This is a genomic window from Phyllobacterium sp. OV277, assembly GCF_900104355.1.
Taxonomy (GTDB): Bacteria; Pseudomonadota; Alphaproteobacteria; order Rhizobiales; family Rhizobiaceae; genus Phyllobacterium.
In genome coordinates this window covers 57,672-114,633 of sequence record NZ_FNIY01000005.1, presented here as the reverse complement: position 1 = coordinate 114,633, position 56,962 = coordinate 57,672, and the positions used below count along the sequence as shown (strand labels likewise).

Below are 56,962 nucleotides of genomic sequence, written 5' to 3'. Positions count from 1 at the left end.
GCGCGAAAACCCGGATTGCGTCAACGCCCATGCCATGCCGGTTGCAGCGCCGATGATGAGCAGGATTGCGCCGGAAAGTGAGGCGGTATCAACGAGCATCGGTTTCAACCGCGCCCAATCAAACTGCCTGTAGATGAAAAGCCCTGCCAATACCGAATAGACAATACCGATGGTTGATACTTCAGTGGCTGTCGCCACGCCTTCAACCACGGAAGCGCGGATGATGAAGGGCAATGCAAGGGCGGGCAGGGCAATGATAAATGCCCGTCCAATCTGCCGTCCCGTCGCGCGGGTCACATGCGACAGGTCTTCGTGGCGATATCGCCGCCAGACGACGAAGCACAGCATGACAGCCAGAACCACGCCGGGCAAAAGGCCGCCCGTGAAGAGTGCCGCGATGGAAACGCCTGTCACCGAGCCAATGGTGATGAGCACAAGGCTGGGCGGAATGGTTTCGGTCTGCGCGCCGGTGGCCGATAGCAGCGCAACGAGATCGCCCGGCTTCGCACCGCGCGCTTTCATTTCGGGAAAGAGGACGGGCGCAACGGCCGCCATATCGGCAGCTTTAGCGCCTGAAATACCTGACACCAGATACATCGCACCGATGAGTACATAGGAGAGGCCGCCACGCACATGCCCGAGCAGGCTTGCCAGAAATTGCACCATGGCGCGTGCCATGCCGGTCATTTCGATGAGCACACCCAGAAACACGAAGAGTGGCACAGCCAAAAGGATAAGGTGCGACATGCCTTCATCCATGCGTCCGATGACGACAATCATCGGTACATTGGTGGTCAGGGCAAGATAACCGAACGTGGCGAGGCCAAAGGAAAAGGCGATGGGCACGCCGCTGAGAACAAGCGCTGCAACCACGCCAACAAAGAAGATCAACAGATTGATGTTGCCGAGCGGTTTGAAGAAGGGCCCAATCAGCCAAAACGCCAGCGTCAGACCGCCTATAAGCGCAATTGCCGCCACAACATTGCGCAGGTTCGAGACCTGAAAGAGCTTGATCAGAGCCGAGATAATCATGAGGCCAGCACCCACAGGCAATGCTGCCGCGCGCCACGCATTGGTTATCTCCAGTGCCGGGGTGGTGATGTAGGTTTCCTCATGGGCGTAGTCATAGGCGGGGTAAACAATCAGCAGCAGAAATGCCATCGCGCCGACAATGGCAATCACATCAAAAAAGGCGCGGCGCTGCGGGCTCATCATGCCGACAAGTGCCGTCATGCGCATATGTTCGCCGCGCCGGAATGCGACGACTGCACCAAGCATGGCGAGCCAGAGAAACAGGATTGAAGCCAGTTCATCCGACCAGATCAGCGGTTGGTGCACGACATAACGGGCGATGATACCGGCGAAGAGAATGACCACTTCGGCAATGACGAGAATAGCCACCGGAAACTCGACAAGATGGCCAAGCAGCCGGTCGAGTTTGGAGGCTATTGAGTGATCATTGCGCGGCGGTGGCGAAAGAATGCTTTCACCTTCCGCCGCAACGGCGCCTTCGGTCAGTCTGATCCCTGTCATCGGGTTCGCCCCTATGCCAGCTGGCCGACGACTTTTTCCAGAAGGCCCCAGGCCTCTTCGCCATATTTGCCCTTCCATTCAGAATAGAAGCCCGCCTTGCGCAGGGCGTCACGGAAAGGAGCGGAATCGGGTGTATTGAATGTAAGCCCTTTTGATTTCAGGTCGGCCTGCAAGGTTTCCGTTAGTTTTGCGACATCATCGCGTTCCGCAAGACCGGCAGCATTGATATGTTTGGCAACGACAGTCCTGATATCATCGGGCAGTGCTTCCCAAGCACGACGGTTCGAAAGGAACCAGAAACCATCCCACATATGGCTGGTCAGCGAGCAATATTTCTGCACTTCGTAGAGTTTGGCTGTGGAGATGATCGCGAGCGGGTTTTCCTGGCCCTCGACAACTTTGGTCTGCAGCGAGGAATAGACCTCATTGAAATTGATGCTGGCTGGTGAAGACTGGAAGGCCGTAAACATCGATGTCCAGAGCGGGCTGACCGGAACGCGGATCTTAAAATTCTTCAGATCGTCAGGCGTTACAATCGGCTTGGTGCTCGATGTGATGTGACGGAAGCCATTGTCCCAGATTTTTTCCATGGCAACGAGATTGGATTTCTCGATCTGCTTGCGCACATGGGCGCCCAGTTCGCCATCCATCGCTTTCCAGACGGTGGCGCTGTCAGGGAAGGCGAAGCCAATACCATTGATGGAAGCGGCTGGAACCAGTGTGGACAGGATCAGGCCTGATAGCGTGAAGAATTCAACCGCGCCGGAGCGAAGCTGGCTCAGCGTGTCCGTATCCGAGCCGAGTTGGCTTGACGGGAAGATCGACAGCTCAAAGCGTCCGCCGGTTTCTTCCTTGATCTTATCAGCGGCTTCCTGCGCGCGCAGGTTCATCGGATGCGTAACCGGCAGGTTATTGGCATATTTATAAGAGAATTCGGCTGCAGCAGCCGGACGCCTGAGGATGAAGGGGCTGGCAACGAGCGTTGCGGCAGTACCGATCAATACCTTGCGGCGTGACAGATTATTCATGTGATTTCCTCCCGAACAGCGTGATGCATTCTCGCGGAACTCATTGAGCGGGTGCAACCTCCATTGCATCAGCTCAACTCATAGGTCCATATTGTAGAATGCAATTCCTCTTTGAACTGGATAAAACCATAAACAAATGCTGACATCTTGCAATATTTTTTATGTCATTGTTCAATAGTTCGACAAAATGATCCACAATATGGATCGAGAAACATGTGGGGGAGCATGGAGGAACGGATCACGGCACCAGCCAGTCTCAGTGGATCGCAAAGCGTCGACAGGGCGCTGGGCCTCCTCAGCCTTGTCAGCTATTTCGGTGATCAGGGTGGATCGCTGAGCGAGATTGTCGAGCAGAGCGGTCTGAACAAACCGACGACGCGCCGGTTGTTGCTGGCTCTCATCCGGTCCGGTCTGGTTGAGCAGGACGTGCAAACCCGTCGATATTACCTCGGACAGGAAGCCTATGTGCTTGGCACGCTGGCAACCCGCCGGTATGGATTGCTGCAGATCGCTCGCGACAGTTTGAGCATTCTTTCGGCCAAGACGCAGGACACAAGCTTTCTATCCATCCAGCGCGAAACCTATACCGTGTGCCTGCATCGGGAGGAAGGGACCTATCCGATCCGCACCCATGCGCTACAGGCGGGTTATCGCCATCCTCTTGGTGTCGGCGGTGGTTCTCTGGCTATTCTTTCCACAATGCCCGATGACGAGATTGATATTATTCTGGCGGCCAATGAGACAGTGCTTCTGGCTGATTATCCCAATCTTTCGCCACGACAGATCAGGGAAGATATCGCAACGGCACGGGAGCAGGGTTTTGCGCTTAATCCCGGGCGCATTCTTGCCAATTCTTGGGGTATCGGCCTTGCGATCCATTTCCCTGATGGCAGAGCTGCCGGTGCGCTGAGCATAGCGGCCATTGACAGTCGAATGCAGCCCGAACGTCAGCTGGAACTGGCGGCGCTTATGCGTATTGAAGCGAAAAAGATCGAGGCGCGGCTGGCGCATTTGCAGCCGCTGAGCGACCGGCCAAAACGCCCGGTAACACCAGCAATGAAATCCAGAAGACCGGAACGGATGAAGGTATGAGCAGCAAGGATGCGGCCCTGATTACGGCCATGTCAAAACGCGTGATGAACCTGTCGGGCTTTCTGGCGCAAACCGCGCGCCGCCTGCCTGAGGAAATCGGATTCGTCTGGGGCGAAAAGTGCTGGAGCTGGGGGACGTTGCAGCGACGTGTTGATGCGATGGCTGCGGCGCTGCAAAGCGAATTCGGCGTGGTCAAAGGCGACCGTATTCTGATCCAGTCGCAGAATTGCAATCAGATGTTTGAATCCATGTTCGCCTGCTTCCAGCTGGGCGCGGTTTGGGTGCCGACAAATTTTCGCCAGACGCCGGATGAGGTGGCCTATCTTGCCAAGGCGAGCGGTGCCAAGGGGATGATCTGCGGTCATCTTTTCCCCGAGCATGTGGTCGCAAGCCGGAATATGAACTCTGATCTTGGCTTTGTGATTGTTATCGGCAAGGCGGACTTCGGCGAGGATTACGATAACATTGTTGCGCGCTTTGACGGTCAAAGAATTGCGACTGCTGCGGTTGATCACGATGATCCCTGCTGGTTCTTTTTCACCTCAGGCACGACAGGACGGCCCAAGGCTGCGGTCCTGACTCATGGCCAGATGGCGTTCGTCATCACCAATCACCTGTGTGATCTCATGCCGGGCACAACGGAAAAAGATGCCTCGCTTGTCGTGGCCCCTCTTTCCCATGGCGCAGGCGTCCATCAACTGACGCAGGTCGCACGCGGTTCGAAAACGATCCTGCTGCCGACGGAAAAGTTCGATATCGCCGAAGCGTGGCGGTTGGTTGAGAGATGGCGGGTGAGCAATATGTTCACCGTGCCGACAATCCTCAAAATGCTGACGGAACATCCGGCTGTGCATGAGCGCGACCACTCATCGTTGCGCTACGTGATCTATGCCGGAGCGCCCATGTATCGGACCGATCAGATTCATGCCTTGAACACATTGGGTCCCGTGATTGTCCAGTATTTCGGTCTTGGCGAGGTAACAGGCAATATTACCGTCCTGCCACCCACCTATCACAACGTAGAAGATGGACCTGACGCACGCATCGGCACCTGCGGCTTTGCGCGGACAGGTATGCAGATTGCGATTCAAGATGAGACCGGGCAGGAGGTCAAGGCCGGTGAAACCGGCGAGATTTGCGTTATCGGTCCAGCGGTGTTTGCCGGTTACTACGACAATCCGGAAGCCAATGCGAAAGCCTTTCGCGATGGCTGGTTCCGCACCGGTGATCTCGGCCATATGGATGAGGCCGGTTTCGTCTACATCACGGGCCGGGCGTCGGACATGTATATCTCAGGCGGTTCCAACGTTTATCCGCGGGAGATTGAGGAGAAGATCCTGACCCACCCGGATATTAGTGAAGTGGCTGTTCTCGGTATTCCTGATCCGGTTTGGGGCGAAGTTGGACTGGCCGTATGCGTAGCGCGATCCGGCAGTGCTCCGGATGGCGATGCGATCATGGCGTGGCTCAATGGCAAGATGGCGCGTTATAAACTGCCGAAGCGTTTTGTCTTCTGGCCGGAGATGCCGAAATCCGCCTATGGCAAGATCGCGAAAAAGCTGATCAAGGAAGAGCTGATCCGCCACAATGAGTGGGATGGGTAGTCATTCCGCAATCTGTGCTTTTACCAGATAGCGCATTGGACCCGAGGTCGTGGCATTGAACGGCCAGCAGGTGGCGAGAACCAGATTCTTGCCGTCGGCATTGCTATCAATGCCTGACTGGTCCCAGTGCACAACGGATGTTTCCGTAACCTGATAGGTGAAAGCTTTGCCGTCACGCCGGGTAATCTTGATCGTATCTCCGATCTGGACATTCTTCAGAAAGGCAAAATGCGTGTCGCGGTGTGCTGCGTAAACAGCTGTACCATTCTCACCGGCCTCGGCACTGCGATCCACATGACCGGGGCCAAAAGCCAATGCCTGCCCGCTTGCGCCACGCAAAGCGATAGACGTCTCACCAATACGTGGAAATTCAATACGGGCAACCGGCCATGTATCGGCCCATGACCAGGGCTTTACCGGCTGACCGGTCTCGATGCTTTGGGTGAAGGCGCGATCAAGAAGCACCTGCGCCAGAATGGCTTTCGCATGAATCCATATCCCTTGGCTGAACAACAGAAGGCCAAACAAAGCCATCGCAATCATTCCGGCCCGGAGAGCAGGGCGGATAACCGCCCTGCCTTTCTGCTTTGAACCATTATTGATTGTTACGGTCGCACTCATGATGCTTTCCCAGTTGTCTTGCGGGTGAAGAAAAACAGTCCGGCGCTTGCCAGCAACATCATCAGGCCAGCGATTATGCGCAGTTCCGCATCTGTAGCTGTCTGTGGCAGAGGGAGTTCGTCGGCAGGTGCCTGTTTGGTCACTGGCTTGTTGCCTTGAACCAGCTTGGCCAACTGGATGTTCGAGTCGCTCTCAAGACCGGCCTTGCGTGTGGTCTGTTCACCAAACACCTTGTCGAAATCCCAGCCTGCAGGCAGGTTGATTGGAACATCGGCGCGGGTCAGCGGCTTATCCTGCGACCGGGTTACGGTCTTGTCGACGGCAACCAGACTGGTCAGGCGCGAGACGAGGCTGTTTTCAAGGGCGAGTTTGAGGATGCGCTTGTCGGCTTCTTCGCGGCTGATTTTGCCGAGCGTGCTTTCGACTTCCGCATCGGAAATCTTGCGGCGTGCCCAGAGTTTTGACAGGCCTTCGCCTTCAGCAGCCTTGGCAACTGGCAGGGTAACTTCCCATGGCTGTTTGCCGATCATGCCCTTGATTGTCAGCGTACCAGACAACGAACCAAGCTTGGCCGCAATAACCAGCGGCTCGCCACGATAAAGGTCCGGCAGGATGGCTGGCGTTACGTCCGCATTGCCGGCAGAGAATGTTGCAACGAGGTTGGTGATCACAGGGCTTTCCAGCTTGGCAAACAGGTTGCGCATACGCTCATCCACCTGATCGGTCGAGCCGATGGAAGTGAACGTGCCACGGCCAAGTTCGGCAGCGCGGTTCATCAGGTAGTTGTTGGGTGCAGAGCCAATGCCGACCATGAAGACCCGCGAACGGCCAAGCTTGGCAGCAATCGTATCGAGCAACTGTTGTTCATTGCCGATCGCGCCGTCGGTCAGGAATACGATCTGGCGAACAAAAGCCTGATCATTGGGGCGTTTGTCATTCAAAGCTGCTTCGAGCGGTGCGAGCATTTCAGTGCCGCCGGATGCTTCGAGGTCGCCGACAAATTCGCGGGCAGTGGAGACGTTATCGCGATTGGCAGTGACTGTATCTTGAAACAGCGCGGTCATGGTGTCGTCAAAGCGGATGACGTTGAACCGGTCGGCTGGTTTGAGGCGGCTCAAGGCATAATCAAGGCTGGCTTTGGCCTGATCCATGGATGTGCCACCCATCGAGCCTGAGTTATCGATGACAAAGACAATCTCACGCGGACGTTCTTCCTGCTTCTGCTCGACAACAGGCGGTGTGACATAGGCGAGGGCGTAATCGTTCTTGCCTATGGTTTCGCGAAACAGGCCAACAGCAGGGGCTTTGGAATTTTGTGGCTTCCAGGTCAGTTCAAAGTCACGATCCGCATGGTTTTCACCGGTCAGCGCAATGATTTGCGTCTGTGCGTCAACGGTTTCGGTCCTGATGGAATGGTGGGGGCTTTTGACTTCACCCAAGGCAAAACCGGCCTGCAAGCGTACTTTGATGGTAACTGGATTGACTGGTGCATTGATGCGGGGGTCAAGCGCGGGCGAGGTGATCTTGTCACGATCCGGAACAGGATCAGCTGTTGTGCCCCAGCCGGAACCATCCGCAGCAAGATCGGCAGTTTGTGTTATCGGCGCGGGATTGTAACGGGGTGCTACAACGAGCGGCACGCGCAGGGAGAATTCATCGCCGGAGAGGCGGACGGGTTCCTGATAGTCGATCTGAACCACAACCTGCTCATGCGGACCGATATTGGCAACGGAGTTGGTGAAGAGGTTGGGGCGTTCCTGCTCGACAAGGCTGGCTTTCTGGCCCGCGGCCTTAGCCGTTTCGTAAATTGCCTTGGCTTCCTTTTTCTCTTTGATATCGCCAATGATCACACGCTTGCCGATGACCATTTTAAGGGCATGGACAGCACTTTCTTCCGGCAGGGGATAGGCATAAACAGCCTCTACCCAGCCATTGGAAGGGTTAGTAAAAATCTGGGTGATGCGGGCGCGCGCAGTCGGGCCGCTGACGATGATATCAACGTCGGTGGCAACGCGCGGGGCCTCGATATAGCGGCCAGCTTCGGAGCTTTTTAGCAGCAGCGTACCGGATTTGACCTCATCCATGGTGACGAGGGGAGATTGGGCTGTTTCGGCGCGGGCGGGTCCGGCAAGGAAGACAGCCAGAAGCGCCACGAGCGGCAAGACCACAATGTTGATGAGCCAGACGGCCTGGCAAGTGTAGCGCAGCCAGCTTGGCAGGGGTTGCGGGGAAGGTGAATGGGTTACAATTTTCATCGGGAAAGCTCCTGTTGGTGCTCCCATCGGGAAGCTTTCCCCATTTCATACATGGGCCTTTTCCGCGCCAGCGTAAGCTTCGGGAATGTTCCGCACGGCTGCGTCACATCATGTCTTGCTCCTGATGGACTTGTGTGGATATGTGAAGGAATGTACGTGATTGGGAAAGCAGGGGCATCATGGCCGGGGATATAGACAGCCAGTTATCAGAACGGCAGAACGATACGGTCGCCGCGAAAATCCGCGAGGAAATGGCGCGCCGGCGCATTTCGCGGCAGTATCTGGCCGATCAGGCGAAAATCAGCCTTTCCACGCTGGAGAAGGCTCTGTCAGGCCATCGTCCATTCACGCTGGCAACAACGATCAGGCTTGAAGAGGCGCTTGGCATGCGTCTGCGCGGCGCTGACAGTCATGATAACCCACCGCTGCCAAGCCACGGTCACGCCAGCGAGGATTTTGGTGCCTACTCCCGCGCCGCCGTCGGATGGATTGAAGGCCGGTATCTGACCTTGCGCCCCTCGTTTGGTGATCCGAAAGCCATTTTTGCCTATTGCACCGAAATCGGCTGGAACGATGCCTCGTCCAACCTGCGTTTCATCGAAAAGGAACGGCTGGATGCTGCCTTTACCCAGCAGGGTACAGTGGCCATTCCAAACCTTTCCGGCCATATCTACCTTGCGACCAATACATCAGGGCAGCATCGCCTGATCATCATCTCGCGCCCGTCCATCACAGGGGAGATGTATGGCATCCTTACCACATTGCAGGCCGGGCGCGGTGCACAACTGACACCGGTTTCGGCGCCAATTGTGCTCATTCCGATGGGGTCGGCACCGGATGCACAGTTCGGGCGTATCGCCCCTGATCACGCCAGCTACGCGTCTTATCTCGCTTATCTCAAGCGCACGGTGGAGGAACCCTTTGCCGTGTTCCTGCCCGGACCGGCTGCAGTCGATTAAGCGCGCATCGACTTGCTGCGCACATCGAGCCAGACAGCAAAGAGAATAACGATACCCTTGAAGATGAGCTGGTAGAAATACGGAACGGCCAGCATATTCATGCCGTTGTTGATAACGCCGATAATCAGCGCGCCAAGGATGGTCCCAACCATTGTGCCGACACCGCCTGCAAGACTGGTGCCGCCAAGCACAACAGCGGCAATCGCATCCAGCTCATAGCCCATGCCCGCATTGGTTTGTGCCGAGGAAAGCCGCGACGACAGCAGGATTCCGCTGATAGCTGCCATCACGCCGGAGATCATGAAAATGATGATCTTCAAGCGGTCAACGCGAATGCCGGAATAGATTGCAGCCTCGCGATTGCCACCAGCAAGATAGGCACGGCGGCCGAAGATCGTGCGGGACAGGACAATGTGATTGATCGCGAAGAGCGCAATGACGATCCAGATGATGATAGGCAGACCAAGCCAGCTTTCGCTACCAATCGCCAGCCAGGTTTCATTGTCGATGGAAGCCGGCGCGCCATTGGTCGGCAGGCTGACGGCTCCGCGATAGATACCCATCGTGGCGACCGTGACGATGAACGAAGGCAGCATGAGTTTTGCCGAGAGAACACCGTTAAGCCCGCCCATGATCGCACCAGCTGCAAGCGTTATGAACACTGTTGGGACAAAACCAAAACCCATGGAAAAGGCTTGCGCAGCGACCATGCCCGCCACGGCAATGATCGAGCCGACAGAGAGGTCAATATCGCCAAGCAGGATCACATAGGTCATGCCATAGGCAGCAACAGCAATCACAGCCACTTGCTGCATGATATTCATGAAATTGTTGAAGGCAAGGAAGCGCGGGCTGATCGTTGAAAAGACCAGACACAGGATGATCAGCGAGATGACAATGCCACCATATTGCCGGATGAGGGGGGAAGCCAGAAGCGCCTGCTTCGTCTCGGTAGAATTGGTCATTGGTGTATTCCTGCTGCGTAGGTCATAACGGTTTCGGGGCTGAGGCCCTGCGCATCCAGCATTTTTGCCACGCGCTTGTTGTGCATGATGACGAGCCGGTCGCTGAGGCCAAGCACTTCGGGCAATTCTGAGGATACCATCAGGATGGCGGTGCCAGCGGCGGCAAGCTCGCGGATAATACGGTAGATCTCGAACTTGGCACCGACATCGACACCACGCGTTGGCTCGTCAAGGATCAGTATTTTGGGTCGGGTCTGCAGCCATTTGGCGATGACGATTTTCTGCTGATTGCCACCGCTGAGCGACCCGGCTGGCGTTTCCATCGATGCGGTCTTGATGGCAAGGCGCAGGATTTCAGTCTTCGCTGCGGCGCGTTCACGGGCAGGGCGGGTGAATCCGAACTGTCCGGCGAGTTGACCCAATGCGACCATGTTGATGTTGCGCTCGACACTGTGCTGCAGCACGAGCCCTTCTTCCTTGCGGTTTTCGGTTACGAAGGCAATTCCGTGCCGGATCGCATCGGCCGGGGAGCGCAAATGCACCGGATTACCATTCAGGCGAATGGTGCCGGTTGGTTGTCCGAACCCGAAGAGTGCCTTCATCACGTCGGAGCGGCCTGAGCCGATCAGGCCGAACAGTCCAACAACTTCCCCGGGGCGGACATCGAGCGAAACATTTTCAAACCTGCCTGCTTCCGAGAGATTCTCAACCGCAAGGACAGGCGCGATTGCAGACGAGGGACGCTCGACCAAACGTGGCGGATAGATATCCTTCATCTCGCGTCCGACCATCAGGGCGATCAGGCCTTCAATGCTGGTGTTCTGCTTTTCTGTCGTCGCTACAAAGGAACCATCGCGGATGACTGTAATATCATCGGAAATACGCATGATTTCTTCCATGCGGTGGGAGATATAGATGATCGCGGTACCCTTGGCCTTCAGCCGGTCGATGATGGTGAAAAGGATTTCCGCTTCGCTGTCCGACAGCGAGGATGTCGGTTCGTCAAGGATGACCACATCGGCGGGACGGCTAAGCCCCTTTGCAATTTCGACGAGCTGACGCTGGGCAATGGAAAGGTCACCCACCTTGGTCCTCACATTGACCGGCAAGCCAAGCTCACTGACAATCTGCGCCGCCTGCGCATTGAGATCGCGCTCTTTGATGAAGCCAAAACTATTGGGCTCATGCGTGGCCAGAATGTTCTCGGCAACTGACAGATTGCGGCAAAGGCTGAGTTCCTGAAACACGATGCTCAACCCCAGTGCTTTTGCCTCGATGGGGTTTTTCGGTGCATAGGGTTTGCCGCGCAGGGTGATCGATCCGGAAGTCGGCTGGAACAGACCGACAAGAATTTTCATCAGCGTGGATTTGCCCGCGCCGTTCTCGCCGAGCAGCGTGTGAACACGTCCGCTGCGGACGGAAAGATTCATGCGCTTGAGCGCGGTCACCGGACCAAAAGTCTTGGCAACATCCTTGATTTCAAGCACGGGGGCATTGGGTGAAGCGATCATGAACGACAATCCTACCGGAGGTCTTTCCATACGGCCACCCGCGAAGATGTATTCGCGCGGGTGGCATTATTGAGTGGAGACCTTTGCGAGGTTACTTTTCTTCGCCAGCCTTGGTGACGACACCAGGAACGATTGGCTGCTTGGCTTCAACCGTCTCGCCCTTGATGATCTTGCCCGCGGTCTCGACCGCGACTTTGCCCATCTGGTCCGGATACTGCGCAATAACGCCAACCATAACAGGGTCGTTTTTCACCGCATTGCGGGCTTCTTCCATACCGTCAAAGCCGATGACCTTGACCTGTTCCTGAAGCTTTGCCGACTTGACTGCAGAAGCAGCGGCCAGCGCCGCATCATCGCCAAAGCCGAAAATGCCGACCACATCAGGATTTGCCTGCAGAATGTTCTGGGCAGCGGCTAGCGCCTCCGGCCGGGTAATGCCGGTCTGGATGGAGACGATCTTGATATCAGGATGTGCAGCAATTGCCTTCTTGAAGCCTTCGACGCGATCCACGACGGATTGCACCGTCGGGTAGTCGATAACCGCAACATTGCCCTTGTCGCCGATCTGCTTGGCCATCAACTCGCCCGCCTTGACGCCGCCGGTGTAATTGTCGGTGCCGACATGCGAAGTCACTTCAACGCCCTTGGCGGGAACATCCACGGTGATGACCTTGATGCCTGCCTTCTGGGCTTTGGTGATGGCGGATTTTACGCCTGTGCTATCTACAGGCGAAATGATGATGACACTGACGCCCTTGGTGATGAAATCTTCCACATCGGCGAGCTGCTTGTTCAGATCCTGATTGGCAATCGCAATTTCAAGCGGCACGTTTTCCGCCTTGGCTTCTGCGGTCATGGCGGAAGCAAGCGAGATGTAGAATGGATGCTGCTGCGTGAGCAGGGAAGCGCCGATGCCTTCAGCATAGGCACCTGTAGCCATGAGCGCTACCGCGCCGGCAAGAAGCAGTTTGGTAAAATGGGTGCGGATCATTGTTCCCTCCAGAACAGTTGTTTTCTCGAAATCCGGCGGTTGGGCATTAGCGAAATATTGCCGGACATTGCGCAGCCTGTTTGCCGTGCTCAAGTCCATTGGCGATGGCCATGCTCCTCCCACCTTCGTCCACTGCATGGATGTGCAATTTATATTGCTATGTCAATATAAAAATTGTCGCGCGTAAAGTTTTGCGCAAGAATGTGGCTTACTCGTTTGATGATGGCTGCTTCATGTCGACGCCGTCATTCCGGGGTGGATGATCGCGAAACAGATAGTGGGAGATGAGCAGGACCGGCTCAAGAATAACCACACCAAACAGGATGCCAGCAAGGCGCTCCATGCCGGGTTCAAGCGCCGCATTGGTATAGGTATCAGGCACAAGCACAACAAGAAAAGCCAGAACAAATTGCGTGCCGATATAGCTGATCGACGAGTTGCTGTTTTCGATATGCCGTCCGACAAGAACACCGATACAGACACCCATTGTCATGAGAATGGGCGACTGATGACTGCTCAGCAGAATTGCGGTGGCGATCAACCCACCCACGCTGCAACCGACGAAGCGCAGGATCAGCCGCGATGTGATCGGGTTCAGCACACTGGTTGATAGGCTGGTCACGGGGATCATCATCACAGCCATGATTGTGATGCTCGACTGGCTCAGTGAAGTGATGCCGGTCCATACCCATATCCATGGAATGAGCCCGAGAGCGATTGCCGCCTGTACCGAATGCTTTGCTGCGCCCTTATGCCAGACGACGGAGTGTCTTATGGCCGCCTGAACGGGCGTTTCCTTTGATTGTCGCGGTAATCTGCGCCTGATTGTGAAGGTCGAGACAGCACTGACTAGAATGCAGGCGAGGGTTCCCGCAAGGATTTCGACAAGACGCGATTGGGCAAAGGGTAAAACTGACCCTGATGGGTGCTTCATGCCATCGATCAGTACCATGCAGAATGTCAGCCCTGTAAACAGCCAGGCGTAGCTGCGTTTTCCAACAAGTGCGAAGTAGAGTGTGACCCCACCAAAAATGACAAGGGATAGGCATAAAAGTAATGGATTACCGATAACCAAAGGCGCCAAACCCAGAGCCGCGCCTGCGCCTGCTGACGTTCCGATGATGCGCAAAATCCCTCGGGTGAGACTTTCCGATACATGGGACCGCATGACCATATAGCCACTGAAGGCAGCCCAGCCGACATTCTGTGCGCCAAGAATATGCGCGAAGATGATGGCGAGGAGAACGGATACAACGCATTCGAATTCATCGACCATTCTTGGTCCGGGCTTTGCCAGTGACCGGAGTTCCCATACGCTTGTCGTCGCGAAAATGGTAAGGCTGGCTATGGCTTGCCTGACATAGTTCATTGTTTGCTTCTAACAGAATGTGGATTGGTTTGTGCAGATGGGACCATTTTCTTTCCGCTGTTCTAAAGGTCTTGCATACGGGTGTCGATACGTTCACTCCGCAGCATGGGCGTCACACGCCTTTCATGGCGACCTCACTGTTGCTACCCTATCCCAATCTTTCTTGATGGAGCATTGCCATGAGCCAGTCTTTTGACGCGATCATTATCGGTGCCGGACAGGCGGGTCCATCGCTGGCGGGCCGGCTGACCACTTCGGGTATGAAGGTATTGATGGTCGAGCGAAAATTGTTCGGCGGCACCTGCGTCAACACCGGCTGCATGCCGACAAAGACGATGGTCGCCAGCGCCTATGCGGCGCATCTCGCCCGCCGGGGTGGGGACTACGGCGTTGTCATCGAGCAACCCATTCGGGTTGATATGCAACGGGTGCGGCAAAGAGCCGATACCGTTACTCTTAACGCCCGCACAGGTGTCGAGAACTGGCTGCGCGGCATGAAGAATTGCACTGTTATTGAAGGTCATGCCCGGTTTACTGGCCCGCATACGATCAGCATTGACGGGGTGCTCTTTGATGCTCCGCGCATTTTCCTGAATGTGGGCGGGCGCGCCAATATCCCTGACATGCCGGGTATCGGTGATATCGACTATCTTACCAACACTGGCATGATGCAGCTTGATGTTCTGCCGAAACATCTGGTGGTGATCGGTGGCAGTTACATCGGCCTCGAATTTGCGCAGATGTACCGGCGTTTTGGATCGCAGGTGACCATTGTCGAAAAAGGTCCTCGCTTGGTCGGGCGCGAAGACGAGGATGTATCCGAAGCCATAAAGGATATTCTGGAAAACGAAGGTATTTCCTGCCGTCTCAACGCAAACTGTATCGCTTTCAAACCGCATGAAGGCGGTACGGAAGTTCACCTTGATTGCGACTCTGACGAGCGCAGTGCTGTCGGTTCGCATGTGCTTCTGGCGATTGGTCGCCGTCCCAATACTGACGATCTTGATCTGGACAAGGCGGGTATTGCCACCGACGAGCGGGGCTACATCAAGGTCGACGATTATCTCGCAACAAGCGTTGAAGGCATCTGGGCTCTTGGAGATTGCAATGGCAAGGGTGCTTTCACCCACACGGCCTATAATGATTTCGAGATTGTCGCGGCCAATCTTCTGGACGGGGAAGACCGCAGGGTTAGCGAGCGCGTGCAGGGCTATGCCCTTTATATCGATCCGCCACTTGGCCGGGTGGGAATGAGCGAGACGCAGGCCAAGGCAACGGGTCGCCCTATTCTTATATCCAAACGACCGATGACGCGTGTTGGCCGCGCTGTGGAGAAGGGCGAAACACAGGGCTTCATGAAGATCGTTGCTGATGCTCAGACAAAGCAGATATTGGGCGCGGCTATTCTGGGAACAAGCGGTGATGAGGCGATCCACGGGATACTCGATGCCATGAGCGCGAAGATGGACTATCCAACGCTCAAATGGGCAGTGCCAATACACCCGACAGTCTCCGAGCTTATTCCGACCGTCTTGGGCGATCTGGCGCCTTTGGATCATTCATAGCAAGGTGTCTGACCGCTGATTGACGAATGCTCACATGAAATTGACTTGACAGTCTGATATTATATCTATAAATCCAGATATATGGAAAAAGATCAAACCATTGAGGCTTTTTCGGCCCTTGCCCAATCATCGCGCATGGATGCATTCAAGCTGATTGTGATGCGTGAACCGGAAGGAATAGCGGCGGGAGAGATATCGCGACTGCTGGATATTCCGCAAAACACGATGTCGGCGCATCTGGCGATATTGTCGCGCGCGGGACTGATCTCTTCTGTCCGCCACAGCCGTTCCATTATTTATCGCGCGAGGTTCGAGAATCTTCGCGCTGCGATCAGTTATCTGCTGAAGGATTGCTGCGCAGGTCATCCGGACATTTGCACTCCGCTCATCACTGATATCGTTCCATGTTGCCCGCCCAAGGAGAAGTTCAATGACTGATCGCGTCTATGATGTCCTGTTCCTGTGTAGAGGCAATTCTGTACGATTCAACAGCGGATGCCGTGCCGTTTGACATTCTGCCAATGCTGCAAGTCCTGGGCTGTATCCGGCCCCAATATCCATTTTGACGCGATCCGTTTTCTATAGGAAAGCCAATGTCTGTCTTTGAACGCTACCTCACTCTGTGGGTTGCCCTATGCATTGTTGCTGGGATTGCGCTTGGCCATTTTATTCCGGGCGTGTTTCAGGCTATCGGCGCTGCTGAATACGCCCAAGTGAACATTCCGATGGCTGTTCTCATATGGTTGATGATCATTCCGATGTTGCTGCGTATCGACTTTGCGTCGCTGCGTACGGTCGGCGCTTATTGGCGTGGAATTGGTGTAACCCTGTTTATCAATTGGGCTATAAAACCATTCTCCATGGCGTTGCTTGGCTGGGTATTTGTCGGTTGGCTCTTTCGACCATATTTGCCTGCTATACAGATCGATTCCTATATTGCTGGGCTGATCATTCTAGCCGCTGCGCCTTGCACAGCCATGGTTTTTGTCTGGTCTAACCTCACGAAGGGCGAACCACATTTCACCTTGTCTCAGGTGGCTTTGAACGATGCGATTATGGTCGTTGCGTTTGCCCCTATTGTGGGCCTGCTTCTTGGTCTTTCGGCAATCACCGTGCCATGGGATACGCTTATCATATCGGTGGTTCTATACATCATTGTTCCGGTCATCATCGCCCAGATCATTCGCCGGTGGTTGCTGGCAAATGGAGGCAAGGCGGCCTTTGATCGATTAGTCGGTATTCTTCAACCGCTATCGCTTGTGGCATTGCTGACAACATTGGTGATGCTCTTCGGCTTTCAGGGGAAGCAGATTATCGCTCAACCGCTGGTGATTGCGCTTCTAGCCGTACCGATCTTGATACAGGTCTATTTCAATTCAGGCCTTGCCTATCTCCTTAATCGTATCAGTGGTGAACAGCATTGTGTCGCCGGGCCGTCTGCATTGATCGGGGCAAGTAACTTCTTCGAACTGGCGGTGGCCGCTGCGATTAGTTTGTTTGGTTTTAACTCCGGTGCCGCACTCGCTACTGTCGTCGGTGTGTTGATTGAAGTGCCAGTCATGTTGTCGGTGGTGTGGATCGTCAACCGAAGCAAGAATTGGTACGAGCGCGGAGCCGCCGTCCAGAACGTTCAAAAAGCGGAAAGGGCCATCTAATGACTGTCACCATTTATCATAATCCTGCCTGTGGCACGTCGCGCAATGTGCTCGCAATGATCCGGAATGCAGGTATTGAGCCAACCATAATCCAGTATCTGAAGACACCTCCAGCACGTCAGGAGCTGAAAGATATCATTCGAAGAGCAGGGTTGACGGTGCGCGAAGCCATTCGCGAAAAGGGCACGCCCTATGCGGAGCTTGGGCTCGATGACCCGGATTTGACAGATGAACAATTGCTGGATGCGATGGAAGCCCATCCGATCCTGATTAACCGCCCGTTTGTGGTGACTGAAAAAGGCGTACGCCTAAGCCGACCGTCTGAGCTTGTCCTTGACATACTCCCGAGCCCACCAAAGCGAGCTTTCACCAAGGAAGATGGTGAAGTGGTCATTGATGCTAAAGGAAAGCGCATTGTCTGATTTAGCCAATACTCTATCCGAGGCCCTGCAGATTCCTGATCCTGAAAAGTTATCTGTTCAGCTCTCGACACACCGGCCGCGTATCCTGTTGCTTTACGGCTCCATCCGGAAGGTGTCCTACAGCCGCTTTCTAACGCAAGAAGCAGCGCGCCTGTTGGAGTATTTTGGTGCGGAGACTCGCGTCTATGATCCAGCAGGATTGCCTTTGCCGGATGACGCGCCCGTTGATCATCCAAAGGTGCAGGAACTGCGCGACCTTTCACTCTGGTCCGAAGGGCAGGTCTGGACCAGTCCCGAGCGGCATGGTGCCATGACAGGTGTCATGAAATCACAGATCGACTGGATACCACTTGCCATGGGTGCGATTCGTCCTACTCAGGGGCGAACGCTTGCGGTTATGCAGGTTTCTGGCGGGTCACAGTCGTTTAATGCAGTCAACCAGATGCGGGTTCTCGGACGCTGGATGCGTATGGTCACAATCCCGAACCAGTCGTCGGTTGCCAAAGCCTATCAGGAGTTTGACGAAAACGGCCACATGAAACCATCCGCCTATTACGATCGCGTTGTGGATGTCATGGAGGAGCTTATGAAGTTCACGCTGCTGACACGCGACGTGTCGGATTATCTCACCAACCGTTATAGCGAGCGTAAGGAAAGCGCCGTGGCTCTTGCACGGCGCGTTAATCTCACGGGTGTCATATGAACTCTGTTTCCGCCGCCGCATCCTGTGAGAAACGGCCGTCTCTAGTGGATAGAACGAGGTCTGGGAGTATCGAAGGATGAAGTTCCACGATGGCTCGACCAGACCTCTGACGAAAGCAAGAGCTCTCCCAAAACTCACTCTCGGTACTATAGAAACCCTTGAATAGGTCAAATGTTCCCGAATAACGCCTATCTTCGCCTGCGGCGCAGCTGATCGAAGTACACAATAACAATGATCAGGACGCCTGTTATAACCCGCTGCCAGAAGGAATTAACATTGAGCAGGTTAGCGCCATTGTTGATGGTCGCAAGAATGAAAGCGCCCAGCAGCGGCCCATGAATAGAGCCGACCGCGCCGAAAAGACTGGTGCCGCCGATAACCGAGGAAGCGATGGCTTGCAGTTCCCATCCTTCGGCCTGCATTGCATTGCCAACGCCGATGCGGGAGGCAAGCAGCAATCCTACGAATGATGCGCAGACGGCTGATAATGTGTAGGCGAGATAGATCGTCCCTTTGACATTGACGCCGGACAGACGCGAGGCTTCCGCATTCGATCCCACGGAAAATAGATAACGTCCCCAGCGACTATGACTTAGAAAGATGTAGGCGGGAATGCCGACGAGGACCACCATCAGGAACAGGTTGGGTACTCCGGCAAAATCATTGCGGGAGAATTCGGTAAATGGGTCATTGTCGATTGAGATCGTGTTGCCATTGGTGATCAACAGGCCGATGCCGCGCAGAGACGTGAGCGTTGCGAGTGTGATGATGAACGGGGGAAGCCCGAGACGCACAATGCCGAAACCGTGGAAAAGCCCGATACACACACCGATGCCCAGCGTAATCAGGATCGCTGCCCAGACCGGAAAACCATGGGCTAAAAGCCAGGCAACGATAACACTGGTGAAGCCAACAATCGCGCCGACAGACAGATCAATGCCGCCGGTAATGATGACGAAGGTCTGGCCAATGGCGAGGATTGCAATCATCGAGCCTTGCCGCAGCAGATTGGAAATGTTGTTTCCGGTCCAAAAACTATCTGTCGCAAGGCTAAGGACCAGCCACAGCACCAGCAACAGGGCAAAAAGCGTCAGTCCGAACAGGACATTGAAGCGCCGCTTCGGGGTGGTGCCGGTGTCTTTGGTTTCAAGGCTCATCGGGACAAATCTCCAGATAGTCGAAGCGAATAATCGCGGCGGAACAGATCAATTGCGTGTGCTGGCGTCGGTTGATGCTGAGCCGAGCGCTTGGGTCAGGATATCTTCATGCGTGACGGATTTGTGGGGATGGCTTGCCACCAGATGTCCACGCCTGAAGACGTGCAGTGTATCGGCAAGCTCATAAACTTCGGGAAGATAGGACGAGATCAGAATGATACCGGCGCCGTTTTCAAGAAGGGTCGAGAACAGCCGGTAGATTTCGGCCTTTGTGCCCACATCGACACCCACCGTAGGTTCGTCAAAAATGAAAAGCTTGGCACCGTGGTTGAGCCATTTGCCGATGACAATTTTCTGCTGGTTGCCGCCGGAAAGGCTGGCAGCGCTGGCACTGCGCGAGGACGTCTTGATGCGAAGGTCCGAGATCTGATTGTCGGCATGTCTGGCTTCTTCGCGATGGGAAATCAGAACGTTCCTGCTGAGCTGCTTGTAGATCGGCAGATTGAGATTGAGTGACACGGGCAAGGACAGGCATAGGCCCTGATCGCGGCGGCTCTCCGGTGCCAGAGCGATGCCAAGTTTGATCGCATCGCGCTCGCGCTCGATACGCACCTCTTTGCCGTCCCAGAGAATTTTGCCTGAAGATTTCGGATGGCGTCCAAAGATGGTTGTAACGAACTCACTGCGACCAGCGCCAATCAAGCCGTAGAGCCCGACAATTTCGCCCTCACGCACGCTAAGACTGATATCTTCAAAGCCATTGCCGGTGAGATTTTTTGTCTCAAGGATTGTCTTGCCAAAGGTAAATGGCACCTTGTGATAAATCTGCTCGATTGAACGATTGATCATCAGGCCGATCAATTCATTCTCGTTGGTTTCCCCGATATTGCGCGTGCCAACCAACCGTCCGTCGCGCAGAATGGAAACCCGGTCGGCGAGTTCAAACACTTCCTCCATGCGGTGGCTGATATAGACGATGGTGACGCCGCTTTTCTGCAGGCGTCGGATCAGTGCAAAGAGCTGCGCCGCTTCTTCGCGTGTCAGATAGGCGGTCGGTTCGTCGAAGATGAGGAAACGTGCGCCGCGTGTTGCTGCGCGCGCCGTTGCGATCAATTGCTGCTGCCCGATGGTCAGGTCGCTTAGCAGCGCATGGGCCGGTAGTGCAAAGCCAAGATCATCAAGGATTTTCTGTGCTTCCCGGATCATATGGCGATGCTGCAGGAGACCGAAACGGCGCTGTTCCTCACCCAGAAAGATATTGGCGGCAACGGTCAAATGCGGGCAGAGCACGACCTCCTGATGCACGGCATTGATCCCATGCTGGATCGCTTCCAGCGGTGTCGTCAGCGCTACGGGTTCGCCCCGAAACAATATTTCACCGGCAGTGCGGGGAATGACGCCGGTCAAAAGCTTGATCAGCGTCGATTTTCCTGCGCCGTTCTCACCGACAATGGCGTGAATTTCTCCAGCCTTGAAAGCGAGATCGGCAGGTTTTAACGCATGGGTTCCAAGATATTGTTTCTCAAGCCCACGCAATTCCAGAATAGGCAGGTGGGCCGCCGCTGCGGATACATCTTCACTTTGCCCGCTGCTGGAGCGATGCGAAATATCATGATCTGTCATGGCGACCCCACTGACTGTTGAGCAAATCTGGATCAGTCAAGCTTGGGGTTGAGCAACTCCTGCGCGCGTTTGTCGTTCATATTGGCTTTGGTGATCAGGTTTGCACCGGTATCGACATTGGCCTCTGTCTTTTCGCCTTTTGAGGCAGCCAAAGCGGTCTTGATGCCATCATAGCCCATGCGGTAGGGATCCTGAACGATTAGCCCGGCCAATGTCCCGTTTGACAGGAATTTGACCAGCTTTTCATCGCTGTCGAAGCCGATAACCTTGATCTTGTCCTGCGCCTTGTTTTCGGCAATGGCCTGACCCGCACCCTGAGCCATGATCAGATTGGATGTGAAGATACCGCGCAGGTTTGGATTGGCGGTGATCAGATCGGTCGTGATGTTGAGACCCGTCGTGGCCTGACCGTCAGCAACCTTGTCGGCAATCAGCTTGAGACCGGGATATTTGGCTGCAAGCTGTTCTTTGAAACCTTTGGCGCGCTGGTCGAGTGAACCGACGCCGGGAAGGGCCGTGATGAGAGCCACTTCGCCTTCAGCCTTGCCATATTTTTCTGTGATTGCTGCGGCGAGACCGTCGGCTGCCACACGTCCACCCTGTACATTGTCCGTTGTCAGGAATGACGTGAATGCCTTGGAATCCGCAGCGGAGTCGATGCCAATGATTTTGACGGATTTCGCCGCTTCATCAATGGGCTTGCCGAGTGCTTTGAACTCGGTGGGGGAGATGACGATGGCAGCCGGTTTGCCGGAGACGGCATTTTCAAGAATGGAAATCTGGCCGTTAATATCAGATTCAGCCTGGGCCCCAAGCTCGGGTACTTTGACACCGAGATCCTTGCCCGCCTTGCGCGCGCCGGCAAGGACGATCTGCCAATAGAAAGACGTCGTGTCCTTGACGATAATAGGGATGGTTACATCCGCGGCACGGACCGGTGCGACGGATATCATTCCTGCCAGCAGAGCCAGAGCGGCGGTACCAAGAACGGTTCTGCGATTGATGCACTTTCCTGTAGAAATCATGGTTGTGTTCCTCTCGTAGCGCCGGTTTTATTTGCTTATGTCCGGATTGAGAGGGCGCTTTTCAATCCGCTCTTTATCGATAAAAAACATCGATCATGCGAAGCTAATTTAAATGCGTATTCTTTGCAAGCATCTCAGCGGATCGTGAAGGGTTCACATTCTGCGTAGACGCTTTCAGGGACTTCTGTTGAAAGAAGCTCGATATTTCGGGTGAGACTCGACGGTTTTGCGGTACCGATCAGCACATTCGCCACCACCGGCTCGCGGAACGGAAACTGAAGTGCCGCTGCCGCCAACGGTACATGATGGTTCGTTGCAACTGCCTGCATGGAGCGCACGCGATCCAGAATGTCCTGTGATGCGGGCCCATAGTCAAAATTTGCACCGGGAACCGGGCCGGTTGCCAGAATGCCTGAGTTAAAGACGCCGCCAATCACCAGAGATATTTGCTGTTTCCGGCAGATATCCAGCAAGCCGCGTTCGGCGGAACGGTCGAGCAGGGAATAGCGCCCCGCGAGCAGAATGCAGTCAATCGGGTGTCTGGCGGCGACCTCAAGGCAAACTTCGACCTCGTTGACGCCGAGGCCATAGGCTGAGATCGCACCCGAAGATTTGAGCTCCTCCAACGCCTTCAGTCCGCCTCCAAGCAGCTGGGCCATGTAGACGGCGTTCTTGTCGGCACCATGGGTGTAGGCGCCAATATCATGCACGTAAAGTATATCGATCCTGTTCAGGCCCAGCCGCGCAAAGCTGAACTCGAAGGACCGCATGATACCGTCATAACTGTAGTCATAGTCGACAGCGAAGGGCAGGGGATTGATGTAGGAGTGATCGGGGACCTGCTCTTCCGGAACAGGTCGCAGAAACCGGCCAACCTTCGTTGAAAGAACATAGGTTTCACGCGGTTTGTCGCGCAGAAAATCACCCGTTCGCCGTTCTGAAAGGCCGAAGCCATAAAAGGGCGCCGTATCAAAATAGCGTAATCCAGCATCCCACGCGGCCTGCAATGTTTCCATCGCTGCGTCACGCGTGCACTCGCGATAGAGCCCGCCAATAGCTGCCCCACCAAAGCCGATCGTTGTCACGGCCAGCGGCGTTTTACCAATCTTCCGGATATCCAACTGTTCCTCCCAGAACAAACCAATGGTGCGAGCACTGAGCTAACATGTCAATATCTGCACAATTCGTCTTTTATCGACAAAATACATTTTGCCGTCAACGCCTCTTACGGATAAAACACAAATCAGCTCGAACTATAGGCGGAACTGCAAGTCCCGGTCGGACTGGGTCGGTTCTGGATCATGAAAGAATAGAATGTCGAAGCAGAATACGGTGTTCAAGGAGGGCTACAACAGGTGTCTTCGCCTTCTCAAAGATATTGAGGAGCTTCCATCAGAACCCGAGCTTGGAACACGCCTTGGCATCAGCCGGACCACGGTTCGCGCCATTCTTGGTGCCCTGGAGGAAAAAGGCCTGATCGAATGGACAAAGCGCAGCAAGACAGTCCTGCGTAAGCCTGTCAAATCAGACTATTTTCCCGATGAGGAAACGGACTCGTTGTCGGAGATCATCGAGCGTAGTTTCATGCAGCGCATTCTGGCTGGCGGAGCCCAGCCCGGAATGCAGATCAACGAGCTTGAACTTGCCCGCGATATTGGTGTCGGCACGTCAAGCGTGCGCGAATTTCTGATCCGGTTCAGCCGGTTCGGACTGATTGAAAAACGCAAGAACAGCCATTGGGTGTTAAAGGGGTTTACCCGCTCATTCGCCCTCGAACTCTTTGAAATCCGGGAGATTTTTGAGCTGCGTTCCGCCGTTGCTTTTCTGAACTTGCCCGATGATCATCCTGCCATTCAGGAACTGGATGTTCTGGAGGCTGACCACCTTGCGCTGCTAAGCGATATCGATACGCGCTATATGGATTTTTCCGCACTCGATGAGCGGTTTCATCGCATGATCCATTCCGCTTCGCGCAATCGCTTTGTCATTGATTTCTATGACGTCATCGCCATCGTGTTTCACTACCATTATCAATGGAGAAAGGTGAACGAACGGGCTCGCAACGCCAAAGCCCTGGAAGAGCATCTGGCTTATATCGATGCCTTGCGTTCGCGCGATGCGGGGAAAGTTGACATTGCCTGCCGTAATCATCTGCGCTCGGCTCGCGAAACCCTGCTCCAGTCCATGCCTGCCGATGAGGCGGTATCGGACATCATGGAGTCCTAGCCATTGCGAGGGCTCTCATCGCGTTGGGCTGTACTCTTGTCACGAGCACCCCACCGCAATCCGTCCATCAGCAGCTTCACCAGGCGGCGCGAACGCTCATGCCAATCGGGAGCGTCGGGGATGGAATAGATTGTAAACAGGGCGTGCAGCAGGTCAGTGCTGTCAATATCCCGGCGGATAAGATCGTCATTGGCCGCTGCTTCGACGAGCTTTCGAAGCGAGACGGCGACCATACCCGAACTTCCGGCAAACAATTCCGAATTGCTGGTAACGAGTATGCGCAGACTGTTTGCCATGCCACGCTTTGCAGCGATATATCCGACAAAGCGATGCATCCATTCTTCAAGCGCAACATCCGGCGGGTGATGCAGCGATAATTCCCCCGCTGCCGCACAAAGATTCTCAACCTCGCGTTTGTAGACGACCTCCACAAGATGTTCGCGGGTCGGAAAATGCCGGTAAAGCGTGCCAATGCCAACGCCCGCCCGCCGGGCAATATCTTCAAGAGAGCCTTCCACGCCATGTTCGGAGAAAACCACGGCGGCCACTTCGAGCAGCTTTTCCCGGTTGCGACGCGCATCGGCGCGCATACCTTTCACACTCAAAGGCGGTGGCTCGGCATTCTCTGATGGCTTGGCGACCAAATTCTGCTCCACGCTCATGGGGGCTTGACCATGAGCAACAAGTTCTTAAGATAAGCGGAGGCCCCTCCGTTTAAGTGGAGTCCTTTTGCCTTCTTATCGCAGAATGGGTCCCAATGTCATGTCTCTAAACACAGGTAACCTCGATTCGACCCATCTGACAGGTAGGTAAAGCGCACAGCGATGTGAACTTCTCCTGACGCTTGGCGTTTGGGTATCGGGCTGTCGAATGAATCTGCATCCGCAAAGCAGGAGCGATATAATGACCGGAACAATCAACTTGAAGCTGGATATAAATGGCAGGAGTCGAGAGCTTGCCGTTGAACCGCGCGTCACTCTGCTGGATGCGCTGCGCGAGCATCTTGACCTTACTGGAACCAAAAAGGGCTGCGATCAGGGCCAGTGTGGTGCCTGTACTGTTCACGTTGATGGCAAGCGGGTGCTTGCCTGCCTGACCCTTGCGGCACAGGTTGAAGGGCGGGCAATCACAACGATTGAAGGTCTTGCCGATGGCGATGGTGGCTTGCATCCCGTTCAATCTGCATTTCTGGAGCACGACGCCTTTCAGTGCGGCTATTGTACCCCCGGCCAGATCATGTCGGCGGTTGCCTGTATCCGCGAAGGGCACACGAAATCCGACAACGAAATTCGCGAATATATGTCCGGCAATCTCTGCCGGTGCGGTGCCTACTCGCACATCGTGGCCGCGGTACGCGAAGCTGCGGAGGCAGCATCATGAAGAATTTTTCCTATCTTCGCGCCCATTCTGCCGATGAAGCCCGCAAGGCCGCCGCGCTGGCGGGCAATATGGTGCTCGCTGGCGGCACGACGCTGCTCGATCTGGCAAAATGCGGGATTGCCGAACCTGACACCGTTGTCGATATCACCCATCTTGCTGGCCTTGACGGCATAGAGGTTGACGAAACGCAGGCATCCATCGGGGCGCTTGCCCGCATGAGCGCGGTGGCTGATCACCCCGCCATTCAAAAGGCCTTTCCGGCTGTAGCGGAATCCCTGGCGTTGGCCGCCTCGGCACAAATCCGCAATATGGCAACTATCGGCGGTAATCTGTTGCAGCGGACGCGTTGTTCCTATTTCCGCGATGCGGCGGTGTTTCCCGCATGCAACAAGCGTCATCCGGGCTCCGGCTGCTCTGCTCTCGGGGGCGTCACCCGCAATCATGCGGTTCTAGGGACGAGCGATGCGTGCATTGCTGGCTATCCCGGCGATCTGGCCGTTGCGCTGGTGGCTTTCGATGCAATTGTGCATCTGGGCGAAAGACAAGTGGCGGTGGATGATTTCTTCCAGCTTCCCGGAAATACACCGGATCGCGAGCATGCGTTTGAGCGCGGCGAAATCATTACGGCAGTGACAATACCCGCCTCGGCTGCTGCGAGGCGCTCGACCTATATCAAGGTGCGCGACCGGCAATCCTACGAGTTCGCCGCTGCCAGTGCAGCGGTAGGACTTGAGCTTGAAGCCGATGGCACGACTGTCCGCGACATACGCATAGCCCTTGGCGGCGTTGCAACCAAACCTTGGCGAGCCCGCACGGTTGAGGCGGCGTTGATCGGCAAAGTGCTGGAGCCGGAATTGGTCCGCAAGGCCAGTCTGCTTGTCATGGAGGGGGCGATTGATCACGGTGCAAACCACTACAAAATTGATCTTGCTCCGCGTGTTATCACGCGTGCTGTCCTGAAAATGGGAGGTCTGGCATGACTTTCGTAACGCCTAAATCCAAACATGGTGATGCGTCCGATGGCAATCTCGGCGGGCGTCTGTCACGCATTGATGGCCCGGAAAAAATTACGGGACGCGCCACCTACGCGATCGAACATCAGATCGAAGGGCTGGTTTACGCCGTCACCGTGCAGAGCACGATTGCTGCCGGGACAGTGAAATCAGTCGATAGCAAGGCTGCGGAAGCATCGCCCGGCGTCCTGTTGGTCTTGACACCTGATAATATCACCCACCTGAAATCAGCAACGACATGGGCCGGCACACCGGGACCCGAAGGTCCGTTTCTGGCACTGCCGAAGACTGTCAGATTCAATGGTCAGCATGTAGTGGCCGTTGTGGCGGAAACGCTGGAGCAGGCCACGGCCGCTGCTGCCCTCATCAAGGTAAGCTATGAGGAAACGGAGCATGTCTATGGTCTTGAGGACCCCAAGGCCGGTGAGGGCGTACCAATTGATCCCATGACCAAGTCGTGGGGGGATGCGGAGACGGCATTCGCCGAAGCACCCGTGCGTATTGAACAGGAATACAAAACCCCGCGCGAATACAATGTTGCTATCGAACCGCATGGCATTATTGCGCAATGGGAGGGTGACAAGCTGACCCTTTGGGAGCCAAGCCAGTGGGTGGACGGCATGGCCCGCTCCTATGCTGAATGGTTCGGTATACCCTTTGAAAATGTGCGGATGATTTCGCCCTATATTGGCGGGGGTTTTGGTTCCAAAGCATTGTCGCTGCCGCATGGGGCCGTGGCAGCAATTGCTGCGCGCATGCTCGGCAAGCCGGTCAAACTTGCGGTCACGCGGCCGCAGACATTTACTGCGTATGGTGGTCGTCCGGCCACCCGTCAGACATTGGCACTTGGCGCGACAAAGGAGGGGAAACTCCTTTCCATTATCCAACACGGGGTCAATGAGACATCCAAGCTTGGAATGGCAGTCGAGCCGCTGGGATCAGTGACCGCGATCATGTATGCGGTGCCCAACTTCAGCTCCCGCCAGAATGTCATTCCACTGAACACGGTTACTCCGGGGGCCTTGCGGGCACCCGGCGAAAACCCGAGTGCTTTCGGCATTGAATCGGCAATCGACGAGCTTGCCTATGAAATCGGCATGGACCCTTTAGAAATCCGGTTGCTGAACTATGCTGAAGAGGACCCGCACGCAAAAATACCGTGGTCCACACGGCAATTGCGGGAAGCTTTTGCCGAAGGTGCAAAAGCCTTTGGCTGGTCGAAACGCACACCGGCGCCAAGATCAATGCGGGATGGAAACCAGCTCATCGGCTGGGGTGTTGCGGCTGGCACCTATCCGGTGCGGCGCACACCGGGCGAGGCTCTGGTGCGCATTCTCGCAGACGGTACGGCGGAGGTGGCAAGCAGCAGCATCGATATGGGGCAGGGAACCTACACAATCCTCGCCCAGACAGCAGCCGAAGTTCTGGGTATCCCGGTTGACCGGATCCGTGTGAAGCTTGGAGATTCTGCATTGCCACGGGCGCCGGTGGCGGGCGGCTCGCAACTTGCCAACCTTATGACCGGCGCGGTGCATAAGGCAGCGCTTGCCGCACGCGAGGAATTGATTGGCCTCGCGCTCAATCATCCCAACTCGCCGTTCCTCGATCTCCAGTTGAATACGCTCACTATCGCGGATGGTACGATCTCGACACCGCGCGGCGAACGGGCAGATATTTCAATCGCCGATTTCATGCAGCATATCGGACAGGAAAAGATTGAGACCCTGCGCGATACCCTGCCGGAGGAGAAAAAGAACACCGTAGATCGCTATAATAACTTTACGACCATGATGGCGATGAAGTCACCAACGGAAGGTGGCTACTCGCTTCACAGCTGGTGCGCGCACTTTGTCGAAGTGCGGGTTGATGAGGACTTTGGCACGGTCCGGGTCTCGCGCATGGTATCGGCACTTGATTCAGGCCGCCTGTACAACCCCAAACTTGCCGAAAGCCAATGGCGGGGCGGTATCATCATGGGTATCGGGCAGGCTCTGCTTGAGGAAGGAATTATTGATCCGCGCAACGCCCGGGTGATCAATAATAATCTGGGCGATTATCTGGTGGCGACGAACGCGGACATTCCCGACCTTCAGGTGATCTCTGTCGGCATTCCGGATCATCATGCTTCGGTGCTCGGGGGCAAAGCCGTCGGTGAATTGCCCATTGTTGGTGTGGCGCCAGCCATTGCCAACGCGGTCTTCCACGCGACAGGAAAACGCATCCGCGATCTGCCGATCACGCTCGATAAAATCCTCTAAACCTGGCTCAGCGCTCGATGCTTCGTATCCTTGCGAAGTGTCGGGCGTTGACAGGAAATCTGAGTGCGTGAGAACTTCATTTTGAGCATGTTTCCACTGAAATAATCATTTATTCGCAAAAAGATGCCTCCCTTCACGATGGTTCTGCTCTACCTTCCGGCAGTGGGGAGAAAGAGGTACGATTGGAAGTGCCTGCGCACGACCTTGCATACTGATACAGCTGCGCAATCGTCCATTCGTGAAGAGGTACCCATTCAATGCCCGGCCCCTATGTTGTGCGTGTTCACGGTGATGAAGAAATCCCGGAAAAGGTGGATGTTGTTGTTATCGGCGGTGGTATTATCGGGGCGTCGACAGCACTGGAACTGGCAGAACGCGGCCTGAAGGTCGCCCTTTGCGAGAAGGGTGGTATCGGTCAGGAACAATCGAGCCGCAATTGGGGCTGGGTGCGCATCTCTCGCCGCGATCCGCGCGAAGTGCCGCTTATGGCGGAAGCACTGCGTCTATGGTCGGGCTTTGACAAGCGCCTTGGCCGCGATACGGGTTACAAGCGTGCGGGCATTCTGTTCACATCCCCTGACGATAAATCCTATGAGGACAATGAGCGCTGGCTGCAAAACCTTGAGGGATATCAGCTGGAAAGCCGTATGGTCAGCGGCAAGGAACTCGATGATCTGCTGCCCGGCGGCAGGATGAACCTCAAAGGCGCGCTCTATACGCCTGTGGATGGTCGTGCCGAGCCGCAAAAGGCCGCGCCTGCCATTGCCGAGGCGGCGCGCGACAAGGGTGCTTCCATTCTTACTGAATGTGCGGTGCGCGGCATCGAAACGTCAGGCGGCAAGATCTCCGGTGTGGTCACAGAGCGCGGAAGCATTGGCTGTGATGCTGTCGTGCTTGCGGGCGGTGCCTGGTCCAACCTGTTTTGCGGTCTTTACGGGATTGATCTGCCACAGCTTAAAGTGCTGAACACGGTCATCCGCACCAAACCGCTGGAAGGCGGGCCTGAATCGGCGCTCTGGTCCAAAGATTTTGCCATCCGCAAACGGCAGGATGGCGGTTACACCATCGCGTCAGGTGATGAGAACATTGTCGATATTGTACCGAAATCATTCCGCTACGCGTTCAAATTCCTGCCTGCCCTGAAACTGGAATGGAGTTCGCTGTCTTTTCGCCTTGGTGGACGCTTTTTCGATGAAGCGCGTATTCCGACAAAGTGGAAAATGGACGAGGCAAGCCCGTTCGAATATAACCGCGTGCTTGATCCCAAGCCGTCGCTCAATCTGTCAGACAGATTTTTCGATAGTCTGAAGGCCGCATTTCCTGTGTTCAACCAAGCCGAGATCGCACAGCGCTGGGCCGGATATATTGATGTCACTCCGGATGCTATTCCTGTTATCTCCGCTGTTGACGCCGTGCCCGGCTTTCATATTGCCACTGGCTTTTCCGGGCATGGTTTCGGAATTGGGCCTGCTGCGGGTCGTTTGATGGCCGATATCGTAACGGGACGCTCGCCTGTGGTTGATCCAAAGGATTTTCGATTTTCGCGTTTCAGTGATGGCTCAAAGATCACGCCACTCACCGGGTTTTAAGGTGCAACATGACCAATGCAGCAGCGACGTCAAAAAGCCGATCCCTGTGGTCGCGTATCCTCTCCGAGGCGCTTGCAACGAGTGAACGTGAGCCGACACTGGCTCCGGTCCTCCAGCATTCGGTGATACGCTTTGACAGGCTGGAACACGCTTTGTGTTTTCAGTTGGCAGAGGTCTTGGCCGGCCAATTGGTGACGAGCGAAAAATTATTCGATCTTTTCAGCGATCTGCTGCAACAGGACCCTACGGTGCTCGCCGGTGCAGAGAGAGATATCAATGCGGTTCTGGAGCGGGACCCGGCGACCAAAAGCGCGCTGCATGTGCTGCTCTATCTGAAGGGTTTTCACGCCATCCAGATCCATCGGTTTGCTCATCTCTTGTGGGGAACAGGCCGCGAGGACCTTGCCGCCTATTTGCAATCGAGATCATCGCGCGTTCTGCAGGTCGATATTCATCCGGCTGTACAGCTGGGAAAGGGCGTCTTTTTTGATCATGCCACCGGTATTGTCATTGGGGAAACGGCTGTTATCGAAGACAATGTTTCCATTCTGCAGGGCGTCACATTGGGCGGCACCGGAAAAGATACCGGCGACCGGCACCCCAAGGTAAGGCATGGTGTTCTCATTGGTGCCAATGCCACCGTGCTTGGAAATATCGAGATCGGCGTCAATTCAAAGATTGGTGCCGGATCGGTCGTGCTCAAATCCGTTGAGAACAGGAAAACAGTTGCGGGCGTTCCCGCCAAGGTCATTGGCGGCGTACAGGAAAGAGAGCCTGCCCGTTCGATGAACCAAATTCTCTATGATGTCGGGCTTTGAGACCGGCAAAGGCAAGCGAAACTATTTGATATCGGAATGCCCGGCCGGATTGTCGTTGGCTGTCCCACGATTATCGGGTTCTTTCAACCGCGCCATCGAGAACTTCAGAACGTTTTGTATGACATCGAGTTCATGGCGCCCGGTGGATGTAGCACCCCGCGCATTTTCGGTGAGCTTCAGCATTTTTCTGAACAGCTCGCGAATTTCCAATTCGGACAATGTCGCCGTCGATTGAATGTCTTTTATATGCATCATCCTGCCGTAACAGTCGTCAAACACTTCGACGCCATTGAAATACTTTTAGGCGTGCATGTCTGGATATGAGATTCCCTAACTTGCTCAAGAACTGGAAATTTTATCTTTCGGGAGCGATTAGACCAGATGACAGCGGCGTCGATTGTCTTGACCAGAACGTCAACTAGCTTAACGTAAGGGAACGCATGAAGGGCGCCTGGACTTTGGGAGGAGACCAATGGCTACGCGACATGATGGACAGCATGCCGAACAAATTCAGGCCGCGCTTACCGGAAGTGCCGCTGCGCAATCCGCGCTCGTGGCATCCTGGGGGCGTTCCATGCGCCTTTATGGCTTGAATCCGGAAGAGGGCGCACCGCCTGATTTTCTCGGTGAACGTGAGCTTGCTGATGCCCGCGAGCGCTTGGGATCGTTGATCACGACTGCGCAAGCAACGCTGGACCGGCTTTATTCCGCCGTTGGCGGTGCCGGGTGCTGCGTGCTTCTGGCGGATAAGGATGGCGTTCCGGTTGATCGCCGCGGCAGCGTGTCTGACGATGACACCTTCTGCAAGATCGGCCTTTGGACAGGGGCTGTCTGGAGTGAAGAGCGTGAGGGCACGAACGGCATCGGTACTGCGCTTGCCGAGCAACGCGCCCTGACGATCCATAGGGATCAGCATTTCCGCAGCCGCAATACGGCGCTATCCTGCACCGTTGCTCCCATATTTGACCATTGCGGACGCCTGATGGCAGCAATCGATGTTTCGTCGGCGCGCCGGGATCTCACCGAAGACTTTGTCAAACTGATTGCTGTTGCTGTTGTCGATGCGGCGCGCCGGGTGGAGGCGGAGAATTTCCGTGTGGCTTTCCCAAAGGCACGGATCATGCTGGCAAAGCTTGGGCCGGATGTGAGCTACGAACGCAGCGCAAGCGCGCTGATTGCCGTGGATGAGGATGATCTCGTTATCGGCGCGTCCCGGACTGTCCGGCATTATCTTGGTCTCACGGATGAAACCTTGAGCAAGCCGCTGCCTGCCGCCAATCTTCTCGGGCAGAACATGGGAATAGATCAGGGGTTTGCCGCAGCCGAGCGCAGCGTCATCCAGCGTGCCCTTGCCAATGCGGGCGGCAACATATCGACCGCCGCCGCCATGATGGGAATGGGCCGTGCCACGCTGCACCGCAAGCTGAAAAAGCTCGGGATCAACTGAAGCCCAAGCTGCCTGCGGAATACAATCCGGCATTGTCTCAAAAGTGAGACAACGGGCAATGCCCGGTCATTGGCGCAGGGTGACACATGTCTATCCGCGCGCGATCCTTCCTCAGCCGCAGGAGGCGGCATCAATCAGTGCGCACAGGCAAGTGGAGCTTTTGCTTTGCAAGCCTCTGCGCCAGGGAGGAACACAATGAACAAGGTAGAATTCAACCGCACAGTTCGCCCCAATTTCAAGAAGCGCTACGGCAATTTCATCGGCGGCAAGTTTGTCGAACCAAAGTCCGGGCGTTATTTTGACAATACCTCGCCAATCAACGGTCAGGTCCTCTGCGAAATCGCGCGGTCCGATGCGAGCGATGTTGAGGCCGCACTTGATGCTGCCCATGCCGCCAAGGATGCCTGGGGCCGCACAAGCGTTGCCGAGCGCAGTGTTATCCTGAACAAGATCGCGCAGGTGATGGAAGACAATCTGACCCTGCTGGCACAGGCCGAGACATGGGACAATGGCAAGCCGATCCGCGAGACAACCGCCGCCGACCTGCCTTTGGCCATTGATCACTTCCGTTATTTTGCCGGCGTTATCAGGGCACAGGAAGGCGGAATCTCGGAAGTCGACCATGACACGGTGGCCTATCATTTCCATGAACCGCTGGGTGTTGTTGGCCAGATTATTCCGTGGAATTTTCCCCTGCTGATGGCAATCTGGAAGCTTGCCCCGGCACTCGCCGCCGGAAACTGCGTCGTCTTGAAACCGGCGGAACAGACGCCCGCTTCAATTCTGGTACTGGCTGAACTCATCGGCGATCTTTTGCCGCCGGGCGTTCTGAACATCGTCAACGGATTTGGCCTTGAGGCAGGCAAGCCACTCGCATCCAGCCCACGCATCGCCAAGATTGCTTTTACCGGCGAAACGACAACCGGCCGTCTGATCATGCAATATGCCAGCCAGAATCTCATTCCGGTGACGTTGGAACTGGGCGGCAAATCCCCCAACATCTTCTTCAAGGATGTGACATCAGAAGATGATGATTTCTTTGACAAGGCGATTGAAGGTTTTGTCATGTTCGCGCTCAATCAAGGCGAGGTATGCACTTGCCCGAGCCGCGCTCTGATCCACGAATCCATCTATGACGAGTTTATGGAGCGTGCGCTCAAGCGCGTTGAGGCGATCGTTCAGGGTGACCCGCTTGATCCTGCCACCATGGTCGGCGCACAGGCTTCCAGTGAGCAGCTGGAGAAGATCCTTTCCTATATCGATATCGGCAAGCAGGAAGGCGCCGAGATTTTGACCGGCGGTGAACGCAATATGCTGGCGGGTGATCTGGCCGGAGGCTTCTATGTAAAGCCGACCGTGTTCAAGGGCCACAATCGTATGCGGGTCTTTCAGGAAGAGATTTTCGGCCCCGTCGTTTCAGTCACCACCTTCAGGGACAATGACGAAGCGCTGTCGATTGCCAATGACACACTTTATGGCCTCGGCGCGGGCATCTGGAGCCGGGATGCAAATACCTGTTACCGCTTTGGCCGGGCCATTCAGGCCGGTCGTGTCTGGACAAATTGCTACCATGCTTATCCAGCCCATGCGGCGTTTGGCGGGTATAAGCAGTCAGGCATCGGGCGGGAAAACCATCTGAAGATGCTGGATCACTATCAACAGACCAAAAACATGCTGGTAAGCTACAGCCCGAAGAAGCTTGGCTTCTTCTGAGTATTGTAGAGTTATAAAGCTGGTGGCGCTCGTGTGGCGCCGCCAGCTCCATCTTGGAGGGCATCATGAAAAATCAGGTCAGCGCCACAAATGCTGCTCTCGATCTCATCAAGACACTGCAGGCTGAGTATGGAACGATCATGTTTCATCAGTCCGGTGGCTGCTGTGATGGCTCTTCACCCATGTGCTACGCGCAGGGCGATTTTATTGTTGGCGATAATGATGTCTGTCTTGGCGAGATTGGTGGCGCGCCTGTCTATATCAGTGCATTGCAATATGACGTCTGGAAGCACACCGAACTGATTATTGACGTCGTTCCGGGCCGGGGCGGTATGTTCTCGCTCGACAATGGCCGGGAAGTGCGGTTTTTGACGCGATCAAAAGTCTGCACTGTTGATACGGGTATCTCAGCAGCAAAATAGCAATCGCTTTGATTGCCGATGATCCAAGAAAACCAAATGCTGTGTGGCGCCCGGGAAACAGGTGTGCGCCAGCCCCCACATAAGACAATGAAACGTTTCATCACTGCATTCCTTTGAAAGAGGAGGGTATGCCTTATCTCACGATGAATTACCCAAAATTATTTACAAATCGATTTGCAAATGCATTCAAAGCGCGATATTTTGCAATTATGAGCACAATAGCGGAAGTTGCAGAACGCGCGGGTGTATCAAAGACAACGGTTTCGCATGTCATCAACCATGCGGATCGGGTGTCGAAATCTCTGCGGGAACGCGTTCACCGTGCAATCGATGAATTGGGCTATGCGCCAAACCCGCAAGCACGCAGCTTGAGGACCGGGCGCACAAACATCATCGCCATGCTCATTCCTGACATACGCAACCCGTTTTATCCGGAGCTGGTAAAAACCGCGCAATCGGAGCTTGAGGCAATCGGCTTTGACATGCTGATTTTCAACACGGATGTGCCCGGTGGGCGGTCGCAGGACCATGGCCGGGAATATCTCAGCCAGATCAGCAACAAGCGCGTCGACGGACTTATCGTCGGTGATTTCGCTTTGCATGGCATGCACGACGCCTTGCTGAAGATCGATATTCCGTCCGTCTTCATTGGGCATCTTCCAAATCAGGCAGTCGACAGCGTCAAAATCGACGACCACGGGGGTGGTTATCAGATGGGGGAATATCTTGCGAAAAAAGGCCATCGCCGTATTGCTCATGTTACCGGTCCGTCCTTCTTCAAGGAAGCAATGCAGCGGGCGGAAGGGTTCGAGCAAGGCTTGCACGATTATGGAGTTCCCCTCATCGAAGGGATGCGTTACGAGGGTACGTATCTCACACCCTCCGGCAAAGACGCTGCCCAGTGGCTACTGGCCCGTCATGCGGCAAACCTTCCTTCGGCTGTTTTTTTCGGCAACTACCTGATGGCGGCGGGCGCGCTGGCTGAGTTCTATGATCGCGGCGTTCGCGTGCCTGAAGATATCGCGGTTGCCGTTTTCGGCGACCAGCCGCAGCTTGAATATATCAGGCCCAAACTGACCCGCGTGGGCAATAGTCCGGCGGTTCTTGCGCGCCGCGCCACCGAAATGCTGATCGACCGTCTCAATGGAACCTATGACGCAGAACCGCGCACGGAGGTTGTCCCCTGTATCCTGCATCCTTTTGATACGGCTTGATCTGACAAAACACGGGCGAACACCGGTGGAGGAGCATCGGCGTTACGTCTGACAAGGAAGAGGGAGGAAATCATGAGCAATGAATTCAAGGGACACGATAAACGGTCGCGGACTGATCTTTCGCGCCGCAAGATATTGACCAATGCCTCGGCTTTTGCCGCTGCCGGGCTGATCGGTGGCGTCACGGGTTTCCCGTTTATCAACACAATGGCTGTCCGGGCGCAGGACGCCCCGCTCAAGTTCTGGCAGTTCTATGCGCCCGGTGGTCAGGTTCCATCCCAGATTGCCTGGTTTGAAAAGACGGTGGCCGACTGGAACGCCAGTCACCCGCAGAAGGTTGAACTCGAATTTGTTCCCAATTCCGAATATATCAACGGCACCAAACTGGCGACGTCGTTTGCCTCGGGAGATGGACCGGATATTTTTCTGATCTCGCCCGGTGATTTCCTGCGCTATTACAATGGCGGTGTACTGCAGGATTTGACGCCGCATATCGATGCTGCGGCTCAGGCAGACTTCCCGGACAGTGTTCTTGCGAGCCGAAAGGTCGATGGCAAAATCTACGGTATCCCGATGGAAGTCGAGCCGATGGCCATGTACTATTCCGTCAGCGCCTTTGAAAAAGCCGGGCTCAACGAAAATGATGTTCCCAAGACATGGGATGAACTGCTTGAACTCGGCAAAAAGCTGACAACGCCGGAACGCTTCGGCGTCCTGTTTGAGACCAATCCCGGCTATTACCAGAACTTCACCTGGTATCCGTTCCTGTGGCAGGGCGGTGGTGCCTTTCAGGGTGCAGATGGCAAGAGTGCCTTTGACTCTCCAGCGACTGTTCAGGCGCTGAAATTCTGGCAGGATGCAATCAATCTCGGTGTAGCTCCAAGGCAGGTGCTCGGCTACGGCGCCAATGATGTTGTTGCCAATCTCGGCTCCGGCTATGCGGCGATGCAGAATGTCGGCATCTGGGCCATTTCTGCCATGCAGAACAACGCCAAGGATGTTCCCTATGGCATTTTCCGGTTGCCAACGCCCGCCAACGGCAAATACGTGACCGTTGGTGGTGGGTGGGCGTTTGTCGCCAATGCCAAGGGCAAGAACCCCGACGCTGCCGCTGCGTTTTGTGCATGGGCACTGGCTTCCATGGATCAGGGTTCGATTGATCGTGTGGTCAATTGGTGCACGGTCGGAAAATCGGACATGCCGCCCCGCAATAGCGCGCTCAAGTCAGGGGCCGAGGTTTACAGCAAAGGCGGCATGGGCATCTTTGCCAAAGACATCCATCCGGGCACTCGAGCCGAACCGCGACTTCCGCCTGAGGTCTACAAGATCATCTCTGATGCCATTCAGCAAACCCAGTTGAACGGTGCCGACCCGCAGGCCACCGCAACGGCGGCGTCGCAGCAGATTGATGCGTTCCTTGCTTCCTATAAGGGCGCGCCGATCCTTTGACGCACTGCCAGAAGGGGACCTGTATCGATGAATGACCGGCCTCTCGTTATCAACAGGCGTCGCGGTCTGTCGGCAAAGCATCGCGAGTGGATTGCAGGCTACCTGTTCGTCTTGCCGGATGCGCTGGGTCTTCTCATCTTTCTGGGCTTGCCGATGGTCTTGTCATTTGTCATCGGCTTTTTTGAAGTCGATGGCTTTGGTGCATACACGTTTGCAGGGTTCGGAAACTATGCCCGCATGATCAGGGACCCGTTTTTTTGGTCGGCAGCAAAAGCCACTGCACTTTATGCGCTTATGCTGGTGCCCTCGCTTTATGTCTGTGGGTTGGGTCTGGCCCTACTGATCCAGAAACCCGGGCGTTTCAATGCCGTCATCCGCGCGATGTTCTTTGCCCCGCACATGGTCAGTCTGGTTGTCGTCGCGCTTGTCTGGCAATTTATGGTTGTCGACAAGATTGGTGTGATCAGCCGATTGCTGCCCAAATTCGGATTGCCTGCCATCTCGTTTCTTGGCGATCCCAGTTTTGCCCTTGTGGCGGTTGTGGTCGTCAGTGTCTGGTTCCTGATGGGCTTTTACATGCTCATTTTTCTGGGCGGATTGCAGGATATTCCGGCAGAGTTTTATGAGGCTGCGGAAATAGATGGGGCAGGGTCGATTGCCCGGTTCTGGTACATAACGCTGCCACTTCTCAAGCCGACAAGCTTCTTTGTTCTGCTGGTCTCGATGGTGGCTGCTGTTGCGGGGGCTCAGGCCTTTGACATCATCTATGTGATGACGCGGGGCGGCCCGGCCAATTCCACCTCTGTGCTGATTGTCTATATCTATCAGCAGGCCTTCAGCCTCGGTGCTTTTGGTTATGCCGCAGCCATGGCCTCAACGCTGATCCTGTTGTTGATGCTGTTTACGCTGCTGCTCTTCCTGTTCACGCGCGGAGGACGGTTTGATCATGAGTAGTCCGCATCAAGGTTCAGCCTATTTTGCCCGCTCCCAGATCACCCTTGTTCGTATCATCTGGATGGCCGTCGCAGCGGTTCTGGCACTCATGACGATCTTTCCACTGCTGTGGATGGTGTCGATCGCTTTCAAACCCGCCGCAGAAACGTTCTCATCCAATCTCATTCCCGGCGCACCCACCTTCGACAACTTTATCTATGTGCTGACCGGCGTGCCATTTCTGCGCTTCATGTTCAACAGCCTCTTCGTCTCTGTGGCTGTTACCATCATCGCACTGTTCTTTCACTCCATGGCCGGATATGCACTGGCGCGGCTGCGGTTTCCGGGACGGGAACTGATTTTTCTGACGATTTTCTCGACGTTTCTGGTGTCGCTGCCCGTCATTATCGTTCCGTTGTTCATCATTGTGAAATGGCTCGGTATGCTCAATTCCTATGCGGGGCTGATCATCCCCGCCATTTTCAATGCCTTCGGTATTTTCCTTTTGCGCCAGTATTATCTCTCGATCCCGCGCGAGATGGAGGAGGCAGCGCTGATGGATGGCGCCAGCTATTGGCGGATTTATTGGAATATCATTCTGCCGCTCAGCCGCCCGATCCTGTCAGCTCTGGCAATTCTGTTCTTTCTTGCCAACTGGAACTCATTTCTTTGGCCGCTGACCATCACCTCGGATAGCAAGCTCTGGATGGTGCAGGTCGGCATTGCCAACTTCAAAAGCCAGTACGCCGCGGCCTGGAACTACATGATGGCTGCCTCGACCATCGTCGCCATTCCGACGCTTGCCCTGTTCGTGATTTTCCAACGGCAAATCATCAATTCCATCAAGACCAGTGGCCTGAAATGACCGCGTACCATTCCACAGGAGAACCAGCATGACCGATGCCGCACTTTCACCGCTTCGCGGTCTGGCAAAACTGCGCAAGGCAAAAACCCGCCGGTTCTCGAGTTTTGACCGCACGGGAGGAAATGATGATCGTCTGCATATTGAACCCGGCGAGACAGTGGTGATTGCTGAACATGCCGGGGCCGGTATTGTGACCCACATCTGGGCGACCCTTGCCTGCGAAAGCGAGAGTTTCCTGCGCAAAATCGTCCTGCGTGCCTGGTGGGATGGCGAAGCGGAACCGAGCATCGAAACCCCGATCGGAGATTTTTTCGGTATGGGCCATGCGCAAACCCGCAATTATGCGAGCTTGCCGATGCAGGCCAGTCCCGAGGATGGCAAGGCCTTCAACTGCTATTTTCCGATGCCGTTTGCTTCCCACATGAAGTTCACGATCACCAATGAGGCGGAGCACGATCTCCTGTTCTATTACTATGTCGATCTTGAACTGCACGAGACGCTTGACGAGGATATGGGACGTTTCCATGCCCAGTACCGGCAGGACCGGCCGCATGCCCCTGATGAAGAAGGGCGCACGAACGAGCAGGTTTTATTCGGCAGCGAGAATGTCGATGGCAAGGAGAATTACACCATCCTGAATGCAGCAGGGCACGGTCACTATGTCGGTGTTCTCTTCAGCGTTTATTCACGCAGGCGGTCCGCCGTCTGGGACTGGTACGGCGAGGGTGATGACATGATCTTCATCGATGGCGAACCCGGTATCTCGGTTCCCGATACGATCCGCAAACCTGATCCGCGTATTGGTCCCCAAGCGGAGCTGATTGCAGATCGCGCTGAATCTGTGCCGGGCGCGAATGATGCCTGGCCGCCGACCCTGCATGGAACTGGTACCGAGGACTATTTCAATACGGCGTGGTGCCCGACCCAAACCTATAGCGGTCCTTATCATGGCATCATTGCTGCGGGCGGTCCCAATTGGACAGAGCCGGTCACGCTCTATCGCTGGCATATTGAAGACCCGGTTATCTTCCACAAAAACATCCGCGTTACGATTGAACATGGTCATGCCAATGGCCGTTCGGATGACATTTCTTCGGTGGCTTTCTGGTATCAATCGGAACCGCACCAAAGCTTTGACAAACTGCCGGAGGTTGCTGAACGCGTGCCAACATTTCGGTCGCCATACCGGAATTGGTCTGCCGTGGTGAACAAGACAAGAAGCTGATCACGCAGCCCTTACCGGCATTCGGCTATTCGTCTGCTTGAACACCCGCATCATTGGCGGCCAGCCGTTGCGACCGGCGGTGGCTGGCGCGGGGCAGAAATTCCACCGGATGGATTTCCTGCAGGGCTTCCGGCGCTTCTCCGTCAATGGCCCGTAGCAACAGGGAGGCTATGCGAACGCCGATATCGTCGCCCGTCACACGCATGGTGGAGAGCGGCGGATCGGTAAACGCACTCATCGGCAAATCATCATGGCCGATAATGCTGACAGTGTTTCCGGAAGCGATTTCACGCAAGGCACGTAAGGTGCCAACGGCCATCTCATCGGTCGCACAAAGGATAGCTGTTGGTTTGACTGAACCGCTCATCAGGGTTTTTGCGGCGGCATAACCGCCTTGCTCGGTTGGATCACCCTCTGCCAGAAGCGCCGATGACAATCCGGTCTGGCCAAGGGCAGCTTCCCAACCCATGCGGCGGTGGTGGGCAAACGAAAATGCCTGTGGCCCTGCAACATGCCCGATATGAATATGGCCATCGGCGATGAACCGCAGTGTCGCATCGCGGAAGCCAGCAAAGCCGTCGCCATCAAGGAAAGCGTGGGGTTTGGCAGATTCTGTCCGGCCAAGCGTAACAAACGGGATACCGCGCGACTGAAGCAATTCCACCCGTTCGTCATTGCGTTTGGTGCGCACCAGCAGCATGGCGTCGACACGCTGGCCATCGACAAAGCGCTGGCACATTTCCAGCTCGCTTTGGCCGCGCGGGACAGGAGCAATGACAAGATTAAGGCCGGATAGCGCCAGATGTTCTGCACATGCCGAAAGGATATCGAGGAAATGCGGTGGTCCGATATGACCGGGAGCTGTTGGGAGCGTAACGGCGACAAGTTCGGCGCGCTGACGGCGCAAACGGCGGGCGGCTACGTTGGGCTGGTATCCCGTCTTGGCCGCGGCTTCCAGAACCCGCGCCTTCGTTTTTGCCGATACGTCCGAATAGCCGTCCAGAGCCCGAGAAACCGTGGTAATGGATAAACCAAGCGATTGCGCCAGTTGTTTAAGATTGGACATGCTCCCTCCCGGAAACGCTCATTTTATAGTTTTCCGAAACGTTTTGGAAGTCAACTACCAAAGCCATGCTAGCAATTTCAGGGGAACGGATGGGAGTCGCAGGTCTTCCGCAATCACTCAATACTGCGGAAAACCTGCGAAAAAGGGTAATCAGGCGCGCTCTTCCCAGATCTTCGCCACCTCGACGAGTGTCTTGACGGCTCTTTCCATATCCTGCCTGCTGACCCATTCGAGTGGTGAGTGAAAGGCATGGCCGCCAGCAAAGATGTTGGGGCAGGGCAAACCCATGAAGGACAGCCGGGAGCCGTCTGTGCCGCCCCGGATACTGCCGCGCACCGGTTCCATTCCTGCACGGCGTACCGCTTCAAGTGCGTTCTCGACTATCTCCGGATGCTGGTCGAGAATGACTTTCATATTGCGATATTGCTGCGTGACCTTGAACGTGTAGGAAGACCCGGGATATTCAGCAATGACCTCTTTCACGATCGCCTCAACCAGGGCTTCCTTGGTGGCAAGCCCATCATCATTGAAATCCCTGATGATGAAACTGAGAGCGGCCTTTTCCATCGAACCGGTCACACCGGTCGGGTGAATAAAACCGTCTCTGCCGGATGTCGCCTCTGGTGCAATATCTTTAGGCAAGCGATTGATGATCGCACCAGCAATCTTGATCGCGTTCTCCATTTTATCCTTGGCAAAGCCGGGGTGGATGGCAACACCTTGAATGGTGACGTCTACACCGTCGGCCGAGAATGTCTCGTCTTCAATATGCCCGGCGGTTTCACCATCGACCGTATAGGCGAACTGTGCGCCAAGCTTTTCAAGGTCGACTTTATCCGCACCGCGCCCGACTTCTTCATCGGGCGTGAAGAGCAGCTTGATGGTCCCGTGTTTGATATCAGGATTATCAATCAGGAATTGGGCCATGCTCATGATCTCGGCAAGTCCTGCCTTATCGTCGGCACCAAGCAGCGTTGTCCCATCGGTAGTAATAATGTCATTGCCGATCTGATCATGCAGCACCGGATTGTTTGCGACACGAATAACCTGTTGCGGATCGCCTGAAAGCTGAATGTCGCCGCCAGCGTAATTGCGCAGGATTTGCGGTTTGACATTTGTGCCAGTGAAATCAGGCGCAGTGTCCATATGCGAGCAGAAGCAAATGACCGGCACCGGCTTGTCAACGTTCGAGGGAATCGTCGCGTAGACGTAGCCATGCTCGTCAAGATGCGCATCGGACAAGCCGATTGCCAGCAATTCATCGACCAGAAGCCGTCCCAGATTCTTCTGTTTTTCAGTGGTGGGCTGCGCGGATGACTTGGGGTCCGATTGAGTATCGATAATCACATAGCGGAGGAAGCGATCAAGGACAGTGTCAGTCATAGGCAGATCCAATCTTTGCACGAGAATGATGCGCTGATGTAGCGTCTATCGCCGTCGCCGTGAATAGATTTTCATTCGTTGGCGGGTTTTCCACCGGGCAATATATAGCCGAATTGCGCGTGGCATCTCCCGGCTCTGCACGGAATGTCGCAACGGAGTTTATTCCAGAGAGTTTTTATGGTTAATGCCTTGTTCAGGTATGGCAGGTTAGCTTTTATGGACTGGCCTCCGCCGAGGCCTGCTAAAGGTCGGGTCCACTTTGGTATTGAGTATCGGGTGAACAGGACTATAGATTTTACTTTTACGGTTCAGTCCATAGCCTCCATGGCACGGGCCGATGCGGTATATGGGAGGGGATAACACGATGACCATCGCATCTGACACTATTGATGAAGCTGTTATTGAACAATGCGAGGAACGTCTGCGGCTTGCCATGCTTGCTGGCGATGTCGAGGCGTTGAACACGCTGCTGGCTGACGATCTTATTTTCATTGATCATCAGGGTCGCCGTGCCAGCAAGGCAGACGATCTTCAAGTCTACCGCAGTGGTGTTCTGGAACTTGTACAGATCGAGATTCTTGACCGTATCATCAAGCCGCTCGACAATGCGGCACTGGTTTCATTGAGAGCGCGGGTCGCCGGAGCCTATTACGGTGAAAAGTTCTCGGAGAAATTGGCCTATACGCGCGTCTGGAGCCGCACAGCGGGCGCTTGGACCATCATTGCAGCCCATTGCTCTCGTATAACCATGTGACAAGCCAGACGGATTGCCGTTGTGGCTCTTCAAAAAATAAGCCCACGATATTTAAATCGTGGGCTTGTTCGTCTCATGACAATCAACGGTTGGTTATGCCGCAGGCTTCTTGACGAAGAAGGATGCCAGAACCGCGCCAAGCGAAATGATCGCTCCGCAAAGAAACGCCGTTTTGATGCCGCCGGTTGTTGCGGCGAGGATATCGCCCCCGCCAGCGCTGACACTCGCCGCACGCAAAGTCATGATGGCAACAAACAGTGCTGTACCAGCGGCACCGGCAACCTGTTGGGTGGTGCCGATCATGGCACTCCCATGGGAATAAAGTCTGGGTGGCAGTGATCCCAGGCTGACGGTGAACAATGGTGTAAACATCAAAGCAAGACCAATGCTCAACACGATATGCGCGATTAGCAACATCCAGTACGGCGTATCCTGCTGCACGAAGATCAGTCCCCACATTACCAGGCTGAGCAGAATTGCACCCGGAATAACCAATGGCTTTGGACCGTATTTATCAAACAGGCTCCCGACCTTTGGCGCACAAAGACCCATGATCAACCCACCCGGCAACAAGAGAAGCCCGGTTTGCAGAGTGGTAAGCCCCAGTACATTTTGCAGATAGATCGGCAGAAGAATGAAGACGCCAAACATCGACATCATCAAGATGGCCATCATGACCACCGCGATCGTGAATGTTGTTGTGGTCAGCGTGCGCAGGTCAAGAAGTGCCCGATCCTGCTTTTGCAGCTGCAGCTGACGCAAAACAAAAATTGCGATCACGGCGGCACCGATCAGGAGCGGAATCCACGGCGAGACGACCGGAGGATGAAGCGCAGCTTCACCCAGTCCACTGAGACCATAGACAAAACTGCCAAAGCCGATGGCAGAGAGGAATATGGAGAGGACATCGATTGGTGCCGTCGTGGGTACTGTAACGTTCTTTATCCGTGACGCACCCAGTGCCAGCGCGCCAAGTGCGATGGGCAGCACCAGAAGGAACAGCCAACGCCAGTCGAGTGCTGACAGGATCAAACCTGAGATTGTCGGCCCGATTGCCGGTGCAACCGAGATGACAATCGAGATGTTTCCCATGGTTTTGCCGCGCGTCTCCGGCGGTACAAGGTTCATCACCGTTGTCATAAGCAGCGGCATCATGATCGCTGTGCCTGATGCTTGAACAATACGCCCGACGACAAGCTCGGCGAAACCCGGCGCAAGCGCTGAAATCAGCGTGCCGGCACTGAACAAGGACATGGCAAGAATGAACACAGGACGTGTATTGAGGCGTTGCAGCAGATAGCCGGTAACAGGGATGACAACAGCCATTGTGAGCATGAAAGCTGTCGTGAGCCATTGGGCGGCGCTGGCGGTAATGCCAAGGTCGGACATCAGGTGTGGTAGTGCGACACCCATGATCGTTTCGTTGAGAATAACGACAAACGCCGATACTAAAAGTAGAGCGATGACGAGCTTGTTACGCGCACTATGATCTTCCACAGCAGGTGTATCCGACGATGTGCCGGAATAAGTCGAGGATTCATCTGTCATGATCTTGCCTTAGCTGGAATTTGAACAGGGATAGTTTCAATAGCCGAAATCGCCAAGCGACGGATATATTTCCCCAATGATGAATTGTCATATGTGATTATGACAGATGTGATGAACTATTATAACATCGTCACATGAAAAGGGAGTGGGCATGCTGACACATGCTGCCACCCCATATCCTGGATAAGATGGAAGGAAGCTGCGCTAACTAGCGTAGACAACCGACCAGGGCGGCGATGCCAGCCCCGGCTTGTGGACCCAGATTGACGCCTGCCATGACAAGGACCGCCGGTGCGTTCCGGATGGCATCTTCCCCTAAAAATCCCGCCAACGGATTAACAATGCTATTGATCATAGGCAGCGCTTCCATACCCAGTATCATCATCGTTCCGCCGATGCCTACCCCCAACCCGAATCCAGCATCAAAATAAAGAGTACCGCCCTTAATGTCGGACTCTGCCAATTCGCTACCTCTGAACGCATCTGTCATGTAGATTTTTCCGCCACTCGGAAAGGCTTTTATCGATCCAGCTCCTGCGACCGCAGTTTTTTTAATCAACAATGGCGGCACCCTGTGCTTGCCAAATCTGGCTCCCACGCCGATGCCAGCACCCAGACCACCATACCAAAAGTCTTTTTGTGTTCCTGAGGGATCGTTCAGGACGACAGTCCCGCCCGAGATAGCCAATTCGGCTATACCGATGCCGCCAGTAGCACCTGTTTCATAACTCCAGCCACTTGGTCTCAAGAACATGAATTTATCCCTTTCGCATGACAGCCGTTAGAACCGCCTATTCAAACCCCGGCAAACCACTCTTTCAGACTTGACTGACTTATGGCCGGGTTGAACTCCATTATCTTGTTGAGCGCATCATCTTTGCTTTGGTGAATTGCTCATCGGAAAGAAACTGTTCCAGCTCGGGCAGGGTCTTTGCCCGCGCTACTAAAATGCCGCCGCGAGCTGCAATATCGGGACCAGAGAATAGCAAAAAGCCATCATCATGCCCTTTCTGCAGAAACTCGATATGTTGCGGGAGCAAAGAAAAAAGCTCTTCAGAGGCGATGAGGTGTTCACCTTCGACCAGAAAATGCCTCATGTTCGAACCTCTTTGCTAGAGCCTGAGCTTGATCTCAAACAATGCCAAGCTAACGTTTTAGGTAAATCAAAGATTCTGAACAGTTGTCATATGACAATGCTGAAAAAAATTACCGTATCGGAACGGGACCCTTGTGGTTGAGTCTATCCTATAGGCCAAGCCGAATAATCATATGGATGGCATATGCCAACTGTTCAGAACTCGCCGCAATCGTAAAAAGTTAGCCATTCTCGCTGCGCCGTCGAAAGAGCGCGGATGACGAAATGGTTGCCGGGCAAAACCTTGCCAGATCAGCCAATTATTAACATTGAATCTGGAGTTCAAGATGAAGACGTCATTACTGTCGGGTGTTGCGGTCGCCGCAATGTTGGTGTTGGGCGGAACGGCATATGCGGATCTTTTGGTCGGTATCGGTGCTCCTCTGACTGGTCCAAATGCTGCTGTCGGTGCGCAGATCCAAAAAGGGGCCGAAGCCGCTATTGCCGAGATCAATGCTGCTGGAGGCATCAACGGCGAAAAGGTCAAGCTTGTGCTCGGCGATGATGTTTCCGATGCAAAACAGGGTGTCTCGGTAGCCAACAAGTTTGTTGCTGACGGCGTCAAGTATGTGATTGGCCACTATAATTCCGGTGTTTCCATTCCGGCATCCGAAGTCTAGGCGGAAAATGGCATTGTTGAAATCACGCCCGGCGCAACCAACCCTGTGTTCACCGAGCGCGGCCTTTGGAACACATTCCGCACCTGCGGGCGTGATGATCAGCAGGGTGGTATCGCTGGCGAATATATTGCCAAGCATTTCAAGAATTCGAAAATTGCTGTTATCCACGACAAGACGCCCTATGGTCAGGGGCTTGCCGATGAAACCCGGAAGATGCTGGAAGGCAAAGGGATCAAGACAACCCTTTATGAAGGTGTGAATGTTGGCGACAAGGATTTTTCTGCGCTTATCTCCAAAGCCAAACAGGCGGGGGTCAGTGTCCTTTACTGGGGTGGGCTGCATACGGAAGGCGGTTTGATCATTCGCCAATTGGCTGATCAGGGCCTGAAGGTTACGTTTATATCAGGTGATGGCATTGCAAACACCGAACTGGCTGCGATTGCGGGCGATGCGGTGGCGGGAACACTGAACACATTCGGCCCTGATCCGCGCACCAATCCTGCCAATAAGAAGATTGTCGAAAAGTTCCGTACCTCTGGCTTTGAACCTGAAGCCTATACCCTGTATTCTTATGCGGCGGCTCAGGTTCTTGCTGCAGCCGCAACAACTGCCAAGTCCAATGATCCAGAAGCTGTTGCCAAGACCCTGAAGACCAAAGGACCGTTCAAGTCGGTTTTGGGAGAGATTGCCTTTGATGACAAGGGTGATCCAAAGCTGCCGGGTTACATCATGTATGAATGGAAAAAGAACAAGGACGGGGCTTACACCTACGTTCCACAATAAGCGGCGATCTTCCCAAGCGACGCGAGGTGATGCCCGGTCGATTGACCGGGCATCTTTTTTCCGCAAGCCGTTAAATTCCTGTTCTAATGCCCATTCTTCAGCAGGACGGGCGCAGCATTCTTGAGCAAGGCCACCAGCTGACTTTGCTGATGGGTGCCGGTCTTGTGGAACAGGCGCTCGAGATAAGCGCGAGCCGTACTGTTCTTCAGGCCTGTTTCTATCGCGGCGTCCTTCAGGGAAAAGCCGCTGGCGAGCAGCGCAGCCAATCGGGATTCCGACGGTGTCAGTTTAAAGATTGCCCTGATCTGCTCATCGAAACCATCAGGATTACCCATGTCGATCTTCTTGATGATGACAATGGCGCAGCGACCGCTCGTCAATCCGGCAAAGGGTGAATCAAACACGGGTGCAATTTCCAGCACATAATCGGCCACCTGCCCGGCATCCGTGGAGGATTCAATAATGACACGGCCACCTGAGCCGACCACGCCGTTCATGTGAAGGCCACATGCTTCAGCAACCAGCTTTTTCAACTGACGCAATGACTGGGATTGGACCGTCAGAAAGCCATTACGCCGCGTCAGCTCAGCATGGCCCGTATCAAGCAGCACTCCGGCCGGGTCATTCATTTCGAGAATACGCAGATCCGCATCCACCACCACCGCGCCAAAGGGCAGGCGGGAGAAGGTTGCCGTCAAGGCATTGGCAAGCCGCATCTGTTCGTTGATCTGGCTTGCCCGTTCGAAGTGTGGAGTAAGAAGCGCAAAAAGTTCGGCTTCGCTGTTTTCGAAAGATGGCTGGTTGGGGCCACGCCTGATGTCGACGAATGTAAGGCCCGTCGCCGTGTGGTTAAGTTTGCAGCATAAGCCATCATACATATCCTGCGGCTTCATCCATTCGTTCCAGAAGGTGCTGCGCCGGAACGTATCCACATCGAAAAGATTTCTGTCGGCGACGATGCGATGCAATGGTCCTGCCGATAGCGAGGTCACGTAGGGATTTGTCTGGGTGTGTTCTTCGACGTATTTGCGAAAGTATCCCTCATCTTGATCGGTATTGAACGACCAGGTTGCTGTTCCGTTGTTGGCGTGATTGGTGAGGCATACGGCCGAACTGTTGAGCAGTTGGCGTGTTGACTGAATGGCTGGCGTCCATTGCGTTGGATCGAAGGCGGCCAGATAAATCTGGCCAATCAGCCCAGTAATCTGCGCTAGGGATGTTTCAATCATTCTCAATTCCTTCTGATCCCGACCGCACGCTGCGTCATGAATTTCGCAAATGCTGGAAGCTACGAATTCGCTGAACAGGGCGGCGAATGGTCAAATCTATTGTGAATATGGATACCGAGATTCTCGATCCGCCCAGTCCTCGCGATCTTTTCGGGTCGCGATGGTTTGAACGAGCGAGGTGACATGCTTGAACCTTTTAAGTCTGCGAAATCAGCATTGATGGAGATGAAACTTGAATGGCCCGGAGGGACAAGGCCGTCTGGAGTTCCGTCATTTTCTGTACCGGCTTAATTTGGGATACTCGTATACAAGTTCGTGAGTTGACATTCAATAGCCCTCTCAGGCATGTCCAGATGAAAAGTATAAGGGGGTGAAATGAGTCCGTTGGACAAGCTGTTCGGCAGTGAGATGAAGAAGCCGCAGACGGCGGCAGACCAAGTTGCCAACACTTTGCGCGAAGCTATCGTCAAAGGTACGATTTCATCAGGTGCGGCTCTGCGGCAGGACGATCTGGCATCACGATTTGGTGTCAGCCGTATGCCTGTTCGTGATGCATTGCGATTGCTGGAGGCGGAGGGATTGGTTTCCATTCATCCGACTCGTGGTGCTTTCGTCGCGCAGATGGATGCGGTGGAAATAAGCGAGATTTTTACGGTGCGGGAGTTGCTTGAAAGCGCAGCATTGCGTCTGGCCTTTCCCTTTTTGACCACAGAGATTTTGGATCAAGCGGAGCGCATACAGGACCAGATTGACGAAGAGCCCAGTATCAGCCTTTGGGGCACGTTGAATCTGGCGTTTCACATGACGCTGTACAATCCATGCCACAACACACGGCTGCTGTCGCTTATTGAAGCCCAGCATGGTGCCGCTGACCGCTATGTTCGCATCTTCATGTCAAATATCGATTTTCGAAGTATTTCGAACACTGGACATAGGGGAATTATAACGGCGTGCCGTCAGGGCGATGAATTGCTCGCAGTACAGAAATTGACGGAACACCTTCAGGACGGGCGCCACAAACTCATTGGTTCCGTCAAGAACCTGTCAGAAGCGGCGGCCCGATGACGGCGAGTTTCAAATCTCTCTCCGTTTGATCTCCGATACCGCGATCCAAGCAAACAGGCTTATTTGCCGCGCAACTGGCTGGCAAATGACAACTGTTCACACCCCGACTCTCTCGGGCAAAGACAGCACATATGACGAAGAGGCGCATCATATTTCCTGAGGGAAGAGGGATGCATTGCCTCGGTCAACAAAACAGGCTCGCCACCCGCGATATCATTGTCGCGGTGCGGCAGCACAACAAGAGAGCGCATCATGCCACGGATTTCACACCTCTATTTCAAGACCGCAACGATCCTCTTTCTGGCTGGCATCATCATGGGCCTGCATATGGGCATATCGGGTGATCATAGCGCCTATCCGGCCCATGCTCATCTCAACCTGCTTGGCTGGGTCAGTTGCGCCATATTCGGGAGTTATTTTGCGCTCAATCCGGCAAAGGCAGGTGGCAGACTGCCGATAATACAATTTGCCATCTACACGATTGGCGTTGTTGTCATGATTGTCGGACTCTATTTGATGGCGCTGGGTAACCCTGCAATGGACGCGTTGGTTGGCATCGGGTCATTCATCGTGCTTGCCGGGGTTCTGCTTTTCACGGCAATCGTATTTTCCCGGGACGCGTGACCCCGCAGTGCAGCCATGCTTGCATGGCTGCACGCATCCTGTTCGTGCTATAGCTATTTACCGGCTCTTTGATCGCAGAGACGCCGGACTTCCTCTATAAGAGACAGCACTTCCTTTTCTCTTAGAAAATCGATCTTCTGGTGCAGAAGCTCCATCTTCTCGTGCAGCAATTCGATCTCAAGTTCAGCTTTGATATTGATCTTGTAATCGTTTTCCGCATCTCTCCGATCTATATCCTGTTGGCGGTTCTGGCTCATCATGATGAACGGCGCCGCATAGGCTGCCTGAAAGGAAAGGGCGAGGTTGAGGAGAATGAACGGGTAGGGGTCCCACCGCTGTACATAGGCGGTGACGTTCAACACAACCCAGACAAACAATATTACCGTCTGAATGATGATGAAGGGCCAGGACCCCATGGTTGCGGCAACCTGATCGGCTATCCTCTGACCCGGAGTTAGATTGGGTGCCAGTTTGGCAGGCTTGAGATCGCGGTTTTTTCGCCGGTGTATTCTCAAGTGACTCAAGAGCTTTCGATCGCTGTCGCCGAGGGCTCGTTTTTCCGGTTCGGTTTCTGTCATTACATCACACCTCTTAGACCGTCCTGACGGAGCGGATCAAATAATCTTGCTGCAATGGGATTTAGCACAAAGGGATAAAGTTTAACTAAAGCGTGAAGGGCGGTAAGACGCGGGACCAGTTTGCCTTGCGCGCCGTTATCACGCGGGGCCGGGATCACCGGTCGCAATTGCCGCGATCTTCTCCCGCAGCCAGCGTTGCACGGGATGCGTCGTCGTCCTGTCGTGCCAGACCATCGCTATATTGAAGCCCGGAACGATCAGGGGCGGCTCCAATATTTGCAGCCGCTGCGAGCGATCCCGCGCTATTCGGTAGGGAACCAGCGCGATCATATCCGACCGCTCAATCAGTTCCGGCACCATAAGAAACCCCGGCGTGGACAGGACAACACGCCGGTTGCGCCCGACAGCTTCAAGTGCCTCATCCGTCGGTCCGGTGAAGCCGCCGCCCTGCGGCGAGACAATGACATGATCAAGTGCGCAAAAAATATCCAGATCGATGCTTCCCCGCACGATTGGATGGTCAGTGCGGACAATGGCAACATAGCGTTCGCGATAGAGTTTTCTCATGCGTAGCTGTTCCGGCGCGAAATCGGGCGTGATGAGCGCCAGATCAACTTCGCCGCGTTCCATCGGCGGTATAAGTTGCGACGCTTCAATGGATCGCCAGGCGATCCTCACTCCCGGCGCTTCCGTGCGTAATGCGTCGGCAAGAAGCATCAATATGGAATATTGCACGTAATCGCTGGCGACGATGGATATCGTGGCGACGGCGGTAGATGGTTCAAACGAAGCGCCTTCCGCAACAACCCGCCGAACACTTTCCAGTGCCTCATGCAATGGCGTCTGCAACTCCAGCGCACGCTGGGTCGGCACCATGCCGCGCTGAACCGGTAATAACAGCTGGTCCCCCAGAATATCCCGCAACCGGGCAAGTCGCGCCGATAGAGCCGGTTGGCTGAGGTTCAGCCGCTTGGCTGCACGGGTGACGTTCCGCTCGGCAAGCAGCGTATCCAGAGTAACGAGCAGGTTCAGGTCGAGGCGGTTGATATCCATGTAAATTATACCAGCACATTAAAACTTCGATTTCAAGAATGGCAGAGTCTGGGCCACATAAAGTTCATTGAAATCAGGAGTAAGCCAATGAGCAATGTTCTAATTATTCACGCGCATCCCGAACCGAAATCGCTGACCAGCGCTCTGAAAGATCTGGCTGTCGAAACCCTCATCGCACAGGGGCACGAAGTGCAGGTCTCCGATCTCTATGCCATGGGCTGGAAGGCTATCGCGGACCGGCAGGATTTTCTTGAGGAGGCCAAGCCTGATCGCCTGAACTATATCGCGGAGTCTCGCCATGCTCTTGCATCAGGCACCCAGTCTCCTGACATCGCTGCCGAGCAGCAAAAGCTGTTATGGGCGGACGCCGTGCTGTTCAGTTTCCCGCTATGGTGGTTTGGTATGCCCGCCATTTTGAAAGGCTGGGTTGATCGGGTTTTCGCTTATGGCTTCGCCTATGGCATCGGCGCACATGGTGGTGAACGGTGGGGAGATCGTTACGGCGAAGGCACTCTTAGCGGGCGACGGGCCATGCTTGCCGTCACGATTGGGGGCCGGGAACCGCACTATAGCGAGCGCGGTGTAAACGGACGGATTGAGGATATTCTCTGGCCTATCCAGCACGGAATGCTTTTCTATCCGGGTATGGACGTGCTGCCGCCCTTTACAATTTACCAGAGCAACAGGCTCTCCGAAGCCGATTGGCCAGTGATAGCCGAAGCATATAAGCTCCGCATTGCGAACCTGTTCAACGAGCAACCTATCCCGTTCCGCACCCAGAATGGTGGGCATTATGATGGTCAGCAGGTTCTGAAACCGGGATTGGGCGCGGGAACAAGTGGTGCGAACATCCACCTGGTGCAGCCGGGAGATCCCGAGCAGGTTCTCGACAGCACCGTGCCGGAACTAGAACAGGCATAAGCCTATAGTAAGTTCGTACTATTCGGGCAGATTGACTTCGCTCACCGGTCGCGGCGGCCAACGTTTGAGAGCTTCGATACCCAGCTCTGTCAATGCGTAAACGCCGCGATCGACGCGCTCGAACCAGCCGTAAACATTCGTCAGCAGAATCTTTGCCGCATCGGGCGCCGTGTCACGCAAATCGCGTGGGCGCAGTTGACCTTGCTGCAAAGCCTGAGCGCAGGCGAGGGCGCGCTGACGATAGGCCGTCATAATGGGTTTGCGCGTTCCGCCGCCTAACGTCGGATCTCCCTTGCGTCGCTGATGTTCCCTGACAAGACGTGATCGTTTACGCGCATTCTTTCGAGGCATCGGCGCTTCGGGGCTCACAATGACGCTGACGACGTCGTTATCGGCAACGCCAAGCATGCCAAAGCCGAGGCGGCGGCAGAGGTTACGAAAACGGCGATCACTTTCGCGTCCTTTCCCCTTGGCTGAAACCCGAGCTGCAATCCAGACTTCATCGCTTGCCGTGGCGCGGTCGACAGCCTGTAAAATAAGTTCAAGATTGAAACTGAGTTTTAGTTCGCAAATGACAACGAGCGGCGGCTCGCCGTCGGAAAGGGCAACGATGTCACAGCCAACGATCTCGCCCTTTACGTCATAGCCTGCTTCTTCGAGGAAGCCTTTGATGGGAAGGTAAAGCGCCGTTTCCAAATCATGTCCTTTGTCTTGGTCGGCAGTTTACAGTTATTCGCGGGAGATTGTCTCTATGTCCCAATTCTTCACAGACAAATTTTGACGCTTTCAGCGCCGTTCCAGAATAAGATCGGCAGCCTTTTCTGCGATCATGATGACAGGCGAGTTTGTGTTGCCGGAGACAATTGTCGGCATGATGGAGGCATCGACAACGCGCAATCCTTCCAGCCCATGCACCCGCAAGTCATGGCCAACGACAGACCTGTTGTCATTGCCCATCTTGCATGTCCCAACGGGATGAAAGATCGTTGTGGCAATATCTCCGGCGCGGTGGATCAACTCGTCATCGCTTTGGTATTGCGTACCCGGTAGCATCTCAATCGGCTGATATTTCTCCAGAGTCCTAGTCGCCATGAGATTGCGCGCGTGGCGGATCGATCCGGCAGCGAGCAGCCTATCACCGGTAGTGGACAGATAGTTTGGCCTGATATGAGGTTGCTCACCTGCATCTCGTCCGCAGATATGTACCGTACCGCGGCTTTCCGGGCGCAGATTGCAAACGGAAACCGTCACAGCGGGATAGCGGTGCAGCGGTTCACCAAGCCGATCGGTGCTAAGTGGCTGGACATGATATTCAAGATCTGGCGTCAGCAATGCTGGGTCGCTCTTGGCAAAAATACCGAGCTGGCTCGGTGCCATGGAGAGGGGACCGGATCGACGGAGAATATACTCCAATCCCATACCTGCTCGTGTGAAAAGGTTATGGTAAAGCTGATTCAGTGTCTTCGCACCTTCGATGCGGAAAACCGTGCGTATCTGCAGGTGATCCTGCAAATTCTCGCCAACACCGGGAAGGTCGTGGAGGGGCTCAATTCCCGCTTCCTTTATTATTTCAGGACTCCCGATTCCCGAGAGTTCAAGGATTTTGGGTGAGTTGATCGCACCAGCGGATAGGATGATTTCCCCGGTAGCCGTTACCTTGCAAAGCCGCCCGTCCTTTTGGTAGCGGATAGCTGTTGCGCGCTTGCCGGTGAATACGAGCTTTTGGACCTCCGCACCCGTCAATACGCGAAGATTTGGCCGCTTCAGAGCCGGGCGAAGGAACGCCTTTGTCGTGTTCCAACGAACACCGCCACGCTGATTGACCTCGAAATACCCTGATCCTTCATTATCGCCTGAGTTGAAATCGTCGGTCTTCTTGATCCCAAGCTCTTCCGCTGCATCGCGGAACGCATCAAGAATGGGCCATGAAAGGCGTTGCTGTTCCACGCGCCACTCACCGCCCCCGCCGTGCATGGAAGACGAGCCACGATAATTGTCTTCGGATTTCACGAAGTAGGGAAGTACATCATCCCAACCCCAGCCGGTATTACCGGCCTGCCGCCAGCCATCATAATCGGCTGCCTGTCCGCGCATGTAGATCATGCCATTGATGGACGAACAGCCGCCAAGCACCTTGCCGCGCGGGTAGGGAAGCGAGCGTCCGTTGAGGCCGGTTTCCGCGTTGGTTTTCATCATCCAGTCGGTTCGAGGATTACCCATGCAATAGAGATAACCGATAGGCACATGAATCCAGTGATATCGATCACTGCCACCTGCTTCGAGCAGGAGAACGCGGTTCTTCGGGCTCCAATAATGATAAAGTCATAGACGCCTTCATCTACTGCCGTTTGACTGTGCCTCCCGTTCACGCGGCTACTCCGGTCGCTGCAGGTTCATGCGCCGCCATACGCTTCCAGATTGGGGCCATAGCATCGGCAATATCCCGGTAGAGCTGATAGCGGCGGGCATAATGAACCGCCCTTGTTGCGTCGGGTCGATAATGGCGATCGGCGCTAACCATCGCACTGGCACCAGCCTCAAAGTCAGCGAATATGCCAACGGCCGTGCCCGCCGCTATCGCTGCACCGAGTGCCCCAGTCTGGCTCGAACGCGCGACTGTGACGGGGACACCGAGCACATCCGCGAAAATCTGTGGCCAGAACAGGCTGCGTGAACCGCCGCCCGACAGTACAGCTTCGTCAAAATTGGCACCGGCCGCTCGCAATGTCTCGATATGCTGGCGATGGCCAAATGCCACGCCTTCCAGCAAAGCGCGGATCAAGTGGCCTTTCGTATGCCATCCGGCAACACCATAAAAACCTGCCCGGGCATTGCCGTCCTGCTGGGCTCCATAAAGGAATGGATGATAGATCGGGTCGTTCGCGGCTGGTTCTATCGTTGATGCCAGCTCACAGCAGACATCGAATGGCGAGCGCCCGTCCGGCTGTTCGCCATGGAAAAACTCGCGCACGAGCCATTCAAGGTTGGCCGCCGATGTCGCGCTCGACTCGATTGCCATATAACGCTCGCGATCAAAGGTCGATGACATGAAGAACGGTTCTTCAAGGCGAGGCGTATCGACAACCACCTGATTGATGCTCCATGTACCGGCGATGATTGAGGCTGCACCTGTTCGGGTTACGCCCGAGCCAATCGCCGAAGCGATCACATCGAAAAGCCCGCCAATAACTGGCGTTCCGGCGGCGAGACCCGTCGCTTCCGCTGCTTCCTGCGTTACTGTTCCGGCTATATCGGCGCTTTCAATGAGCTTTGGCAAAAGATCCATGCACTCACCAAGCCCGAATGCGGTCATGAGTTCCTGATCATAACGGCGCTCTGCGACGTTCAAGAGACCACATCCCGCCATATCGGACATCTCGCTCACCCGCTTGCCGGTCAATCGGTTGACGATGAAATCCTTGCAGAGAAAGACGGTGCCGATCTTGCCAAATGTTTCGGGCCGGTGGCGCTTGATCCAGGCGAGGAGCGTCGGCGTCTGCGATGGCCATGGGCGCTGCAAGCCAATCGGATAGGTGCGGTCGCCAACGCCCTGCGCCTGCCATTCTTCCACCA

Annotated in this window: 50 protein-coding genes and 2 pseudogenes (2 of these 52 only partly in view); 27 read left to right on the top strand and 25 right to left on the bottom strand. The window is 54.9% G+C overall.

Annotated features, from left to right (window positions below; translation table 11 throughout):
* Both BLU05_RS17425 and BLU05_RS17420 read right to left on the bottom strand, forming a co-directional pair.
* A protein-coding gene (locus BLU05_RS17425) for a TRAP transporter large permease (RefSeq protein ID WP_091882607.1) crosses the window boundary here: on the bottom strand, positions 1-1,533 show its 5' portion. It extends 369 nt beyond the left edge of the window; 1,533 of the gene's 1,902 nt are visible here — the first part of the coding sequence; the start codon lies at positions 1,531-1,533; its stop codon lies beyond the left edge, outside the window.
* A gap of 11 nt (positions 1,534-1,544) precedes the next feature.
* Complete coding sequence (locus BLU05_RS17420) at positions 1,545-2,561, bottom strand: TRAP transporter substrate-binding protein (RefSeq protein ID WP_175540650.1); 1,017 nt, start codon at positions 2,559-2,561, stop codon at positions 1,545-1,547.
* Between the two features lie 225 nt (positions 2,562-2,786).
* Here BLU05_RS17420 and BLU05_RS17415 point away from each other — a divergent pair, with 225 nt between their 5' ends.
* Both BLU05_RS17415 and BLU05_RS17410 read left to right on the top strand, forming a co-directional pair.
* A complete protein-coding gene (locus BLU05_RS17415; protein ID WP_091882605.1) occupies positions 2,787-3,653 on the top strand; it encodes an IclR family transcriptional regulator in 867 nt (288 codons plus the stop codon).
* Positions 3,650-5,257, top strand: coding sequence for an acyl-CoA synthetase (locus BLU05_RS17410; protein WP_091882602.1), 1,608 nt, complete (start codon positions 3,650-3,652; stop codon positions 5,255-5,257). Before BLU05_RS17415 ends, BLU05_RS17410 begins: the two co-directional genes overlap by 4 nt.
* Here the strand turns inward: BLU05_RS17410 and BLU05_RS17405 are convergent, their stop codons facing one another.
* Complete coding sequence (locus tag BLU05_RS17405; RefSeq protein ID WP_091882599.1) at positions 5,258-5,878, bottom strand: class GN sortase; 621 nt, start codon at positions 5,876-5,878, stop codon at positions 5,258-5,260.
* The gene (locus tag BLU05_RS17400; protein ID WP_091882597.1) at positions 5,875-8,133 is read right to left on the bottom strand and encodes a marine proteobacterial sortase target protein; all 2,259 of its coding nucleotides are present in this window, start codon (positions 8,131-8,133) and stop codon (positions 5,875-5,877) included. Before BLU05_RS17400 ends, BLU05_RS17405 begins: the two co-directional genes overlap by 4 nt.
* Positions 8,134-8,312: 179 nt before the next feature.
* Between BLU05_RS17400 and BLU05_RS17395 the strand changes: the two genes are divergently transcribed.
* Positions 8,313-9,092, top strand: a complete 780-nt coding sequence (locus BLU05_RS17395; RefSeq protein WP_091882594.1) for a helix-turn-helix domain-containing protein — start codon at positions 8,313-8,315, stop codon at positions 9,090-9,092.
* Here the strand turns inward: BLU05_RS17395 and BLU05_RS17390 are convergent.
* The 4 genes from BLU05_RS17390 to BLU05_RS17375 all read right to left on the bottom strand — a co-directional run bounded on the left by BLU05_RS17390 (position 9,089) and on the right by BLU05_RS17375 (position 13,928).
* Positions 9,089-10,057, bottom strand: coding sequence for an ABC transporter permease (locus tag BLU05_RS17390; protein ID WP_091882591.1), 969 nt, complete (start codon positions 10,055-10,057; stop codon positions 9,089-9,091). The genes BLU05_RS17395 and BLU05_RS17390 overlap by 4 nt on opposite strands.
* A complete protein-coding gene (locus tag BLU05_RS17385) occupies positions 10,054-11,568 on the bottom strand; it encodes a sugar ABC transporter ATP-binding protein (protein WP_210184620.1) in 1,515 nt (504 codons plus the stop codon). The genes BLU05_RS17390 and BLU05_RS17385 overlap by 4 nt, the downstream gene beginning before the upstream one ends.
* A 91-nt stretch (positions 11,569-11,659) precedes the next feature.
* A complete protein-coding gene (locus BLU05_RS17380; RefSeq protein WP_091883145.1) occupies positions 11,660-12,559 on the bottom strand; it encodes a substrate-binding domain-containing protein in 900 nt (299 codons plus the stop codon).
* Between the two features lie 208 nt (positions 12,560-12,767).
* Entirely contained in the window at positions 12,768-13,928 is a 1,161-nt protein-coding gene (locus BLU05_RS17375) for an FUSC family protein (RefSeq protein WP_091882585.1), read from the bottom strand.
* A 179-nt stretch (positions 13,929-14,107) separates the two neighbouring features.
* Here BLU05_RS17375 and BLU05_RS17370 point away from each other — a divergent pair, with 179 nt between their 5' ends.
* From BLU05_RS17370 to arsH, 5 genes are all read left to right on the top strand, one after another.
* Positions 14,108-15,493 (top strand): FAD-containing oxidoreductase, encoded by a 1,386-nt coding sequence (locus BLU05_RS17370; protein WP_091882582.1) that lies wholly within the window; start codon positions 14,108-14,110, stop codon positions 15,491-15,493.
* 81 nt (positions 15,494-15,574) lie between these two features.
* Positions 15,575-15,931, top strand: coding sequence for an ArsR/SmtB family transcription factor (locus tag BLU05_RS17365; protein WP_091882580.1), 357 nt, complete (start codon positions 15,575-15,577; stop codon positions 15,929-15,931).
* Between the two features lie 155 nt (positions 15,932-16,086).
* Positions 16,087-17,148, top strand: a complete 1,062-nt coding sequence (gene arsB, locus BLU05_RS17360; RefSeq protein WP_091882577.1) for an ACR3 family arsenite efflux transporter — start codon at positions 16,087-16,089, stop codon at positions 17,146-17,148.
* Positions 17,148-17,570: an arsenate reductase (glutaredoxin) gene (gene arsC, locus BLU05_RS17355; protein WP_091882574.1), complete on the top strand. Its 423-nt coding sequence runs from the start codon at positions 17,148-17,150 to the stop codon at positions 17,568-17,570. Before arsB ends, arsC begins: the two co-directional genes overlap by 1 nt.
* The gene (gene arsH / locus BLU05_RS17350; protein WP_091882571.1) at positions 17,545-18,273 is read left to right on the top strand and encodes an arsenical resistance protein ArsH; all 729 of its coding nucleotides are present in this window, start codon (positions 17,545-17,547) and stop codon (positions 18,271-18,273) included. Before arsC ends, arsH begins: the two co-directional genes overlap by 26 nt.
* 188 nt (positions 18,274-18,461) lie before the next feature.
* Here arsH and BLU05_RS17345 read toward each other — a convergent pair whose 3' ends face one another.
* The 4 genes from BLU05_RS17345 to BLU05_RS17330 all read right to left on the bottom strand — a co-directional run bounded on the left by BLU05_RS17345 (position 18,462) and on the right by BLU05_RS17330 (position 23,199).
* Positions 18,462-19,430, bottom strand: coding sequence for an ABC transporter permease (locus BLU05_RS17345; protein ID WP_091882568.1), 969 nt, complete (start codon positions 19,428-19,430; stop codon positions 18,462-18,464).
* Between the two features lie 48 nt (positions 19,431-19,478).
* A complete protein-coding gene (locus tag BLU05_RS17340) occupies positions 19,479-21,053 on the bottom strand; it encodes a sugar ABC transporter ATP-binding protein (protein WP_091882565.1) in 1,575 nt (524 codons plus the stop codon).
* A 32-nt stretch (positions 21,054-21,085) separates the two neighbouring features.
* Entirely contained in the window at positions 21,086-22,078 is a 993-nt protein-coding gene (locus BLU05_RS17335) for an ABC transporter substrate-binding protein (protein WP_091882562.1), read from the bottom strand.
* Between the two features lie 134 nt (positions 22,079-22,212).
* Entirely contained in the window at positions 22,213-23,199 is a 987-nt protein-coding gene (locus BLU05_RS17330; protein WP_091882559.1) for an aldo/keto reductase, read from the bottom strand.
* Positions 23,200-23,392: 193 nt separating this feature from the next.
* Between BLU05_RS17330 and BLU05_RS17325 the strand changes: the two genes are divergently transcribed.
* Positions 23,393-24,304 carry a GntR family transcriptional regulator gene (locus BLU05_RS17325; RefSeq protein WP_091882556.1) on the top strand — a complete coding sequence of 304 codons (912 nt, stop codon included), beginning with the start codon at positions 23,393-23,395 and terminating at the stop codon, positions 24,302-24,304.
* Here the strand turns inward: BLU05_RS17325 and BLU05_RS17320 are convergent.
* Complete coding sequence (locus BLU05_RS17320) at positions 24,301-24,966, bottom strand: TetR/AcrR family transcriptional regulator (protein WP_091882554.1); 666 nt, start codon at positions 24,964-24,966, stop codon at positions 24,301-24,303. The two genes, BLU05_RS17325 and BLU05_RS17320, sit on opposite strands and share 4 nt — an antisense overlap.
* 241 nt (positions 24,967-25,207) lie before the next feature.
* Between BLU05_RS17320 and BLU05_RS17315 the strand changes: the two genes are divergently transcribed.
* The 5 genes from BLU05_RS17315 to cysE all read left to right on the top strand — a co-directional run bounded on the left by BLU05_RS17315 (position 25,208) and on the right by cysE (position 31,362).
* Entirely contained in the window at positions 25,208-25,684 is a 477-nt protein-coding gene (locus tag BLU05_RS17315; protein WP_162700365.1) for a (2Fe-2S)-binding protein, read from the top strand.
* The gene (locus BLU05_RS17310; RefSeq protein WP_091882552.1) at positions 25,681-26,664 is read left to right on the top strand and encodes an FAD binding domain-containing protein; all 984 of its coding nucleotides are present in this window, start codon (positions 25,681-25,683) and stop codon (positions 26,662-26,664) included. The genes BLU05_RS17315 and BLU05_RS17310 overlap by 4 nt, the downstream gene beginning before the upstream one ends.
* Positions 26,661-28,955: a xanthine dehydrogenase family protein molybdopterin-binding subunit gene (locus BLU05_RS17305; RefSeq protein WP_091882549.1), complete on the top strand. Its 2,295-nt coding sequence runs from the start codon at positions 26,661-26,663 to the stop codon at positions 28,953-28,955. Before BLU05_RS17310 ends, BLU05_RS17305 begins: the two co-directional genes overlap by 4 nt.
* 257 nt (positions 28,956-29,212) lie before the next feature.
* Positions 29,213-30,544 (top strand): NAD(P)/FAD-dependent oxidoreductase, encoded by a 1,332-nt coding sequence (locus tag BLU05_RS17300; RefSeq protein ID WP_091882547.1) that lies wholly within the window; start codon positions 29,213-29,215, stop codon positions 30,542-30,544.
* An 8-nt stretch (positions 30,545-30,552) separates the two neighbouring features.
* Positions 30,553-31,362, top strand: coding sequence for a serine O-acetyltransferase (cysE, locus tag BLU05_RS17295; protein ID WP_091882544.1), 810 nt, complete (start codon positions 30,553-30,555; stop codon positions 31,360-31,362).
* 21 nt (positions 31,363-31,383) lie between these two features.
* Here cysE and BLU05_RS26270 read toward each other — a convergent pair whose 3' ends face one another.
* Positions 31,384-31,545 (bottom strand): hypothetical protein, encoded by a 162-nt coding sequence (locus tag BLU05_RS26270; RefSeq protein WP_162700364.1) that lies wholly within the window; start codon positions 31,543-31,545, stop codon positions 31,384-31,386.
* 289 nt (positions 31,546-31,834) lie between these two features.
* Here BLU05_RS26270 and BLU05_RS17285 point away from each other — a divergent pair, with 289 nt between their 5' ends.
* From BLU05_RS17285 to BLU05_RS17250, 8 genes are all read left to right on the top strand, one after another.
* Entirely contained in the window at positions 31,835-32,809 is a 975-nt protein-coding gene (locus BLU05_RS17285; RefSeq protein ID WP_091882538.1) for a GAF domain-containing protein, read from the top strand.
* 195 nt (positions 32,810-33,004) lie between these two features.
* Positions 33,005-34,522, top strand: a complete 1,518-nt coding sequence (gene adh, locus BLU05_RS17280) for an aldehyde dehydrogenase (protein WP_091882536.1) — start codon at positions 33,005-33,007, stop codon at positions 34,520-34,522.
* 65 nt (positions 34,523-34,587) lie between these two features.
* Entirely contained in the window at positions 34,588-34,944 is a 357-nt protein-coding gene (locus BLU05_RS17275; RefSeq protein ID WP_091882533.1) for a DUF779 domain-containing protein, read from the top strand.
* A gap of 209 nt (positions 34,945-35,153) precedes the next feature.
* Positions 35,154-36,158 (top strand): LacI family DNA-binding transcriptional regulator, encoded by a 1,005-nt coding sequence (locus BLU05_RS17270; RefSeq protein WP_091883139.1) that lies wholly within the window; start codon positions 35,154-35,156, stop codon positions 36,156-36,158.
* A 72-nt stretch (positions 36,159-36,230) separates the two neighbouring features.
* Entirely contained in the window at positions 36,231-37,607 is a 1,377-nt protein-coding gene (locus tag BLU05_RS17265; RefSeq protein ID WP_091882531.1) for an ABC transporter substrate-binding protein, read from the top strand.
* A gap of 27 nt (positions 37,608-37,634) precedes the next feature.
* A complete protein-coding gene (locus tag BLU05_RS17260; protein WP_091882528.1) occupies positions 37,635-38,561 on the top strand; it encodes a carbohydrate ABC transporter permease in 927 nt (308 codons plus the stop codon).
* The gene (locus BLU05_RS17255; RefSeq protein WP_091882525.1) at positions 38,554-39,405 is read left to right on the top strand and encodes a carbohydrate ABC transporter permease; all 852 of its coding nucleotides are present in this window, start codon (positions 38,554-38,556) and stop codon (positions 39,403-39,405) included. Before BLU05_RS17260 ends, BLU05_RS17255 begins: the two co-directional genes overlap by 8 nt.
* 28 nt (positions 39,406-39,433) lie before the next feature.
* Entirely contained in the window at positions 39,434-40,630 is a 1,197-nt protein-coding gene (locus tag BLU05_RS17250) for a glycoside hydrolase family 172 protein (protein WP_091882522.1), read from the top strand.
* 25 nt (positions 40,631-40,655) lie between these two features.
* On the opposite strand, the gene BLU05_RS17245 is transcribed toward BLU05_RS17250, so the two are convergent.
* Positions 40,656-41,696, bottom strand: coding sequence for a LacI family DNA-binding transcriptional regulator (locus BLU05_RS17245; RefSeq protein WP_091882519.1), 1,041 nt, complete (start codon positions 41,694-41,696; stop codon positions 40,656-40,658).
* 150 nt (positions 41,697-41,846) lie between these two features.
* Positions 41,847-43,079 carry a peptidase T gene (gene pepT / locus BLU05_RS17240; protein ID WP_091882517.1) on the bottom strand — a complete coding sequence of 411 codons (1,233 nt, stop codon included), beginning with the start codon at positions 43,077-43,079 and terminating at the stop codon, positions 41,847-41,849.
* A gap of 364 nt (positions 43,080-43,443) precedes the next feature.
* On the opposite strand from pepT, the gene BLU05_RS17235 reads away from it, so the two are divergent.
* Positions 43,444-43,833, top strand: a complete 390-nt coding sequence (locus BLU05_RS17235) for a nuclear transport factor 2 family protein (RefSeq protein WP_175540649.1) — start codon at positions 43,444-43,446, stop codon at positions 43,831-43,833.
* A gap of 93 nt (positions 43,834-43,926) precedes the next feature.
* Here BLU05_RS17235 and BLU05_RS17230 read toward each other — a convergent pair whose 3' ends face one another.
* From BLU05_RS17230 to BLU05_RS17220, 3 genes are all read right to left on the bottom strand, one after another.
* Positions 43,927-45,381 (bottom strand): DHA2 family efflux MFS transporter permease subunit, encoded by a 1,455-nt coding sequence (locus BLU05_RS17230; RefSeq protein ID WP_091882511.1) that lies wholly within the window; start codon positions 45,379-45,381, stop codon positions 43,927-43,929.
* Positions 45,382-45,589: 208 nt separating this feature from the next.
* Entirely contained in the window at positions 45,590-46,135 is a 546-nt protein-coding gene (locus BLU05_RS17225) for a hypothetical protein (RefSeq protein ID WP_091882508.1), read from the bottom strand.
* 100 nt (positions 46,136-46,235) lie between these two features.
* Positions 46,236-46,478, bottom strand: coding sequence for a YciI family protein (locus tag BLU05_RS17220; protein ID WP_091882506.1), 243 nt, complete (start codon positions 46,476-46,478; stop codon positions 46,236-46,238).
* A 325-nt stretch (positions 46,479-46,803) separates the two neighbouring features.
* Here BLU05_RS17220 and BLU05_RS17215 point away from each other — a divergent pair.
* Positions 46,804-47,919 (top strand): annotated as a pseudogene (locus tag BLU05_RS17215) (branched-chain amino acid ABC transporter substrate-binding protein).
* A gap of 83 nt (positions 47,920-48,002) precedes the next feature.
* Here BLU05_RS17215 and BLU05_RS17210 read toward each other — a convergent pair.
* Positions 48,003-49,148 carry a helix-turn-helix transcriptional regulator gene (locus tag BLU05_RS17210; protein WP_091882503.1) on the bottom strand — a complete coding sequence of 382 codons (1,146 nt, stop codon included), beginning with the start codon at positions 49,146-49,148 and terminating at the stop codon, positions 48,003-48,005.
* Positions 49,149-49,523: 375 nt separating this feature from the next.
* Here BLU05_RS17210 and BLU05_RS17205 point away from each other — a divergent pair, with 375 nt between their 5' ends.
* Together BLU05_RS17205 and BLU05_RS17200 are read left to right on the top strand one after the other, a co-directional pair.
* A complete protein-coding gene (locus tag BLU05_RS17205) occupies positions 49,524-50,213 on the top strand; it encodes a GntR family transcriptional regulator (protein WP_244518403.1) in 690 nt (229 codons plus the stop codon).
* A 252-nt stretch (positions 50,214-50,465) separates the two neighbouring features.
* The gene (locus BLU05_RS17200; protein ID WP_091882501.1) at positions 50,466-50,837 is read left to right on the top strand and encodes a hypothetical protein; all 372 of its coding nucleotides are present in this window, start codon (positions 50,466-50,468) and stop codon (positions 50,835-50,837) included.
* Between the two features lie 53 nt (positions 50,838-50,890).
* Here BLU05_RS17200 and BLU05_RS17195 read toward each other — a convergent pair whose 3' ends face one another.
* Entirely contained in the window at positions 50,891-51,415 is a 525-nt protein-coding gene (locus tag BLU05_RS17195) for a DUF1003 domain-containing protein (RefSeq protein ID WP_091882498.1), read from the bottom strand.
* A gap of 138 nt (positions 51,416-51,553) precedes the next feature.
* Positions 51,554-52,468 (bottom strand): LysR family transcriptional regulator, encoded by a 915-nt coding sequence (locus BLU05_RS17190; RefSeq protein WP_091882496.1) that lies wholly within the window; start codon positions 52,466-52,468, stop codon positions 51,554-51,556.
* An 87-nt stretch (positions 52,469-52,555) separates the two neighbouring features.
* Between BLU05_RS17190 and BLU05_RS17185 the strand changes: the two genes are divergently transcribed.
* Positions 52,556-53,389, top strand: coding sequence for an NAD(P)H-dependent oxidoreductase (locus tag BLU05_RS17185; RefSeq protein ID WP_091882493.1), 834 nt, complete (start codon positions 52,556-52,558; stop codon positions 53,387-53,389).
* A gap of 18 nt (positions 53,390-53,407) precedes the next feature.
* Here the strand turns inward: BLU05_RS17185 and BLU05_RS17180 are convergent, their stop codons facing one another.
* From BLU05_RS17180 to BLU05_RS17170, 3 genes and pseudogenes are all read right to left on the bottom strand, one after another.
* Positions 53,408-54,085 carry a DUF2161 domain-containing phosphodiesterase gene (locus BLU05_RS17180; RefSeq protein ID WP_091882490.1) on the bottom strand — a complete coding sequence of 226 codons (678 nt, stop codon included), beginning with the start codon at positions 54,083-54,085 and terminating at the stop codon, positions 53,408-53,410.
* Positions 54,086-54,175: 90 nt separating this feature from the next.
* Positions 54,176-55,758, bottom strand: a pseudogene (locus BLU05_RS17175) (GMC family oxidoreductase).
* Positions 55,755-56,962: the 3' portion of an FGGY-family carbohydrate kinase gene (locus BLU05_RS17170; RefSeq protein ID WP_091882485.1), read on the bottom strand. Its footprint extends 322 nt past the window's final position; only the last 1,208 of its 1,530 coding nucleotides appear in the window; its start codon lies off the right edge, out of view — the gene reads right to left on this strand; it ends in the stop codon at positions 55,755-55,757. The pseudogene BLU05_RS17175 and the gene BLU05_RS17170 overlap by 4 nt, the downstream one beginning before the upstream one ends.

What these genes read in the sequence shown, in the direction of transcription:
- BLU05_RS17230 (WP_091882511.1), bottom strand. Translation starts at nt 45,381, where the DNA reads ATGACAGATGAATCCTCGACTTATTCCGGCACATCGTCGGATACACCT.
- BLU05_RS17220 (WP_091882506.1), bottom strand. Translation starts at nt 46,478, where the DNA reads ATGAGGCATTTTCTGGTCGAAGGTGAACACCTCATCGCCTCTGAAGAG.
- arsC (WP_091882574.1), top strand. Translation starts at nt 17,148, where the DNA reads ATGACTGTCACCATTTATCATAATCCTGCCTGTGGCACGTCGCGCAAT.
- BLU05_RS17300 (WP_091882547.1), top strand. Translation starts at nt 29,213, where the DNA reads ATGCCCGGCCCCTATGTTGTGCGTGTTCACGGTGATGAAGAAATCCCG.
- BLU05_RS17185 (WP_091882493.1), top strand. Translation starts at nt 52,556, where the DNA reads ATGAGCAATGTTCTAATTATTCACGCGCATCCCGAACCGAAATCGCTG.
- cysE (WP_091882544.1), top strand. Translation starts at nt 30,553, where the DNA reads ATGACCAATGCAGCAGCGACGTCAAAAAGCCGATCCCTGTGGTCGCGT.
- adh (WP_091882536.1), top strand. Translation starts at nt 33,005, where the DNA reads ATGAACAAGGTAGAATTCAACCGCACAGTTCGCCCCAATTTCAAGAAG.
- BLU05_RS17270 (WP_091883139.1), top strand. Translation starts at nt 35,154, where the DNA reads ATGAGCACAATAGCGGAAGTTGCAGAACGCGCGGGTGTATCAAAGACA.
- BLU05_RS17195 (WP_091882498.1), bottom strand. Translation starts at nt 51,415, where the DNA reads ATGACAGAAACCGAACCGGAAAAACGAGCCCTCGGCGACAGCGATCGA.
- BLU05_RS17325 (WP_091882556.1), top strand. Translation starts at nt 23,393, where the DNA reads ATGTCGAAGCAGAATACGGTGTTCAAGGAGGGCTACAACAGGTGTCTT.
- pepT (WP_091882517.1), bottom strand. Translation starts at nt 43,079, where the DNA reads ATGACTGACACTGTCCTTGATCGCTTCCTCCGCTATGTGATTATCGAT.
- BLU05_RS17320 (WP_091882554.1), bottom strand. Translation starts at nt 24,966, where the DNA reads ATGAGCGTGGAGCAGAATTTGGTCGCCAAGCCATCAGAGAATGCCGAG.
- BLU05_RS17225 (WP_091882508.1), bottom strand. Translation starts at nt 46,135, where the DNA reads ATGTTCTTGAGACCAAGTGGCTGGAGTTATGAAACAGGTGCTACTGGC.
- arsH (WP_091882571.1), top strand. Translation starts at nt 17,545, where the DNA reads ATGCTAAAGGAAAGCGCATTGTCTGATTTAGCCAATACTCTATCCGAG.
- BLU05_RS17285 (WP_091882538.1), top strand. Translation starts at nt 31,835, where the DNA reads ATGGCTACGCGACATGATGGACAGCATGCCGAACAAATTCAGGCCGCG.
- BLU05_RS17315 (WP_162700365.1), top strand. Translation starts at nt 25,208, where the DNA reads ATGACCGGAACAATCAACTTGAAGCTGGATATAAATGGCAGGAGTCGA.
- BLU05_RS17345 (WP_091882568.1), bottom strand. Translation starts at nt 19,430, where the DNA reads ATGAGCCTTGAAACCAAAGACACCGGCACCACCCCGAAGCGGCGCTTC.
- BLU05_RS17265 (WP_091882531.1), top strand. Translation starts at nt 36,231, where the DNA reads ATGAGCAATGAATTCAAGGGACACGATAAACGGTCGCGGACTGATCTT.
- BLU05_RS17200 (WP_091882501.1), top strand. Translation starts at nt 50,466, where the DNA reads ATGCCACGGATTTCACACCTCTATTTCAAGACCGCAACGATCCTCTTT.
- BLU05_RS17365 (WP_091882580.1), top strand. Translation starts at nt 15,575, where the DNA reads ATGGAAAAAGATCAAACCATTGAGGCTTTTTCGGCCCTTGCCCAATCA.
- BLU05_RS17305 (WP_091882549.1), top strand. Translation starts at nt 26,661, where the DNA reads ATGACTTTCGTAACGCCTAAATCCAAACATGGTGATGCGTCCGATGGC.
- BLU05_RS17415 (WP_091882605.1), top strand. Translation starts at nt 2,787, where the DNA reads ATGGAGGAACGGATCACGGCACCAGCCAGTCTCAGTGGATCGCAAAGC.
- BLU05_RS17250 (WP_091882522.1), top strand. Translation starts at nt 39,434, where the DNA reads ATGACCGATGCCGCACTTTCACCGCTTCGCGGTCTGGCAAAACTGCGC.
- BLU05_RS17410 (WP_091882602.1), top strand. Translation starts at nt 3,650, where the DNA reads ATGAGCAGCAAGGATGCGGCCCTGATTACGGCCATGTCAAAACGCGTG.
- BLU05_RS17255 (WP_091882525.1), top strand. Translation starts at nt 38,554, where the DNA reads ATGAGTAGTCCGCATCAAGGTTCAGCCTATTTTGCCCGCTCCCAGATC.
- BLU05_RS17420 (WP_175540650.1), bottom strand. Translation starts at nt 2,561, where the DNA reads ATGAATAATCTGTCACGCCGCAAGGTATTGATCGGTACTGCCGCAACG.
- BLU05_RS26270 (WP_162700364.1), bottom strand. Translation starts at nt 31,545, where the DNA reads ATGCTGAAGCTCACCGAAAATGCGCGGGGTGCTACATCCACCGGGCGC.
- BLU05_RS17405 (WP_091882599.1), bottom strand. Translation starts at nt 5,878, where the DNA reads ATGAGTGCGACCGTAACAATCAATAATGGTTCAAAGCAGAAAGGCAGG.
- BLU05_RS17340 (WP_091882565.1), bottom strand. Translation starts at nt 21,053, where the DNA reads ATGACAGATCATGATATTTCGCATCGCTCCAGCAGCGGGCAAAGTGAA.
- BLU05_RS17310 (WP_091882552.1), top strand. Translation starts at nt 25,681, where the DNA reads ATGAAGAATTTTTCCTATCTTCGCGCCCATTCTGCCGATGAAGCCCGC.
- BLU05_RS17205 (WP_244518403.1), top strand. Translation starts at nt 49,524, where the DNA reads ATGAGTCCGTTGGACAAGCTGTTCGGCAGTGAGATGAAGAAGCCGCAG.
- BLU05_RS17395 (WP_091882594.1), top strand. Translation starts at nt 8,313, where the DNA reads ATGGCCGGGGATATAGACAGCCAGTTATCAGAACGGCAGAACGATACG.
- arsB (WP_091882577.1), top strand. Translation starts at nt 16,087, where the DNA reads ATGTCTGTCTTTGAACGCTACCTCACTCTGTGGGTTGCCCTATGCATT.
- BLU05_RS17235 (WP_175540649.1), top strand. Translation starts at nt 43,444, where the DNA reads ATGACCATCGCATCTGACACTATTGATGAAGCTGTTATTGAACAATGC.
- BLU05_RS17210 (WP_091882503.1), bottom strand. Translation starts at nt 49,148, where the DNA reads ATGATTGAAACATCCCTAGCGCAGATTACTGGGCTGATTGGCCAGATT.
- BLU05_RS17335 (WP_091882562.1), bottom strand. Translation starts at nt 22,078, where the DNA reads ATGATTTCTACAGGAAAGTGCATCAATCGCAGAACCGTTCTTGGTACC.
- BLU05_RS17275 (WP_091882533.1), top strand. Translation starts at nt 34,588, where the DNA reads ATGAAAAATCAGGTCAGCGCCACAAATGCTGCTCTCGATCTCATCAAG.
- BLU05_RS17245 (WP_091882519.1), bottom strand. Translation starts at nt 41,696, where the DNA reads ATGTCCAATCTTAAACAACTGGCGCAATCGCTTGGTTTATCCATTACC.
- BLU05_RS17370 (WP_091882582.1), top strand. Translation starts at nt 14,108, where the DNA reads ATGAGCCAGTCTTTTGACGCGATCATTATCGGTGCCGGACAGGCGGGT.
- BLU05_RS17385 (WP_210184620.1), bottom strand. Translation starts at nt 11,568, where the DNA reads ATGATCGCTTCACCCAATGCCCCCGTGCTTGAAATCAAGGATGTTGCC.
- BLU05_RS17190 (WP_091882496.1), bottom strand. Translation starts at nt 52,468, where the DNA reads ATGGATATCAACCGCCTCGACCTGAACCTGCTCGTTACTCTGGATACG.
- BLU05_RS17380 (WP_091883145.1), bottom strand. Translation starts at nt 12,559, where the DNA reads ATGATCCGCACCCATTTTACCAAACTGCTTCTTGCCGGCGCGGTAGCG.
- BLU05_RS17375 (WP_091882585.1), bottom strand. Translation starts at nt 13,928, where the DNA reads ATGAACTATGTCAGGCAAGCCATAGCCAGCCTTACCATTTTCGCGACG.
- BLU05_RS17400 (WP_091882597.1), bottom strand. Translation starts at nt 8,133, where the DNA reads ATGAAAATTGTAACCCATTCACCTTCCCCGCAACCCCTGCCAAGCTGG.
- BLU05_RS17390 (WP_091882591.1), bottom strand. Translation starts at nt 10,057, where the DNA reads ATGACCAATTCTACCGAGACGAAGCAGGCGCTTCTGGCTTCCCCCCTC.
- BLU05_RS17260 (WP_091882528.1), top strand. Translation starts at nt 37,635, where the DNA reads ATGAATGACCGGCCTCTCGTTATCAACAGGCGTCGCGGTCTGTCGGCA.